This is a genomic window from Planotetraspora silvatica (genome assembly GCF_016863315.1).
Lineage (GTDB): Bacteria > Actinomycetota > Actinomycetes > Streptosporangiales > Streptosporangiaceae > Planotetraspora > Planotetraspora silvatica.
In genome coordinates this window covers 56,976-113,191 of the sequence record NZ_BOOQ01000046.1, presented here as the reverse complement: position 1 = coordinate 113,191, position 56,216 = coordinate 56,976, and the positions used below count along the sequence as shown (strand labels likewise).

At 67.4% G+C, this 56,216-nt stretch carries 54 protein-coding genes and 2 pseudogenes (2 of these 56 cut by a window edge); 21 read left to right on the top strand and 35 right to left on the bottom strand.

Annotated features, from left to right (window positions below; all coding sequences use genetic code 11):
- Together Psi02_RS31215 and Psi02_RS31210 are read right to left on the bottom strand one after the other, a co-directional pair.
- Positions 1-346, bottom strand: the 5' portion of a protein-coding gene (locus Psi02_RS31215) for a hypothetical protein (RefSeq protein WP_203979423.1). The gene continues 62 nt to the left of window position 1, outside the view; only the first 346 of its 408 coding nucleotides appear in the window; its start codon is at positions 344-346; the stop codon falls past the left edge of the window.
- 127 nt (positions 347-473) lie between these two features.
- Positions 474-2,078, bottom strand: coding sequence for a pentapeptide repeat-containing protein (locus tag Psi02_RS31210; RefSeq protein WP_203979422.1), 1,605 nt, complete (start codon positions 2,076-2,078; stop codon positions 474-476).
- A 188-nt stretch (positions 2,079-2,266) separates the two neighbouring features.
- Between Psi02_RS31210 and Psi02_RS31205 the strand changes: the two genes are divergently transcribed.
- The 3 genes from Psi02_RS31205 to Psi02_RS31195 all read left to right on the top strand — a co-directional run bounded on the left by Psi02_RS31205 (position 2,267) and on the right by Psi02_RS31195 (position 3,610).
- Positions 2,267-2,407, top strand: a complete 141-nt coding sequence (locus tag Psi02_RS31205; RefSeq protein ID WP_203979421.1) for a hypothetical protein — start codon at positions 2,267-2,269, stop codon at positions 2,405-2,407.
- 70 nt (positions 2,408-2,477) lie between these two features.
- Complete coding sequence (locus Psi02_RS31200) at positions 2,478-3,059, top strand: CGNR zinc finger domain-containing protein (RefSeq protein ID WP_203979420.1); 582 nt, start codon at positions 2,478-2,480, stop codon at positions 3,057-3,059.
- Positions 3,056-3,610: a GNAT family N-acetyltransferase gene (locus tag Psi02_RS31195; RefSeq protein WP_203979419.1), complete on the top strand. Its 555-nt coding sequence runs from the start codon at positions 3,056-3,058 to the stop codon at positions 3,608-3,610. The genes Psi02_RS31200 and Psi02_RS31195 overlap by 4 nt, the downstream gene beginning before the upstream one ends.
- Before the next feature lie 8 nt (positions 3,611-3,618).
- Here the strand turns inward: Psi02_RS31195 and Psi02_RS31190 are convergent, their stop codons facing one another.
- A complete protein-coding gene (locus tag Psi02_RS31190) occupies positions 3,619-4,041 on the bottom strand; it encodes a DUF6223 family protein (RefSeq protein ID WP_239095309.1) in 423 nt (140 codons plus the stop codon).
- 212 nt (positions 4,042-4,253) lie between these two features.
- On the opposite strand from Psi02_RS31190, the gene Psi02_RS31185 reads away from it, so the two are divergent.
- Both Psi02_RS31185 and Psi02_RS31180 read left to right on the top strand, forming a co-directional pair.
- Positions 4,254-5,381, top strand: coding sequence for a sensor histidine kinase (locus Psi02_RS31185; RefSeq protein ID WP_203979418.1), 1,128 nt, complete (start codon positions 4,254-4,256; stop codon positions 5,379-5,381).
- Positions 5,378-6,040, top strand: a complete 663-nt coding sequence (locus tag Psi02_RS31180) for a response regulator (RefSeq protein WP_203979417.1) — start codon at positions 5,378-5,380, stop codon at positions 6,038-6,040. Before Psi02_RS31185 ends, Psi02_RS31180 begins: the two co-directional genes overlap by 4 nt.
- Before the next feature lie 333 nt (positions 6,041-6,373).
- Here Psi02_RS31180 and Psi02_RS31170 read toward each other — a convergent pair whose 3' ends face one another.
- From Psi02_RS31170 to Psi02_RS31155, 4 genes are all read right to left on the bottom strand, one after another.
- Positions 6,374-6,973: a DUF305 domain-containing protein gene (locus Psi02_RS31170; protein ID WP_203979415.1), complete on the bottom strand. Its 600-nt coding sequence runs from the start codon at positions 6,971-6,973 to the stop codon at positions 6,374-6,376.
- A gap of 455 nt (positions 6,974-7,428) precedes the next feature.
- Entirely contained in the window at positions 7,429-8,286 is an 858-nt protein-coding gene (locus Psi02_RS31165) for a helix-turn-helix transcriptional regulator (RefSeq protein ID WP_203979414.1), read from the bottom strand.
- 205 nt (positions 8,287-8,491) lie between these two features.
- The gene (locus tag Psi02_RS31160; RefSeq protein WP_203979413.1) at positions 8,492-11,893 is read right to left on the bottom strand and encodes a GH92 family glycosyl hydrolase; all 3,402 of its coding nucleotides are present in this window, start codon (positions 11,891-11,893) and stop codon (positions 8,492-8,494) included.
- Positions 11,894-12,267: 374 nt separating this feature from the next.
- Positions 12,268-13,290: an NADP-dependent oxidoreductase gene (locus Psi02_RS31155; protein WP_203979412.1), complete on the bottom strand. Its 1,023-nt coding sequence runs from the start codon at positions 13,288-13,290 to the stop codon at positions 12,268-12,270.
- A 91-nt stretch (positions 13,291-13,381) separates the two neighbouring features.
- Between Psi02_RS31155 and Psi02_RS31150 the strand changes: the two genes are divergently transcribed.
- A complete protein-coding gene (locus Psi02_RS31150) occupies positions 13,382-13,975 on the top strand; it encodes a TetR/AcrR family transcriptional regulator (RefSeq protein WP_203979411.1) in 594 nt (197 codons plus the stop codon).
- Positions 13,976-14,133: 158 nt separating this feature from the next.
- On the opposite strand, the gene Psi02_RS31145 is transcribed toward Psi02_RS31150, so the two are convergent.
- Positions 14,134-14,994, bottom strand: a complete 861-nt coding sequence (locus Psi02_RS31145) for a helix-turn-helix domain-containing protein (protein ID WP_203979410.1) — start codon at positions 14,992-14,994, stop codon at positions 14,134-14,136.
- A 178-nt stretch (positions 14,995-15,172) separates the two neighbouring features.
- Between Psi02_RS31145 and Psi02_RS31140 the strand changes: the two genes are divergently transcribed.
- From Psi02_RS31140 to ligD, 5 genes are all read left to right on the top strand, one after another.
- Positions 15,173-15,934 carry an SDR family oxidoreductase gene (locus Psi02_RS31140; RefSeq protein ID WP_203979409.1) on the top strand — a complete coding sequence of 254 codons (762 nt, stop codon included), beginning with the start codon at positions 15,173-15,175 and terminating at the stop codon, positions 15,932-15,934.
- A 120-nt stretch (positions 15,935-16,054) separates the two neighbouring features.
- Positions 16,055-16,834 carry an SDR family NAD(P)-dependent oxidoreductase gene (locus Psi02_RS31135; protein WP_203979408.1) on the top strand — a complete coding sequence of 260 codons (780 nt, stop codon included), beginning with the start codon at positions 16,055-16,057 and terminating at the stop codon, positions 16,832-16,834.
- 342 nt (positions 16,835-17,176) lie between these two features.
- Positions 17,177-17,986 (top strand): helix-turn-helix transcriptional regulator, encoded by an 810-nt coding sequence (locus Psi02_RS31130; RefSeq protein ID WP_275415304.1) that lies wholly within the window; start codon positions 17,177-17,179, stop codon positions 17,984-17,986.
- 99 nt (positions 17,987-18,085) lie between these two features.
- Positions 18,086-19,876, top strand: coding sequence for a sensor histidine kinase (locus tag Psi02_RS31125; RefSeq protein ID WP_203979406.1), 1,791 nt, complete (start codon positions 18,086-18,088; stop codon positions 19,874-19,876).
- Between the two features lie 621 nt (positions 19,877-20,497).
- Positions 20,498-21,487, top strand: a complete 990-nt coding sequence (gene ligD / locus Psi02_RS31120; protein WP_239095308.1) for a non-homologous end-joining DNA ligase — start codon at positions 20,498-20,500, stop codon at positions 21,485-21,487.
- Positions 21,488-21,536: 49 nt separating this feature from the next.
- Here ligD and Psi02_RS31115 read toward each other — a convergent pair whose 3' ends face one another.
- Positions 21,537-22,139 carry a helix-turn-helix domain-containing protein gene (locus Psi02_RS31115; protein ID WP_203979405.1) on the bottom strand — a complete coding sequence of 201 codons (603 nt, stop codon included), beginning with the start codon at positions 22,137-22,139 and terminating at the stop codon, positions 21,537-21,539.
- Between the two features lie 45 nt (positions 22,140-22,184).
- On the opposite strand from Psi02_RS31115, the gene Psi02_RS31110 reads away from it, so the two are divergent.
- Complete coding sequence (locus Psi02_RS31110; protein WP_203979404.1) at positions 22,185-22,709, top strand: GNAT family N-acetyltransferase; 525 nt, start codon at positions 22,185-22,187, stop codon at positions 22,707-22,709.
- Between the two features lie 333 nt (positions 22,710-23,042).
- On the opposite strand, the gene Psi02_RS31105 is transcribed toward Psi02_RS31110, so the two are convergent.
- A complete protein-coding gene (locus Psi02_RS31105) occupies positions 23,043-23,786 on the bottom strand; it encodes an SDR family oxidoreductase (RefSeq protein ID WP_203979403.1) in 744 nt (247 codons plus the stop codon).
- Between the two features lie 120 nt (positions 23,787-23,906).
- Between Psi02_RS31105 and Psi02_RS31100 the strand changes: the two genes are divergently transcribed.
- Complete coding sequence (locus tag Psi02_RS31100; protein WP_203979402.1) at positions 23,907-24,869, top strand: AraC family transcriptional regulator; 963 nt, start codon at positions 23,907-23,909, stop codon at positions 24,867-24,869.
- A 120-nt stretch (positions 24,870-24,989) separates the two neighbouring features.
- Here the strand turns inward: Psi02_RS31100 and Psi02_RS31095 are convergent, their stop codons facing one another.
- Positions 24,990-25,463, bottom strand: coding sequence for a MarR family winged helix-turn-helix transcriptional regulator (locus tag Psi02_RS31095; protein ID WP_203979401.1), 474 nt, complete (start codon positions 25,461-25,463; stop codon positions 24,990-24,992).
- Positions 25,464-25,624: 161 nt separating this feature from the next.
- Between Psi02_RS31095 and Psi02_RS31090 the strand changes: the two genes are divergently transcribed.
- Positions 25,625-26,581, top strand: a complete 957-nt coding sequence (locus Psi02_RS31090; RefSeq protein ID WP_203979400.1) for an alpha/beta hydrolase — start codon at positions 25,625-25,627, stop codon at positions 26,579-26,581.
- A gap of 105 nt (positions 26,582-26,686) precedes the next feature.
- On the opposite strand, the gene Psi02_RS31085 is transcribed toward Psi02_RS31090, so the two are convergent.
- The 3 genes from Psi02_RS31085 to Psi02_RS31075 all read right to left on the bottom strand — a co-directional run bounded on the left by Psi02_RS31085 (position 26,687) and on the right by Psi02_RS31075 (position 30,078).
- Entirely contained in the window at positions 26,687-27,802 is a 1,116-nt protein-coding gene (locus tag Psi02_RS31085) for a terpene synthase family protein (protein ID WP_203979399.1), read from the bottom strand.
- On the bottom strand, positions 27,732-29,138 hold the full coding sequence (locus Psi02_RS31080) for a cytochrome P450 (RefSeq protein WP_239095307.1): 1,407 nt from the start codon (positions 29,136-29,138) through the stop codon (positions 27,732-27,734). Before Psi02_RS31080 ends, Psi02_RS31085 begins: the two co-directional genes overlap by 71 nt.
- Positions 29,139-29,499: 361 nt before the next feature.
- The gene (locus tag Psi02_RS31075; protein ID WP_203979397.1) at positions 29,500-30,078 is read right to left on the bottom strand and encodes a TetR/AcrR family transcriptional regulator; all 579 of its coding nucleotides are present in this window, start codon (positions 30,076-30,078) and stop codon (positions 29,500-29,502) included.
- A gap of 90 nt (positions 30,079-30,168) precedes the next feature.
- Here Psi02_RS31075 and Psi02_RS31070 point away from each other — a divergent pair, with 90 nt between their 5' ends.
- Positions 30,169-30,615, top strand: coding sequence for an anthrone oxygenase family protein (locus tag Psi02_RS31070; RefSeq protein ID WP_203979396.1), 447 nt, complete (start codon positions 30,169-30,171; stop codon positions 30,613-30,615).
- Between the two features lie 158 nt (positions 30,616-30,773).
- Here the strand turns inward: Psi02_RS31070 and Psi02_RS31065 are convergent, their stop codons facing one another.
- From Psi02_RS31065 to Psi02_RS31055, 3 genes are all read right to left on the bottom strand, one after another.
- Positions 30,774-31,592: a helix-turn-helix domain-containing protein gene (locus Psi02_RS31065; protein WP_203979395.1), complete on the bottom strand. Its 819-nt coding sequence runs from the start codon at positions 31,590-31,592 to the stop codon at positions 30,774-30,776.
- Positions 31,593-31,771: 179 nt separating this feature from the next.
- Positions 31,772-31,969, bottom strand: a complete 198-nt coding sequence (locus Psi02_RS31060; protein WP_203979394.1) for an NAD(P)-dependent oxidoreductase — start codon at positions 31,967-31,969, stop codon at positions 31,772-31,774.
- Positions 31,970-32,352: 383 nt separating this feature from the next.
- On the bottom strand, positions 32,353-33,327 hold the full coding sequence (locus Psi02_RS31055) for a pyridoxal-phosphate dependent enzyme (RefSeq protein WP_203979393.1): 975 nt from the start codon (positions 33,325-33,327) through the stop codon (positions 32,353-32,355).
- 72 nt (positions 33,328-33,399) lie between these two features.
- Between Psi02_RS31055 and Psi02_RS31050 the strand changes: the two genes are divergently transcribed.
- The 3 genes from Psi02_RS31050 (at position 33,400) to Psi02_RS31040 (ending at position 38,247) form a co-directional block, all read left to right on the top strand.
- The gene (locus tag Psi02_RS31050) at positions 33,400-34,389 is read left to right on the top strand and encodes a LysR family transcriptional regulator (protein WP_203979392.1); all 990 of its coding nucleotides are present in this window, start codon (positions 33,400-33,402) and stop codon (positions 34,387-34,389) included.
- 948 nt (positions 34,390-35,337) lie between these two features.
- Positions 35,338-36,969 (top strand): MFS transporter, encoded by a 1,632-nt coding sequence (locus Psi02_RS31045; RefSeq protein ID WP_203979391.1) that lies wholly within the window; start codon positions 35,338-35,340, stop codon positions 36,967-36,969.
- A 429-nt stretch (positions 36,970-37,398) separates the two neighbouring features.
- Positions 37,399-38,247: an SDR family NAD(P)-dependent oxidoreductase gene (locus Psi02_RS31040; RefSeq protein WP_203979390.1), complete on the top strand. Its 849-nt coding sequence runs from the start codon at positions 37,399-37,401 to the stop codon at positions 38,245-38,247.
- A gap of 334 nt (positions 38,248-38,581) precedes the next feature.
- Here Psi02_RS31040 and Psi02_RS31035 read toward each other — a convergent pair whose 3' ends face one another.
- The 3 genes from Psi02_RS31035 to Psi02_RS31025 form a co-directional block, all read right to left on the bottom strand.
- Positions 38,582-39,178 (bottom strand): TetR/AcrR family transcriptional regulator, encoded by a 597-nt coding sequence (locus Psi02_RS31035; RefSeq protein WP_203979389.1) that lies wholly within the window; start codon positions 39,176-39,178, stop codon positions 38,582-38,584.
- A 516-nt stretch (positions 39,179-39,694) separates the two neighbouring features.
- Entirely contained in the window at positions 39,695-41,110 is a 1,416-nt protein-coding gene (locus Psi02_RS31030; RefSeq protein ID WP_203979388.1) for a sensor histidine kinase, read from the bottom strand.
- 315 nt (positions 41,111-41,425) lie between these two features.
- Positions 41,426-43,177: a sigma-54-dependent Fis family transcriptional regulator gene (locus tag Psi02_RS31025; RefSeq protein WP_203979387.1), complete on the bottom strand. Its 1,752-nt coding sequence runs from the start codon at positions 43,175-43,177 to the stop codon at positions 41,426-41,428.
- Positions 43,178-43,653: 476 nt separating this feature from the next.
- On the opposite strand from Psi02_RS31025, the gene Psi02_RS31020 reads away from it, so the two are divergent.
- A complete protein-coding gene (locus Psi02_RS31020; protein WP_203979386.1) occupies positions 43,654-44,379 on the top strand; it encodes a sigma-70 family RNA polymerase sigma factor in 726 nt (241 codons plus the stop codon).
- A gap of 18 nt (positions 44,380-44,397) precedes the next feature.
- Here Psi02_RS31020 and Psi02_RS41180 read toward each other — a convergent pair.
- From Psi02_RS41180 to Psi02_RS30990, 6 genes and pseudogenes are all read right to left on the bottom strand, one after another.
- A pseudogene (locus Psi02_RS41180) lies at positions 44,398-44,736 on the bottom strand (Na+/H+ antiporter NhaA); the annotation flags it as partial.
- On the bottom strand, positions 44,696-46,057 hold the full coding sequence (locus Psi02_RS31010) for an MFS transporter (protein ID WP_203979385.1): 1,362 nt from the start codon (positions 46,055-46,057) through the stop codon (positions 44,696-44,698). The gene Psi02_RS31010 and the pseudogene Psi02_RS41180, both read right to left, overlap by 41 nt.
- Before the next feature lie 337 nt (positions 46,058-46,394).
- Entirely contained in the window at positions 46,395-46,775 is a 381-nt protein-coding gene (locus Psi02_RS31005) for a nuclear transport factor 2 family protein (protein ID WP_203979384.1), read from the bottom strand.
- A 221-nt stretch (positions 46,776-46,996) separates the two neighbouring features.
- Complete coding sequence (locus Psi02_RS31000; protein WP_203979383.1) at positions 46,997-47,467, bottom strand: GNAT family N-acetyltransferase; 471 nt, start codon at positions 47,465-47,467, stop codon at positions 46,997-46,999.
- Positions 47,468-47,535: 68 nt separating this feature from the next.
- The gene (locus Psi02_RS30995) at positions 47,536-48,480 is read right to left on the bottom strand and encodes an NADP-dependent oxidoreductase (RefSeq protein ID WP_203979382.1); all 945 of its coding nucleotides are present in this window, start codon (positions 48,478-48,480) and stop codon (positions 47,536-47,538) included.
- Between the two features lie 394 nt (positions 48,481-48,874).
- The gene (locus Psi02_RS30990; RefSeq protein WP_203979381.1) at positions 48,875-49,792 is read right to left on the bottom strand and encodes an NADP-dependent oxidoreductase; all 918 of its coding nucleotides are present in this window, start codon (positions 49,790-49,792) and stop codon (positions 48,875-48,877) included.
- A 292-nt stretch (positions 49,793-50,084) separates the two neighbouring features.
- On the opposite strand from Psi02_RS30990, the gene Psi02_RS30985 reads away from it, so the two are divergent.
- Both Psi02_RS30985 and Psi02_RS30980 read left to right on the top strand, forming a co-directional pair.
- The gene (locus tag Psi02_RS30985; protein WP_239095306.1) at positions 50,085-50,672 is read left to right on the top strand and encodes a GNAT family N-acetyltransferase; all 588 of its coding nucleotides are present in this window, start codon (positions 50,085-50,087) and stop codon (positions 50,670-50,672) included.
- 560 nt (positions 50,673-51,232) lie between these two features.
- A complete protein-coding gene (locus Psi02_RS30980) occupies positions 51,233-51,859 on the top strand; it encodes a TetR/AcrR family transcriptional regulator (RefSeq protein ID WP_203979380.1) in 627 nt (208 codons plus the stop codon).
- A 60-nt stretch (positions 51,860-51,919) separates the two neighbouring features.
- On the opposite strand, the gene Psi02_RS30975 is transcribed toward Psi02_RS30980, so the two are convergent.
- The 9 genes and pseudogenes from Psi02_RS30975 to Psi02_RS30935 all read right to left on the bottom strand — a co-directional run.
- Positions 51,920-52,186 carry a hypothetical protein gene (locus Psi02_RS30975; protein ID WP_203979379.1) on the bottom strand — a complete coding sequence of 89 codons (267 nt, stop codon included), beginning with the start codon at positions 52,184-52,186 and terminating at the stop codon, positions 51,920-51,922.
- Between the two features lie 4 nt (positions 52,187-52,190).
- The gene (locus tag Psi02_RS30970; RefSeq protein ID WP_203979378.1) at positions 52,191-52,541 is read right to left on the bottom strand and encodes a GNAT family N-acetyltransferase; all 351 of its coding nucleotides are present in this window, start codon (positions 52,539-52,541) and stop codon (positions 52,191-52,193) included.
- 449 nt (positions 52,542-52,990) lie between these two features.
- Entirely contained in the window at positions 52,991-53,269 is a 279-nt protein-coding gene (locus Psi02_RS30965) for a hypothetical protein (protein ID WP_203979377.1), read from the bottom strand.
- Between the two features lie 124 nt (positions 53,270-53,393).
- Entirely contained in the window at positions 53,394-53,663 is a 270-nt protein-coding gene (locus Psi02_RS30960) for a peptide-methionine (S)-S-oxide reductase (protein WP_203979376.1), read from the bottom strand.
- Complete coding sequence (locus Psi02_RS30955) at positions 53,660-54,382, bottom strand: RibD family protein (protein WP_203979375.1); 723 nt, start codon at positions 54,380-54,382, stop codon at positions 53,660-53,662. The genes Psi02_RS30960 and Psi02_RS30955 overlap by 4 nt, the downstream gene beginning before the upstream one ends.
- Before the next feature lie 13 nt (positions 54,383-54,395).
- Positions 54,396-55,193: a GTP cyclohydrolase II RibA gene (gene ribA, locus Psi02_RS30950; protein WP_239095305.1), complete on the bottom strand. Its 798-nt coding sequence runs from the start codon at positions 55,191-55,193 to the stop codon at positions 54,396-54,398.
- Between the two features lie 152 nt (positions 55,194-55,345).
- Positions 55,346-55,558 (bottom strand): annotated as a pseudogene (locus Psi02_RS30945) (SDR family oxidoreductase); the annotation flags it as partial.
- 65 nt (positions 55,559-55,623) lie between these two features.
- Positions 55,624-55,803, bottom strand: a complete 180-nt coding sequence (locus Psi02_RS30940) for a Rossmann-fold NAD(P)-binding domain-containing protein (protein WP_203979373.1) — start codon at positions 55,801-55,803, stop codon at positions 55,624-55,626.
- Between the two features lie 150 nt (positions 55,804-55,953).
- On the bottom strand, positions 55,954-56,216 hold the 3' portion of the coding sequence (locus tag Psi02_RS30935; protein ID WP_203979372.1) for a hypothetical protein. 37 nt of this gene lie beyond the right edge of the window; the window shows 263 of its 300 coding nt (coding positions 38-300); its start codon lies off the right edge, out of view — the gene reads right to left on this strand; it ends in the stop codon at positions 55,954-55,956.

Genomic DNA, 56,216 nt, shown 5'->3' with positions numbered 1-56,216 from the left:
AGCCGAGCGCGACGTAAACCAGGCACACGAACGGTATGAGAAACCCGCCCAGCAAACCAGAAAGCCCGGATTGAGACAGCGGGTAGACGTGCCGGTCGTCCCACCGCCCTGAGGGGGTGCAGATCACCCCCGTGGCCTGAGCCTGTTTCGGAGGGTAGTCCAGCGTCCTCACCACCATGTGGTGCTGGGCGCAGATTTGTTCGGCGGCCTGTTGGTCGCCGGCTTGGACTCCGGACATCAGCGCCCCCACCACGATCAGCGGGAGCACTATCACGAGCACGTTGCGTACGAAGAGGAAACGGCCTTTGCGCCGCGGCTGGTGCAGGGGGGCGGATGCATCCTTCATCAGAGCCGGCGTGACCTCACGAGGAAACCTTCTCGATCACGGGACCGCTCTCCACGTCGCATAGCGGCCGAGAGTAACACTCGCGAGACTTCCTGCCGGGCCACTGGCGGGGACCGGGACGGCAACCTCATCCATGCTGTGCACTTGGGCCCGGGGAGATGACCGGCTTCGCGCGCACAACAGCGATGCGAGGGTTCTGGCCGACCCAATGCCTCGTCGGACGCGTCCCCGCTGCCCAGCACAACGCACCTGCCACCAGTGCCGCCACCAGTGTGAGCCAGCCGAGCGCCCGTCCGAGGCGCAGGCCGTATCCGCAGGCCAGCCAGTACAGAGAAAGCAGCACCCTGGCCCGGACACGCGGGCTGCCAAGCCGCCGCATCTCCATCGCGCCGAACGCGAAGTCGGCCGAGGTCTTCGCGTCGCCCACGCCGGGCCGCAGCCGCTCGTACAGGGTTCCGAGCCAGCCGGCGTCGAGCGGCCGCGCGCTCCGCCGGTCGCCGTGGGGCTCCCCCGCCTCGCTCGTCGCGGCGACGCGCGCCGCACCGGCTGTGGTCGGGCGTGGACGCTTCGCTCTCATGCCCTCCCCGTCGGCGTCGCCCGCTTCCAGGTCGCTTGGCGGCCAGGCCCGCCAAGAGTGTTCGTCGGCGAGGATGACGCGGCGCGTCCACCACCGGACGGGCGGCCAGCCGAGCCGCCAGCTCACACCGGCCGGGGTCGTGGCGAACAGGCAGTCCCGCAGACGCAGTCCCTCGGGTCGGCGGAGCCCGCCGAGGCCGCAGGTACGAAGATCAGCGCCGTTGAGCGTGAGCGCATCGGCATCGAGGCCGTCGAGCGACGTCACGCGCACCCGTCCCGCCCTCCGGGTGACGGCCGCCGGTCCGATGAGCGTCGCGTCCCGCAGGTCGATTTCCGCGGCGGAAAGGCGCGCGGTGAACGGCCCGGTGACGACCGCGGCGCGTAGGGTCACCCGGCAGCGGCCGGTGTCGACCTGAAGGGGCCCGCAGGCCCGGACGCCCGAGAGCGACAGGCACCCCCCGACCAGCATCGGACCGAGATAGGCGGGACCGTGGAAGCGCAGGCCGTCGAACCCGGCGTTCCGCCCGACAGCGGAGGCGCGAAAGGAGACGGCCCGGCGGAACCGGGAACCACGGAAGCCGACGCCCCCGGCGAACGCCGTACCGTCGAACGCGGCGAACCCGTGGAAGTCCGCCCCGCGGAACGAGGTGTCCCCGTCGAACCGTGCCTCGCCGAACAGTGCGTCGCCACCGACGCGAATGCGGTCGAAGCGTCCATGTCCGCGAACGTGGGTGCCGTGCAGGGAAAGCTCGCGATGAAACCGGGCTTCGCCGAAAGACACGTTCCCGGTGAAGCTCGTGCCGAAGAACGAGGCGAGATGATCGAACCGGGCGTGGTCGAAGGTCGCGTCGCTCGCGAAGACGACTTCCCGGAAGCGTGCCGGGCCGGTGAAGACCGCACGGTCGAACCGTGCTCTGCCCAGGCGCCGCTCAACGCGCTCCAGGATGTGCGTGAGCAGGTCCTCCTCCAGGGTCGTGCCGCGCAGGTCGATGCCCTGGCCGGGGACCAACCTCCGCAGGACGCTCTCCACCTCGGCCGGCCCCAGGTGCGCGAGACACCGGTCGTACGGCTCGCAGACGACACCCAGGCATTCGGGCGAGACGCCGCACGTTCTCCAGGCGACGTCGAACAGAGCGAGCTTCAGCCGGGATGTCATGGCAACGTGGTACCCAATGTCGCGTATCAAGGCCTAAATGATGATCGAAAGATAACATAGGGTGTTTAGGCCGTCACTATCTGATTAGTCATGTAGCTGTTCGCCCAGACGGCTCCGGACGCAGAACGTCCGCAATCCTGTCCGCGGTGGCGCCAGGACCAACAGCGGCACTCCCCGGGGAGCGCCGCTTGCCCGGGCAACCTCACATTCGGTGGCTTCTCGCCACGACCGACACGAACAAGACCCGTAAGAGGCCGGCCGACATCGACGCCCTCGTCCAGCAGGTGACGCAGCGCCATCTCAACGACCCTGCGCTCGCCGAGCACTGACGGCCGCGGGACACCACGGCTGACGACCTAGCTCTTGCTGACGGTAGGGATCCATTGCTACCGTCAGATTATGGATGGCCCGGACTTCCCGATCCTTGGCACGGAACCCATTGCGGTGGAGTTCGCCAACACCCGCTACGGCATCGGTGACGAGCGCATCGACTTCCTGGGGACGGCCCGGTGGATCGAGGAGTGGTTCACACTCGTCTCCGCCCGACACGGACTCCCGCCTTCGGACGAGGGGCTGGGTGGAGACGAGGCACGGGTCCGCGCCCTGCGCGACGCGGTGCACAACGTGCTGTCGGCGGCCATAGACGGACAGGTTCCCGAGACGGGGGCCGTCGACAGGGTCAACACGGCCGCGGCCGCCGCGCCTACCCACCCGCGCCTGGACTGGACCGCCGGTTCGCCCACCGCGCACCGGCTTGACACCACCGGCGGCAGCACCGCCGTACTCGGCCGCATCGCGACCTGCTGCATAGACCTGGTGACCCGGCCGCACTCCAGCATTCTGCGGCGGTGCGGCAGCCCCGATTGCTCGCTGATGTTCGTACAGAACCATTCGCGCCGACGCTACTGCCACCCGTCGTGCGCGCACCGAGACCGCCAGGCCAGGTACTACCGCCGCCATCTCAAAGGAGCGACCTCATGACCATCACCTGGCGCCGGCTCGGCGAGCCCGACTTCCCCATGTTGCGTCGCTGGTTGGAGCAGCCGCACGTCGCTCGATGGTGGAACCATGAGACCTCGGCCGAGGCGGTGCTGCGTGACTTCGGCCCCTCGGCCCGAGGCGAGGAGCCGTCGGAGGACTTTCTCGCCCTGCTCGACGGCCTGCCCCTCGGGCTGGTGCAGCGCTGCCGGCTCGCCGATTATCCCGAGTATCTCGACGACCTGTCCCCCGTCGTCGATGTGCCCGCCGAAGCGATGAGCATCGACTACCTCATCGCCGACCAGTCGTGGACCGGGCGCGGCCTCGGCCCTCGCATGATCGCCTCGATGGTGGAGCGCACCTGGTCCGACTACCCCGACGCCACCTGCGTTCTGGTGCCGGTGGTGGCGGCCAACCGGGCGTCGTGGCGGGCCCTGGAGAAGGCGGGCCTGCGACGGGTCGGCGAAGGGAACATCGAGCCCGACAACCCCATTGATGACCCGCTGCATTACGTGTACCGAGTGGACCGGCCACAGCCGGAGCCGGCCCTTTGATGGTGCGGTCAGCCGGTGCGGCGGGAGCGGGCCAGAGCGAGCCCGCCGAGGATCATGGCGATCAGCCCTACCACCAGGGCTATGTAGCCCCCGACTATTCCGTAGCCGGTGCCGGGACCACCGTCGGCGGCGGCCACGACCAGTCCGCCGATGACCGCGCCGGCCAGCCCCGCCGCCGAAGCCACGATGGATCCCCTTCTCCCGATGCCGGTGCCGACACGGCCGGCGGAGCGGGCCAGAGCCAGCCCGCCGATGACCACGCCGGCCAGTCCCAGCAGCGCGGCCACCACGGACCAGAGACGCCCGGTGGTCAAGGCGTAAGAACTGACGGGGTCCGGCTGGACCAAGGCATGCGCGGCCGCCGGCGAGGCGAACCCGAGACCGCCGATCAGGGCGGCCACGGCCACGGCAAGTACGAATCGGACTGACATGAGGTGCTCCTCCTACGACTGGATGTCGCCTGATCGTGTCCGCTGGACCTACCGCCGGTCGTCCAGTGGACGTAGGCAATTCGCGCTGCCGCCGACGCCATAGCCGGTTGCCGCGGACGCCGCAGGATCCGCGAAGGTACCGCGTGTGCGGTAGGCGGCTGTTCATCCGTCCGCAGGAGTCGCCCGCGCGGACATCGGGTTAGGGTGCGCGCATGAGCACAGTCCGGTTCGGTGTCCGGGCAGGTGTCACAGACTGGGCGATCGCCGTCGGCGTCGCGGCGACGCTGCTGGTCACCGGGCTGTCCGGGCAGCACTCCGCCACGTACGTCGACCTGCTCGGCTACGCGTTACTGGTGGCCGGCGGCCTGGGGCTGGCCGCGCGCCGTCGGGCTCCGGTTGTCGTCCTGGCCGTCACCGGGCTGTGCGCGGTGGGTTACCAGGCAGCCGGTTTCGACGTGCCTGCCGTCGCGTACCTGTTCGCGGTGTACGCAGCCGTACGAGCGGGACACCGCACCATCACGGTGGTGGCGAGCGTGACCATGCTGGCAGCTCTTCCCCTCGCGGCCCTGGCCTCGGGCCTGCACGACACGGGCGAGGCCTTCGCGCAGGCCCGAGGCGCCCTCGAGCTGGCCTGGCTGATCGCCGCCGGCGCCGCGGGTGAAGCGCTGCGGCAGGCCGAGCGGCGGGCGGACGAAGCCGAGCGCACCCGGGAGGAGACCGCGCGGCACCGCGCCGCCGAGGAGCGGCTGCACATCGCGCGGGAGCTGCACGATTCGCTCACCCATCAGATCTCGGTCATCAAGGTGCAGGCCGAAGTCGCCGTCCACGTGGCCCGCAAGCGTGGCGAACAGGTGCCGGAGGCACTGCTGGCGATCCAGGAGGCCGGACGTGAGGCGACCCGGGAGCTGCGCGCGACCCTGGAGGCGCTGCGCGACGACGACACAACCCCGCCGCGTGGGCTCGACCACGTCCCGGAACTGGTGGAACGGGCCCGCACCATCGGCCTGGACGCGACGCTGACGATCGAAGGACGACGACACGACGTGCCGGCCGCGGTGGACCGGACCGTCTACCGGATCGTCCAGGAGTCACTCACCAACATCGCCCGTCACGCGGACGCCGCCACGGCGTCGGTCCGGATCGACTGTCGTCCGGACGCCCTCGCGATACACATCGAAGACGACGGCAAGGCAGCGCCGAACACCGCCCCGACGCCCGGCGTCGGGCTGCTCGGCATGCGCGAACGAGTCACCGCCCTCGGCGGTTGGCTGCGCGCCGAACCGCGCGGCGAGGGTGGCTTCACCGTCCAGGCAGAACTCCCCGTGGACCGGACGGCATGATCCGCGTCCTGCTGGTCGACGACCAGCCGCTCCTTCGCAGCGGATTCCGCGCGCTCCTCGACCTCGAAGATGACATCGAGGTGGTGGCCGAGGCCGCCGACGGGAAGGAGGGTCTGGCTCTGGTCAGGCAACACCTGCCTGACATCGCTCTCATCGACATCCAGATGCCGGTCGTCGACGGCATCGAGGCGACCCGGCGCATCGCCGCGGACCCGGCCCTGTCCGGGGTGCATGTCGTCATCTTGACCAACTATGGCTTGGACGAGTACGTCTTCAACGCACTGCGCGCCGGCGCTGCCGGATTCCTCGTCAAGGACATCGTGCCGGAGGACTTCCTGCACGGCGTACGCGTCGCCGCGCGTGGTGACGCCCTGCTCGCACCCTCGATCACCCGCAAGCTGATCAACAGGTACATCACCCAGCCGGTCACCATCGGCGCCGGCACGGGGCTGGAAGAGTTGACCAACCGCGAACGGGAGGCCGTCGCCCTGGTCGCGCAGGGCCTGTCCAACGACCAGATCGCCGACCGCATGACGATCAGCTCGCTGACCGCGAAAACCCACATCAACCGCGCCATGGCCAAGCTCCACGCCCGCGACCGCGCTCAGCTCGTCGTGCTCGCCTACGAATCCGGCCTGGTAGCCCCGCGCAGCCCCTGACATCTCCCCCATCACCCCGATCCGAAGTCCGTACAGGCCTTAGCCCTGATGCCGGGCGGCGGCGCGTTCAGCCATCTTCGCCAGGGTGAAGGTCTCGTCGGCGCGACCCCAGCCTCCGTCGGTGACCTCTTCGATCAGGACCATGGTGTGGGAGGCGGAAACGCCGGAACGACCGACGACGGCGAATGCCCACGAAGACGAGCAGGTTGTCGACGCTCAGGCCGTACTCGGTCAGGTACCCGGCGAAGAACTGGTTCCGCGTATCGCCCTCGGGGTTTGCGTCGCCGGACTCCTCGGGAGACGATTCCGATCGGTCCGAGGATTCCACCGCTGTCAGAGTCGTTTGAGGATGCTCTGCATCTGGTTGATCTGGGGCCGCTGGTTGGCCACGATGGCATCCGCGAGTTTCTTGGCCTGCTCATCGGCCCCCTGCGCCAGCTCGGTGCGAGCCATCTCGATCGCTCCTTTGTGGTGAGCGATCATGTGCTGCAGGAAGAGCCTGTCGAACTGGGGCCCTTCGGCTGCCGCGAGCTCGTCCATCTCAGTCTGAGGGACCAGGCCGGGCATCTGTTCCGCCATCCGGCTCGGAGTGGCGGCCCTACCCCAGCCCGCCAGCATCCCGCGCATGGTCTTCATCTGTGACTGCTGCTCATCCTTGATGGCGGCGGCCAGTTCCTTTACCTCCGTGGCTGAGGCCCGAGTCGTCGCCAGGTCCGCCATGTCGACGGCCTGTTGATGATGAACGATCATCATCTGCGTGAACATCACGTCCGCGTCATCGAACGACGCGGACGGCGACGGACCCGCGACGCCCGCCACATTGGCGGCGGGCTGTGCTCCTGACGCGAGCTCGCCGGCCCCGCAACCGGTGAGCAGGACGATTGCCCCGCCCGTAACCCCCAGAGGCAGAATGCAAGATCGTTTAATGGACATGGTCACCGAGTTTCTTTCCGCCCCGCCGCTTGGACGGACAGGGCTTCATCCGCCCCAGGTGGCCGATCCGGGCTTGTAACGCCCGGGCGCCGTCCTTGCCTTCGCCCTACCCCGGAGCACGACTGGTTTCGCGGAAGCCGAAACGGTCGGTTCCCCGTAGTGAGCAATGCTCGTCGTGCCCGGGGGCGATCGCGCTCAATCCCCGTGCTGCTCCAGGACCGGCCAAAGCACCGCCCCGCGAGATCCACTCCCCATGGCCGGCGTCGTCCACGCCTCCAGGCTCCTCGCCAGAGCACGCGCTCTCCAGGCTGGCGACCACGGGCCCGGGTGAGTGAGTCACGCTCGCTGGGGCATCCGGATAGTCGTCAGCACGACCTATGATCTTCGAGCACCGCGCCCTGGCGCATTCCTTTACAACGTAGATTTGAGCGGTTTCTCGGTGGGCATCGCCATGCCTAGTTGGGGGAAGGACGGCCTCGTGTTCTGGCCCAGATGCCCAGCCGTTCCAGGACGGAGGCGGACCGAGATCCCTGTGCGGCGGTGCAGACGAACAGGAACTGCTCGGGGTCTCCGGGGAGTCGCAGAAGTTGGTAGTTGATCGGGAAGTCCCCGACGATCGGATGGTGAAAGGCAATCGTTCCCGAGGCGCGCTCATATACATGGTGAGCAGCCCATAATCTCCTGAAGTCCTCGTTTCCCAGTAACTCCCCGATCAGCTTGTTGAGCCTCGACTCGCCGGGATGACGCCCGACGGCGAAATGGAGCATGGCGGTAACGTCGGTCGCCACGTGCTCCCAGTCGAGATACAGCCTGCGTGCGTTCGGGTCCAGGAAGCAGAATCTCGCGACGCTGTCGTCCTCTGCCAGTCTGTCGGCCTGCCACATATGCAGGGCCCTGAACAGCCGGTTGGCGGCCAGGATGTCCAGGCAATGGCTGAACACGCACGCCGGGATGTCGGCGTGCAGTGCGTTGAGCAGCTCGTAGGTCAGGGGTGATACCCGTTGCCAGGCGCCCGCGTGGCGATGGACGGGAACGATGATGGGACCGGCCAGCGCAAACAGGTGATCACGCTCGGTCTGGTTCAGCCGGAGCGCTCGGGCGATCGAGTCGAGGACTACCGGAGAGGCGTTCTTGCTGCGGCCCTGTTCCAGCCGGGTGTAGTAGTCGACGCTGACGCCGGCGAGTCGTGCGAGTTCCTCGCGACGCAGTCCTGGAACGCGTCTACGCCCCATGCCCTCCATCCCGACGTCTTCAGGATTGAGGTGGGCCCGGCGAGAGCGGAGGAAGTCCCCTAACCCCTCGAGCTGGTCCATATGTCCAGTATGTGCCCCCAGTCACACGGTGGTCGGCGGGGCCCACGGGCCAGGCCCACCCCGCTTAATCGGCCTGATGGGTACTGATAGCGGAGCCCCGCTGAACGGGTCGCGTTGAATTGCGACGGCGGCCGCCCCCGAGGGGGGCGGCCGCCGCTCTGTGCGTTACGTCCCGTCAGCACACGGCCGACGCGGACCTCCGGCGCTAATCACGCAGGGTTGCGGGATCGGTGGCGGCTTCGCCCGCCAGGTTGGTGAAGACCGCGCGGAACTGGGTGCCGTCGGCGTAGTCCTGCGGGCTGGTCAGTGTCAGGGTGGTGCTGGTCGCGCCGCCGACGTCGGCCCAGTCGCCGCCGGGCGGGCTCGCCTGCCACCGCACCACCGGCTGCGGGTCGCCTGTCGCCGCCGCCGTGAAGGACACCGGGCCGCTGTTGGCTGTCGCGTCCGCGGGCTGGGTGGTGACCGCAGGCGCGACCGGTTGCGCCGACGCCAGGTGCATGGCGAGCACATTGTCGCCGGTGACGGCGAACGCGACGCGGCCGATCACCTGGCTGCCGGCGCCGATGTTCAGCCGCAGGTCACTGCCACCGTTCTCACGGCCGCTGAACGCGGCCTCGGGCAGCGGGATCGCCGCGGTCTTCCAGGTGCCGGTGTTGGTGTTGGTCACGCGGGCCGAGTCCCGGTACGCGTTGTTGGACACGTTGCCGTAGGAGTCGTACTGGATGCTCCAGCTGCCCGTCCCCTGGTCGAAGTAGCTGATGTACGCGGTCGCGTCGTACTTGCCGCCGGGAACGAACGAGTTGTCGATGTTGAAGTACATGTAGAACGACCCGGCTCCCGTGGTGGTCCGGCCGGGCAGGCCGCCTGCCGTGGTGGCGGTGGTGTGGCCGTCGCCCTCCTCCTTCACGCTGAGGCCGTTGGGGACGTCGGGGTTGCCGAGGTCGTCGGCCACGATCGCGGTGTGGTCGGCGGCCTGCACGGTCGTCACCAGCACACCGCCCGGCAACTCCTGCCCGCCGGTCGTGAAGCTGAACGAGATCGGGTAGAAGCCCGAGGCGACCGATGCCGGGATGGACACCGTGGCGTCCGTACTGGCGCGGCCGTCCGCTGCCACGTGAAGCGTGCCGGAGGACGGGCTGACGGTGATGCCGCCAGAGGCGTGCGCGGTCCACTTCACGGTCGTGGAGTGCAGCCCGGTGCCCTGCGCGCCCACGGTGACCTGCTTGGTGTCGCCTGCGGTCACCGTGACCGGACCGGACGGGTCGGTGAACCCGATGGCCGGGTCCTGGCCGGTCTGGTACGACGGCGGGGCGTCGTGAGAGCCGGTCGCCCATTTGGTGTCGGGGGAACTCGACAGGCTGAAGTCGAGCCGGCCGCCGTGGGTCACGACCGACTCGGGCAGCCCGGTGCTGTCGAAGGGACGCCCGTCCAGCCGCACGCCCTTGACGTACGGAGTGCCGTCGCCGGCGGCGGGGGCGTTGATGTCGATCGACCGGCCGTTGCCGAGGTGGACGACGGCGTGGGTGAACAGCGGGCTGCCGAGGGCCAGGTCGGCCCGGCCGGGCGTCACCGGGAACATCCCGAGCGCCGACCACACGTACCAGGACGACATCGCGCCGAGGTCGTCGTTGCCGGGCAGCCCGTCCGGGGTGGGCAGGTACAGGCTCTGCTCGATCCTGCGCACCTGAGCCTGCGTCTTCCACGGCTGGCCCAGGTAGTCGTACACGTACGGAACGGAGAGGTCGACCTCGTTGCCCATCCACATGTACGGCGCGTTCGGGCCGGCGTTGATCTCGCTGAAGAACGTGTCCAGGCGCGGGATCGCGACGTCTTTCCCGCCCATCGCGGCGATCAGGCCCGCCATGTTCTGCGGGACCTCCCAGCCGTAGCCGGCGGCGTTGCCCTCGTCGTAGCCGTCCTGCCCGAAGGCGTTCGCGGGCGGGGTGACGAACGCGGGACCGTTCGGGAACGCGCCGCGCTCGTCTCGCGGCTGGAGGTAGCCGGTCGTGGGATTGAAGGTGTTCTGCCAGTTCTGGCTGCGCAGCTGGTACTGCGCCGCGGTGTGCTTGTCGCCGATCGCGGCCGCCAGCTGCGAGATCGCGAAGTCGTCGATGGACCACTCGAGCGTCTCAGAGACCCCCTGCCGGCCATGCGCGCCCTGCGAGCAGGCGTCGTTCGGTGCGTAGCCGAGCTCGACGTACTCCTCCACGCACTGGCGCTCCTGCCAGCCCCAGCCCAGCTCCTCCGAGTGGTTGGCCCCCTTGAGCATGATGGGCAGCACGCGGGCGACGTCGACCTTCCGGCCGCCGAAGGCCACGGTGTTCGCGATGAGCGGCACCGCGCTGTCGCCGTTCATCGTGCCGGTCGTGCTCACGTTGGCCAGCGGCCAGCGCGGCATCCAGCCACCCTGCTGCTCCGCGTCGCGGATCAGCGAGTTCGCCATGTCGCCGGCTTCCTTGGGGAACAGCATGGCCTGCAGCGGCGCGAGCGCGCGGTAGGTGTCCCAGTCGGAGAACGTGGCGTACTGCGTCTGCTTGGCCGGCACGTGGTGGACCTCGTCGTCGAAGCCCATGTAGCGGCCGTCCACGTCGTTGAAGACGCTCGGGAACTGCAGCGAGTGGTACAGGGCGGTATAGAACGTGGTCAGGTTCGCGGCGCTGCCGCCACCGACCTGAACGGTGTTCAGCGCCCGGCGCCACTCGGCGCGGGTCTGCTGCTGCACCGGCGTGGGGTTCCAGCCGTGGATCTCGGAAGCCATGTTCTTGCGCGCCCCGTCGACGCTCACATACGACATCCCGACCTTCGCGCGCACCGTTGTGGAGCTGCTCGTGTCGAAGGTCAGGTAGGCGCCGGATCCCTTGCCGCTCGCGCCTGCCGACCCGTCGGTGACGGTCTTCCCCTGCCAGGTGCCGTGGGCGGTGAACGGCTGCGAGAACTTGATGTCGAAGTAGACGGTGTAGCTGCCGAGCCCGCACAGCCCGTTCGCCGTCGCCGAGCCGGACACCTCGTCGTCGCCGTCGACGGTGACGGACGCGGCGCTGTTGCCGCCGAGACTCGCGCCCGACTTCACCAGCACCTGCGCGGTGCTGCCCGCGGGATAGGCGAACGAGAGCAGGCCTGTACGGCTGGTGGCGGTCAGGTTGACGTTGACGCCCGAGTCGGTGAGCAGCACGTCGTAGGAGCCCAGCGTGGCGTGCTCGTGCTCGTGGGAGAACGTCGCCGAGGCGTTCCCCGGGTCCGTGCCGATGGGGCCGGTCGTGGGCAGGATCGGCACGTCTCCGAACACGCTGCACCCGGCGGACGCGTGGTTCAGGCTGAATCCGCGGATCGACGACTTGCCGTAGGAGTAGCCCACGCCCGAGCCGACCGTGTCCGGGCTGAGCTGCATCATGCCGAACGGCGTGTCCACCCCGGGGAAGTCGTTGATGTCGCCGACGGCCTCGCCGCCGTTGCCGGTCCCGATCAGCGGGTTCACGTATTGCACCGGGTCGGCGAACACGTCGGCCCGCGCAGGCGGGGAGGCCGCCGCCGCCTGGGTGAGACCGCCCATCAGCACGGCACCGCCGAGCACAGCGGCAAGTGCCGTGCGAGTCAGCGTGGTTAACAAGGGAGACCTCCATGTAGGTCGGGACCCGCGGCACGGCCCGCCAGCCAGTCCAGCTGAGCGGAAGGGGGATGGTGGGCTCGCGGAGGGGCGCACCCGGACAGAGACAGCGGCAAGGGTGGCCTTCGCAGACAACGTTGTCAAGATCTATTCACGCCGCCGCTACGAAACCGTCCGTCTGTTTTTCCCGACTCGCCCCCGGCAAAATGCGGCGAACGTTGCCGGACCAGGCCGAACGTCGATGGAGACGACGATGCTCGTCCGCGCCCTTGCTCAAGGCCGCGCCGGCGCTCCCCCGCCACGGGCGCAACTGCCCTGGACACGGACTCGTACGGCTGGACAACGTTGTCGCATCAGAACCCGTGAACGGCTCGTCCTCATGCGACCGTGAGCACGATCTTGCCTTGGATATGTCCACGGGCGGCTCGTTCGTGTGCCCTTCGAGCATCCGCAAGCGGAAACGTGCTGTCTATGGCGACGCGAAGCGTGCCCGCGTCGAGCAAACGTCCGAGTTCTGCGAGTTGCGGGCCGTTCGAGCGCACTTGGGTGCCGGAGGTCGTGACGCCTAGCTTCGCGGTCTCTTCGGGGTCGTATTCGGCGACGAACACCGGGTACAACGCGCCGCCGCGCTTGAGCGTGCGCAGGAAACGACTGCTGCCGGGGCCGCCGACGGTATCGAGGACGAGATCAACGTCGTGCGCGACCTCCTCGGGACGGCTCTTGGTGTAGTCGATGAACTGGTCGGCGCCGAGCTCGCGCAGGAACGACTCATGCCCGCCCGATGCCACCGCGATGACGCGTGCGCCCTTCCATTTCGCCAACTGCAGCGCGAAGTGCCCCACGCCGCCCGCGGCGCCGTTGACGAGTACCGTCGTCTCGGCGTTCAGTGCCATCGGGCGATGTTGTGCCGCTTGAAAGGGCGACGGATGATCGTGCCCGAGCTCGATCAGGAACTGCCACGCGGTGAGCCCTGCCATGGGCGCCCCTGCGGCGTGCACGTGATCGATGTGAGCCGGCTTGCGTGCGAGGTCTGACGCGGGCGCGGCGACGTACTCGGCATATGCGCTGCCCTCGAGGCCAGGAAAGCGAAGGAGGCCGAAGACCTCATCGCCGACGGAGAGGCCGTCTACGTCAGCGTCTACGTCAGCGGCGACGGCCGCGACGACGCCCGACACGTCCGTCCCGGGAACGGCGGGCAAACTCAAAGGCGGCCTCATCGCCGGAGGCACGTTGGGCATCCCTTCCCGCACGTACCAGTCGGGGGGATTCACGCCAACCGCGTGAACTCGGACGAGCACCTCACCCGGCTTCGGCTCGGGAATCGGCGCCTCGTCGTAACGCAGCACCTCAGGACCACCGAACTCGTGCAGCCGGATCACCTTCATCGTGTTTGTCGGCATCGCTTCCTCTTGATCGGTGTAGGTGGGCTATCCTTAAACGAAGCAGTGCTCCGATTATGTGGAGCACTGCTCCGATTGTCAAGGTGGGCATATGCGAGCTGACGCCAGGAAGAACTACGACCAGCTACTCGCGGTCGCGAGCGCCGTCGTGACCGAGGAAGGCGCCGACGCGTCGCTGCGCGACATCGCCCGCAGAGCCGGCGTCGGGCTCGCCACCCTGTACCGTCACTTCCCGACGCGAGAGGCCTTGCTCGAGACCCTGCTCCGCACAAGCTTCGACGAGCTCACGATAAGGGCGGACGAGCTCGAAATGTCGAGCTCGCCCGAGGATGCTCTCGTTTCGTGGCTACGCGACTGCGTCGCGTGCGCCCATGAGTATCGGGGCGTTGTGGCGCTGATGATGGCCGCCATTGATGACACCGACTCCGCACTCCATGCTTCGTGCGTCACGATGCGCGCGGCGGGCACACGGCTCCTCGCCCGCGCTCAGGCCACGGGCACGGCGCGGACCGACATCGATGGCGCTGATCTGTTTGCGCTGGTCGGGGCGCTCGCGTGGCTCAACGATCAACCCTCCCTCGCGCCACGCGCCGATCATCTCTTCGGCGTAATCGCCGGCACGATTCTGACGAATCCAGCGAGCGCTCTGCCGGGCGGCGAAGGTGACCTCAGCGATGATCAATGACGGGAACCGTTCGAACAGCACCTGAGCCTCCCGATGGTTCTGGGTGCCCGCCGGGGGTGAAGGCGTTCGAACAGCCGGTGCGCAGCGCGGTCTCGGGAGCGCGTCCATCAGCGGGACCACGCCGGCGGTGCGCAAGATCCACTGCGGTACGCTCCGAGCTATCCGGCCCTTCGCTCGGCACCTCGCATCCCACTGCGGAGCGGTGTCGTCTGGGCCATGGAGGCGAGGAGGCGCAGTTTCTCATCGCTCTCGCTCCCCTGGTCGGCGTAGTAGAGGACCAGGAGCAGATCGTCGACAGGAAGCTTGTCTCGGTGCAGGCGCAGTTCACCGACGACGGGATGGTTCACGGTGGTGGTGCCGCCTTCGAGGCTGCGGACGTCGTGGCGCGCCCAGAGAGTTCGGAACCGCTCGCTCGACAGGGCGAGCTCGCCCACCAGTTCGACGAATCGCGGGTTGCCGATGTCGTCGCCGATGGACTTTCTGAAGGCGGCGATGAATCCTTCCGTGGAGCGCGTCCAGTCCTGCTGGAACGCCCGCTCCTCAGGATCGAGGAGCAGCGATCGGAGACGGTTGTACCCGGGCTGAAGGCGCGGGGAGAGCGCGACTGCGAGCCGGTTGGATGCAAGCACATCGAACGCGCGTCCCTCCACGAACGCGGGAACCTGCACGCTCGCCAGGAGCTGACCCAACCGTGCGGGCACGCGTTCAGGCTTCCGGCTCCGCTGCGGCTTCGGGCGCGAGGCGGCCAGGCCGAGGAGGTATTCCTGTTCGAGCTCGTCAAGGTGCAGGACCCGCGCGAGCGATTCGAGGACCTGCGGTGAGGGGTTCTTGTCGCGGCCGCGCTCCAGCCGCAGGTAGTAGTCGCCGCTGATGCCCGCGAGCATGGCGACTTCCTCACGGCGAAGCCCCGGAACGCGGCGATTCGCACCCCCCGGTAGCCCGACCTGCTCCGGAGTGACCAGCGCCCGCCGGGCACGGAGGTAACCGCCGAGCAGGTTGGCGCGGTTGTCGTCGCTCATTTCAGCATCGTAGTTCAGGGCCTCCTCAGCTAAGGGGGCCCTGACAGGACCCCGGAAGACGGGGGTACTCCCTCCTGGCGGAGAGCAGATCAACACTGAAGGTGTCGGCGGTAACCCGAACCATCATCGACTGCGCCCACCGGCTTGTCGCCGTCGGCGCCCTGAGCAGGAGCGATCAATGGACATCACCAACCGCACCGTCTTCATCGCCGGCGCCACCTCGGGAATCGGTCTCGAGCTCGCTCGCCGCTTCGCCGCGGCGGGCAGCGCCGTCATCGTCGGCGGCCGACGAACCGACCTGCTCGACCACCTCGCGGCTGAGGGGTTCGCCACCGTCCCCATCGACGTGACCGACCAGGACAGCATCGACCGTGCCCGCGACACGATCCTCCACAGCCACCCGAGCCTCGACACGATCGTGACGATGTCCGGGGTCATGATCCCCGAGGACCTGCGCCATCCCGCACACTTCAGTGCCGCGGAGAAGACGATCGACATCAACCTCCTCGGCACCATCCGCGTCATCGACGCGTTCACCCCGCACCTGATCGGACGCGGCACCGGCACCATCATCACGGTCACCTCGGGCATCGGGTTCCTGCCGTTCCCGGTCATGCCCACCTACGCCGCCTCCAAGGCCGGCGTCCATGCCTACTCCGAGGCGTTGCGCGCGCAACTGGACGGCACCGGCGTCGAGGTCTGCGAACTCGTCCCCCCGGCTGTCGCCACCACGCCGGAGCACGCACAGCGCAACCCGCGCGCGCTCGAACTGGCCGCGTTCGCCACCGAGGTGGTGGACCTGCTCCAGGCCGACCCCACTCCGCACGAGATCCTCGTCAAGGGCGTCCTGATGCACCGGTGGGCCGAGCGCGACGGCACCTACGACGAGTTGGTCGCCCAGCGGTCCCAGGCACTCGCGATGCTCCCGAGCCGTCAGTAGGCACGGTGGCCCCTCGGGGGTCGATACGAACGCCGTCCAACGCCAGTACCGGCCGGAAATGACGTGGCTCCACTAGAGCCGCATCCCGGCCCCACGGCCTCCAATAGATAAGGAACAACAGTGAGCAAGCTCGCACTCGTCACCGGCGCCACCTCCGGAATCGGCCAGGCCTTCGCCGAACGCCTGGCAGCCGACGGCTACGACTTGGTACTCGTGGGCCGGCGTCGGGAACGGCTTGAAGAGTTCGCCGCCTCGCACCCCGAAATCAAGATCAAGGCCGTGGTCGCCGATCTGTCCACCGCCGCGGGGATCGACACGGTCGCGGAGATCTGCGCGACCGAGCCGCTGACCATGCTCGTGAACAACGCCGGTGTCGCCCACTACATGCCGCTCGCCGAGCTCCCCGCCGACAAGGCCGCGGAACTCGTCAACCTCAAGGTCCTCGCCCCCACGATGCTCACCCGCGCCGTGGTCGCTGGCATACAGGAGCGCGCCGAAGGCACGATCATCAACGTGGCCGGCATGATCGCCTTCAGCGGCCCCGCCCCCCACTCCCAGATGCCTCGCCGCGTCGTCTACGGCGGGAGCCTGGCCTACCTCGTCGCGATGTCCCAGACCCTGAGCGCAGAACTCGAGGGCACGGGAGTCGACGTTCAGGTCCTGTGCCCGGGTGTGGTGGCCACCGAGTTCCACGAGCGGCAAGGGCTGGACATGAGCAGGGTGCCCCGCATGACGGCTGACGACGTCGTCACCGCGAGCCTGCGCGGCCTGGATCTGGGCGAGACCGTCTGCGCCCCGGGCGTCGAGAACGCCGCCCTCCTGGACGCGGTGTTCCAAGCCGACCTCGCCGCCTTCGGAGCGCAGAGCCCCGAGCTCGCCACGCGCTACCGGGCCGCCTGAACCGGCACGGCCGTCGGCCCGGCGGCCAGGGCTTGTCACGGAAGAGGACCGACAGCGTAAATGGACCGCGGTGCTGCTAGCAGGATGACGAAGGGCAGGCCTGCAGGGGCGGCAGGGGGTGCTGCCTTCACCATGTGATTACACGCTGTCCTCGACGACGGGGAGCCCGCGCGGAGAAATCCTCAAAGTGACAGCAGTCGCAGGAAGCGGACAGCCATGACCGCGATGATCCTTTCTGTCGGCTCCGGCGGCAACCAGCGGAGAGCCCGCCTGGCGAGAGCACCCGGAGAGTACGTCAAGGTCGCTTCCCTTCTCCAAGGCTTTGCACGTTAGGAGGACGACATGTACAGAAAAAGCCCGCTTGGAGAGTTCCTCAGGGCGAGACGGCGACTCATGACCCCTGCCGAAGCAGGGACGCCCTGCGTCGGCTCCCGGCGCCGCACGCCGGGCCTTCGCCGCGAGGAAGTGGCGCTGTTGGCCGGAGTAAGCAGCGATTACTACACGCGACTGGAGCAGGGCAGACAACGCAACCCTTCGGAGCAGGTCATCGACGCCCTGGCGCGGGTCTTCCGCCTCGACGCGGCCGCTTCCGCGCATCTCCACGATCTCGCGCGCCCCCGAGCGTGCCCTCAAGAGCGCACTCATCGGCCTGTCGCCGCGGACGTGGTCCGGCTGATGGAGCATTGGACGCACGCACCGGCATTAGTGATGAACCACCGCTTGGATGTCCTCGTCCGCAACCGGCTGTCCACCGCCCTGTGGAAGGGATACGAGTACATCGACAACCTGGTTCGGTTCACCTTCCTCAATCCCCAATCCCGTGAGTTCTTCGTGAATTGGGAGGGGGAGGCCGCCTTCAAAGTCGCCCATCTGCGCGCCATGACGGTAGTGGTACCTGACCCCTCCGTGCGCAAGCTCATCAAGGAACTGGCAGACAACAGCGAAGACTTCCGTCAACTCTGGGCGCGCCATGATGCCGGCGTCGCAGCGCACGCATCATGGCACCTGCGCCACAGGAAATTCGGCGACCTGAATCTCTGGCGCCAGAAATTCCCCATCGAGAATGCTCCCGGCTATCTCCTCTTCGTGGCCCAGGCTCAGCTCGGCTCCCCATCGGAGCACGCGCTCGCCGACATGGCCGATGCCGCATAAGCGGGCTCTGGGTAGCCGCTGATGTGTCGGCCTGCGGTAATCGGGCGCGCCGGCGACCGGGGAATCTCCGCACGGTATACGCGGGAATACAATGGGTTAGTGCAAGCGAGGCTGCCGTCGCTGATGCTGCGCAAGACTCCGTCCCTGAAGGTCGGTGTTCTGGCCGGCGCCGCATGCGTCGCCGTGGTGACCATGCTGCTCTTCCCGCTCCGGCAGTTTGTGCCCTCGAATTCGCTCGGCGTCGTCTACCTGCTCGGTGTGCTGCTGATCTCGACAGCGTTCGGCCTGCGTCCCGGCCTGGCGACCGCGGTGGCCAGCGCGGTTGCCTATGAGTACTTTCATATGCCGCCCTTCTACCGGTGGACGCTGACCGGCGATGGGGAAATGGTGACGATCCTGGTCTTCCTCGCCACCGCACTGCTGGCCGGCTTCGTCGGGGACCTGGCCCGGTCACGGGCCGTGGAGGCCGAAGAGCAGCGCCGTACGGCGGACCTCGCCGCCGACCTCGCCCACCTGCTGCTGCAAGCAGGCGATCTACGAACCGCGCTGCCGGCAGCCGCACAGCGCCTGGCCCAGGCGCTCGAACTGCCCTACGCGGTGATCCGGCCCGAGGTGGTCGCGGCCGACGAATACCACGTGGCGCTACCGCTGCGCGACGGCGCCACTCAGGTCGCCACCCTTCTGATCCCCACCGGCCTGCCCGAGTCGACGCTGATGCGGCTGCACGAGCAGGTGGTGACGTCGCTGCAGGCCCTGCTGGGCGCGGCATGCGACCGTGAGGCCGTCGCAGAGGAACAGGCCGCGCTCCGGCGAATCGCGACGCTGGTCGCCAGCGGAGCGGACCCAACCGAGGTGTTCAACGCGGTCACCCGTGAGCTGGGCCGCATCATGGGCACGCGATACACCGACATGAATCGGTTCGAGTCCGACGGCACGTTAACCATGCTCAGTCACTGGGATGATCATGGCGGCCGGGACCATTTCGTGCCACTGGGCTCGCGCTGGCCGATCCAAGACATGCCTGTGGCGAAGCTGGTGTGGCAGACCGGGAAACCGGCGCGGCGCACCACCTTCGACGACGGCGCCGGCGAATTCCTCAAGCGCGCCCGCGAATGGGCGCTCCGCTCCGCGGTCGGCAGCCCGATCATGGTCGAGAACCAGCTGTGGGGCGTGATGATCGCATTTTCGCGCGCGGAGGACCCGCAACCCGAGGCGATCGAGGAGCGCATGATGAAGTTCACCGAACTCCTCGGCACCGCGATCGCCAATGCGCAGAGCCGAGCCGAGCTCACCGCCTCCCGTGCCCGCATCATCGCGGCAGCCGATGAATCCCGCCGCCGTATCGAGCGCGACCTGCACGATGGTGCACAGCAACGTCTTGTCACGCTCGGACTGGAACTGCGGGCGGCCGAAGCCATGGCGCCCCCCGATCTCAGGGCCCGCCTGTCCCACCTGGTCGAGGGTCTGGCCGGCGCCGTCGAGGACCTGCAGGAACTCTCCCGTGGCCTGCACCCGGCGATGCTGTCCAAAGGGGGACTCTGCCCGGCGCTCAAGATGCTGGCGCGCCGCTCCTCCGTGCCGGTCAAGCTGAATGTGAACAATGTCGGGTCGCAGCCCGAACGCGTCGAAGCCGCCGTCTATTACATCGTTTCGGAAGCACTGACGAACACGGCCAAGCATGCACAGGCCTCAGTAGTTCACATTGACCTCACGGTTGACGACATGGCCGTGCGGCTGTGCATCCGTGACGACGGAATCGGCGGAGCCGACCCCCGCAACGGCTCCGGGCTCATCGGCCTCAAGGACCGCGTCGCAGTGATCGGCGGCGAAATGGAGATCACCAGCCCGGTGGGAAGCGGGACATCGCTGCTCATCACAATTCCCTGCTGACGACAGGACGGGTGCACGCGCATCGACCAGGTCGCGGCGCGACCTCGCACGAGCGTGGCACCCCGAGTGGATTGAGCCCGCTGATTCAAATTCCTTAGTCTACCGAGCCCGGGCGTCCCCCAGTTGAGTCATCCTTCTCTGTCAGGCGTCTCCTCGAGCACTTAATGTTGTGGTGATTTTAGATGGCCCCCGGGGTTTCACCCCTCTTTTCCGCGAACATTTCACACTACCCGGCTTGCAATTGTAAATCCGGGCGGGCTCGATCCATGTCGAGCTTGACGTGAATACGTGGGGATTCGTTGTTACCACTCTTCTAGGGAGGAACGCAGATGCGATTGCGTACAGCGCTCGCGGGCGCGGGAATCGCCGCTTCGTTGGTCGGCGGAATCGCCACCCCGGCCCTCGCGGCGACCTGGTGGGATGTCGGAAGTTATGGCACCTAAAAGCTCTGCATAGACGCCGGTCAGCAATATCAGCGCGAAGGCCGGCCCTACAAGTGCCTGCACGTCTCAAGTACGTGGGTGCTGCTGATCTGGCAGTAAGCCTTGATCGGACCGACCCGCCTTCATGCTGGGTCTTAGACACCAGGTACCGATCTTCGGTTGGGGTACCAGGACCGTTGTGGGATCTCTCCCTGCATACGCGCCGATGATGGCCCAACTCGGCCCCATGCCGGAGCAGGACGCGGAATACGGCCAGGAGATGAAGTGGGACGGCGTCCGGGCGCTCGCCTACGTGGAGAACCGCGCCCTTCGGCTGATCTCCCGCAACGGCAACGACGTCACCGTCGCCTACCCGGAGGTCTACGCGCTCGCAGGCGCGACCAGTGGCCACGACTGCGTCCTCGACGGGGAGATCGTCGCGTTCGACGAAGCCGGCCGGCCCTCCTTCGCGGCCCTGCAGCCGCGCATCCACCAGAGAAACCCGGACAAGATCCCGCAACTGGTGCGGCTGGTGCCGGTCACCTATCTCCTGTTCGACATCCTGCACATCAACGCGGCGACGTCGATCAACATGCCGTACATAGCGCGTCGCGACCTACTGGAAAGCGTGGTGAACTCGGGCGCGCGCTGGCAAGTGCCCGGATGGTTCCGCGACGCCGGGGACACCGCTCTCGCCCTGTCACGGCAGATGGGCCTGGAGGGCGTCGTCGCCAAGCGGCTCGACTCGCCGTACCGGCCCGGCAAGCGGTCGGGCGACTGGACGAAGGTGAAGAACTTCGCGACCCAGGAGGTCGTGATCGCCGGCTGGCAGCCCGGCGGCGGCCGGCGGGAGGGGATGATCGGATCGCTGCTGCTCGGCATCCACGACGAGACCGGGCGGCTGGTGTTCGCCGGGCACGTCGGCACCGGGTTCACCCAGGCCGCCCTCCGCGACCTCCATGACCTGCTGGCGCCGCTGGAGCGACCCACCCCGCCGTTCACCGACGCCGTGCCCCGCGAACAGGCTCGGCACGCGCACTGGGTGGAACCACTGCTCGTGGGTGAAGTGCAGTACGCCGAATGGACGGGTGACGGCCGTCTACGGCACCCGTCATGGCGAGGGCTCCGATCGGACAAATCCCCCGGCGAGGTAGTACGGGAAATGCCTCCCGATCGACAGGCCGGGTAAACGCCGCGCTCAGAACGGCGGCCAGTCCGGCTCGGCCACCACAACTGGATCAGCCGCGAGTTACACCACCCAGCGGGACGTGACCGACCGCCGCGCGGGGCCGCATGATGAGCGCCGCGACGTAGTACGTGCACGGCGCGGGGCCGGCGTTGGCATAACCGTGGGTGACGTCGGCAGCGAAGTAGGCCGAGTCTCCGTCATTCAGGTCCACGGATTCATCTCCGATGGTCAGCCGGAGGGTTCCGGACTCGACGACGACATACTCGTGCGAGCCGGGAGCGTAAGCCGGAAACCGGCCGGCGTCACAGTCCGGCGGCAAGGTGGAACGGATCCATTCGAAATTCACGCCGGGCACGACCGGTGTGAGGATGACCCACCGCCATCCTCCGGGTTCATCGACGCCGTCCTGGTCAACAGCGCGGCGCACGATGACGCGATTGTCGTCGGGCAGGGCGACGAGCTGAGCAAGCGGTACGCCGAGTCCCTCCGCGATGCGGGCAAGCACGACGACCGTCGGAGCCTTCTGGCCGCGCTCAACCGAGGACAGCATGCTCACGCTCACGTCCGCCGCCCCAGCCAGCTGCTGAAGAGTCAGGGTCCGGCTGTGCCGCAATGCCTGGATGTGTCCGCCTAGTGCCACAAGATCGAGCATTCCTCTATAATAGGGACAAATTCCACTATAGAGAAACGAGGTCGCGTGTCGGCCCTACCTGCGCTCACCCGCCCAGCGCTGTCCGCAGACCTGAAAGCCGTGGCCGAGATCTACGCGCACTACGTCTCCGACACGGTGATCACATTCGAGGAGACACCACCGGCCGTCGCCGAGTGGCAGCGGCGGCTCGACGACCTATCCAGCCGGGGCCTTCCATTTCTGGTCGCCGAGGTGGCCGGCGAAGTGGCCGGGTATGCCTACGCCGGGCCATGGCGCCCGAAACCGGCCTACCGGTACACCGTAGAAGACTCGATCTATCTCGCCCCGGGCTGGACCGGCCAGGGGCTGGGCAGCGCACTGCTGGGGGCGCTGGTCACCCGGTGTGCGGAGGCCGGTGCACGTCAGATGATCGCGGTCATCGCCGATACCGGCAGCGACGCATCTGACGCGCTGCACCGGCGTTTCGGATTCACCCACGTCGGTCGGCTGACGAGCGTGGGATACAAGCACGGCCGCTGGGTCGACACAGTGCTGATGCAGCGGGCCCTGACCACAGTTCATGAGGGGTGACCGGACGGGCGGAGCCCGAGCCTGATCACCGCGTTCTGCGGCTTCCTCGTCAGCGTCGGGCCGGTGCCGTGGTGCTTGGGTGACCACGGCGTCGTCGCCGATGCCCGCGTCTCCGATGTAACCCCGACTATCGATGTCGTCCTCGTCGAAATCCTCATCCTGCCTGGTGAGCGGCCCCGCCGTCGTAACGGCCGGAAGATCACGGATCAAACGGCGGCAGCCGGCGCCGACCAGGCCAGCAGAACTTCGATCACCACCGACGACCGCCGCGTGGACATGAGCGATTACTTCAAGATCTTCGGTACGTCAGGCCTGTCACGGCTGGAAGCCGGTTCAGATGGCGCCGCCGTTGGCGTACAGCACCTGCCCGTTAACCCAGCGGGCCGGGCCGGCCAGGAACTCCACCACCTCGGCGATGTCGTCGGGCGTGCCCAGCCGCTCCAGCGGTGACTGCGCGGCGATCTGGGCCCGCTGCTCTTCGCGGCCCTGCAGGAACTGGGTGAGCATCTCACTGTCGACCGCGCCGGGCGCGACCGCGTTGACGGTGATGTCGCGTCCCCTCAGCTCCCGGGCCAACACCAGGGTGATCGCCTCCACCGCGCCCTTGGTCGCGGTGTAGGCGGCGTTGCCGGGATTGGCGAACCGGGTGACCGAGCTGGAGAAGTTGATGATCGCCCCGCCCGGCCGCAGCCGCCGCGCCGCCTGCTGGTCGACCACGAACGTGCCCCGCAGATTCGTGCGCACCACCCGGTCGAACTCCTGAAGATCAAAGTCGGCCAACGCCCCCAGCGGCAGGATCCCCGCCGAATGCACCACCACGTCCACACCGCCGAACTCACGCTCGGCGGCATCGAACAGCTCGGTTACCGCGATCTCGTCGGCAACGTCGGCGCCGACCGCGACCGCCGCACCGCCGGCGGCGGCAATCTGCGCAACGGCCTCCTCAGCGCGCGCCTTGTCGGCGCCGTACCCGACGACGACCCCGAACCCCTGCGCGGCCAGGCGGGCCGCGACCCGGCGGCCGATCCCCCGGGAACCGCCGGTGACAATGACTACACGCCGTGACACATCCGCCATAGCTGATCCTCCTGCAACCCCTCACGCCCGCCACTCCGGCGGCGCCACCTCACACCCTCCCGCCCCCGATCCGGATTATGAATAACCAAGCGTACGCATTACTTGCGTTACAGTACGGGCGTGGCCGTAGACCCGCTGTCCGACGCACTCCGGCTGATAGACGCCCGCTGCGTCATCACCAGCGGTTTCTCCGCCGCAGGCTCCTGGTCCCTGCGCTTCCAACCGAAAGTCCCGCTGAAGCTGACCGCCCTGGTCCGCGGATCCTGCTGGCTCCACTCCGACGACGGCGCAGATCCCCTGCTGCTGGAAGAAGGCGACGTCGCCGTCATGAACGGCCGGCCCGCGATCGTGCTGTGCGGCGACCTGGCCGCCGAGCCCGCCGACGCCGCCGCGATCTTCGCCGCATCCCCAGACCCCATCGTCCAGATCGGCGACGGCCGGGACGTCCTGTCCATCGGCGGCCACGTCGAGATGAACCACATCGGCCGGCAACTGCTGCTGGCCGCCCTCCCACCACTCACCCGCGTCCGTGCCGACACCGATCAGGCGCCCGCCCTGCGCTGGCTCCTCGACCGGCTTTTGGAAGAACGACAAAACAAGCGGCCCGGCGCGGACTTCGCCACCCACCAGCACGCCCAGCTTCTCCTGGTGGAAATTCTGCGCGCCCACGTCGCTGACGCCGCGCCTTTCCCCCCGGGCTGGCTGCGGGTACTGGCCGACGAACGCATCGCCCCGGCCCTGCGCGCACTGCACACCGACCCCGCCCGGCCCTGGCATCTGGAAGACCTCGCCCGAACCGCCGGCATATCCCGCACCACCTTCGCCGAGCACTTCAAGGCGGCAGCAGGCGTCCCGCCCCTGACCTACCTGCACCACTGGCGCATCCGCCTGGCCGAACGCGCTCTACGCGACGACGACATCCCCATCGCCAAGCTCGCCGCAACGCTCGGCTACGGCTCCGACAGCGCCTTCAGCAACGCCTTCAAACGCGCCACCGGAACCGCCCCCAGCACCTACCGCGCCATAGCCCGCACCACCCGCGAGACCATCGCAGGCCTCGCCCCGTCGGCACCGCGCCGCTGACTCGCTGCTACAGGCGACCGGGTCCGATGAGTGCCCGGCCGACTGGCCGACGCACGCGGCTTGAAGCCCACCCTGGTCATGATGTGCACGATTCGACGGCGCGGTCGGCGCCGAGGTTCGTCAGCGAAGGGACGCCGTCCGGGCGGACACGTTGGCAGTCAGGCGCCGCAGGCTGGCCCGGGTCCTCTCGAACTCCTCCGGTTCCAGCGCCATGGCGTCGCCGATCGCGGCCGGGATGGAGCGGGCGCGCCCCCGCAGGGCGGCCCCCTTGTCGGTCAGGGTGATCCGTACGGTGCGTTCGTCGTCAGCCGCGCGATCGCGGCGCAGGAGGCCAGCCGTCTCGAGCCGTTTGAGCAGCGGGGTGAGGGTGCCGTAGTCCAACTGGAGGCCGGCGCCAAGGGCCTTGACGGGCACGTCGTCGTTCTCCCACAGGGCGAGAAGGACGAGGTACTGCGGGTAGGTCAGGCCCAGTTCCTCCAGCAGGGGGCGATACAGCGCGGTGACGGCGCGGGACGCGGCGTACAGGGCGAAGCACATCTGGTCGTCCAGGAGCAGGGAGAACTCCTCGGCGGCCGCTTCCGGCTGAGAGCTCATGGCAGTCCCATCGGGTGGGCAGGAGGCAGGGCGGAGGCCGAGCCACGCGACAGCATAATTCCCCGTTGACCAAATTTCAACGTTCACACTTAGCTTGCGTACGAGGAAATTGGGCGCTATGTTTCCTGGTGTCCAGCCCGTCACAACGAAGGAGAGCCGCCATGAGCACGAACGTCACGCCAGTCCTGGAGCCGGCCGCCGCCGCGTTCGCCCAGGCCACCGCAAACCCGCCGTATCTGTTCGACCTGCCTCCCGTGGAGGGCCGCAAGGCGGTCGACGAGGTGCAGTCGAGCGAGATCGCCAAGCCCGCCGTCGACGAGGAGTGGATCACCGTCCAGGGCGGGCCGAACGGCAGCGTCCGAGCGCGCATCGTCCGGCCCCACGGCGCCACGGGCACGCTGCCCGTGGTGCTCTACATCCACGGCGCCGGATGGGTCTTCGGCAACGCGCACACCCATGACCGGCTCGTCCGCGAGCTCGCCGTCGGCGCGCACGCCGCCGTGGTGTTCCCCGAGTACGACCTGTCCCCCGAGGCGCGTTATCCCGTCGCCATCGAGCAGAACTACACAGTCGCGAGGTGGATCGTCACCGATGGGGCGACCAAGGGGCTGGACACGGCGCGGATCGCGATCGCCGGCGATTCGGTCGGCGGCAACATGACCGCCGCCGTGACCCTGATGGCCAAGGAGCGCGGCGACGTGGCCTTCGTCCAGCAGGTGCTGTTCTACCCGGTCACCGACGCGTCGTTCGACACCGAGTCCTACCACCAGTTCGCGGAAGGATACTTCCTGCGCCGGGACGGCATGCAGTGGTTCTGGGACCAGTACACGACGGACCCGGCACAGCGCGCCGAGATCACCGCCTCGCCCCTGCGCGCCACCGTTGAGCAGCTGAAGGGACTTCCCCCGGCGCTCGTCATCACCGGCGAGGCCGACGTGTTGCGCGACGAGGGCGAGGCGTACGCCAACAAGCTGCGGCAGGCCGGGGTGCCGGTGACCGCCGTACGCTTCCAGGGGATCATCCACGACTTCGTGATGCTCGACGCGTTGCGGGAGACCCACGCCGCCGAGGCCGCCATCAACCTGGCCCTCGGCACCCTGCGCAGAGCGCTTGCGTGAACGTGCCCGCGTGACGGTCAGAGGTCGAAGCGAACGCCGGTGAGGCGTTCGCTCTCGGCCAGAGGAAGGCACCCTCAACAGGGTCGTCTCCAGCCGTCCGGACGGCTATTCCGGCTGGAGGGCTTCGGCGAGGCTCAGGAGCTGGTTCGGGTGCTCCTGCTGAGTCAGCCGGACTGTCGTCTCGTAGCGGTTGGTGTCGAGCAGCTGCCATTTGATGCCCTCGTACAGCCAGTCCTCCAGGATCTGGATGTACACCCCGACGTCCGGCCTTCCGGCGATCTCGTGGTCGCACAGGCCGCCACCGGAGCGGAACTGGGACTGGAGGTCGGCGAATTCTCCGGCCACCCGCTGGAAGTCCTTCGCCGCACGCTCGACGTTCGTCTGCAGATCGCCGCCGTACTCCTCCTGCAGCGACAGGACGAGATTGTCCCGGATACCGCGCAAGAGGTCCGCCTTCAGGCCGATGATGTCGTTGGCATAGGCGATGGCGATCGTGCTCGTCCTGCTGATCCGCCTCAGGAACGGATGCCGGATCAGCTCCCGCGGCAGTTCGATGCCATAAGCGAATTCCGACATGGTGAAGACGGCCTGCGCCGCCGTGGCGAGCGGTCGCAACTCGCTGGCCTTGCCGAAGGGATTCACGCGGCCGCTGCGGACCAGTTCGGCCTCTTCCACGGCGGTCCGGAGATAGACGCCGAGTTCCTCGCGGAGCCGGTCCCGCCAGTCCAGCGAGGTATCCTGCTGGATCTGCGCCCAGAGCTCCCGCATGCTGCGGGCCGCGGCGAGGTCCAGGCGCCGGCACTCCCGCTCGGATTCGGCAAACCAGGTGAGGACGATGTCGGTCACGGCTGCCACGTCGTCGCGGAGAAGGAACCTCCCCAGCTGCTCCGCCCAATCATCGTAGATGAAGAACCACGTCTGGAGTTTGCCGTAGGTTTCGCGGCGAACTCTCGAGACGGCACCCGGAACCACGTAGGCGCACATCGTCCCGATGTTCTGTGCGGTGTAGTAGCGGTCGGCCGTTTCGGTCGTCAGGAGGCCCGTCTCGCGGGCGAATGCGGCCACCACTCCGTCAAGGTCCGGTCCCCAAGACGCCTTCCGGTCACCGGAAATCAGTTGTAACTCCGGGAGGTCGAACAGCCTCGTCGGGTCAATCACCGGCATCGGGATTCCAGCCTTTCGTAGAATCAGTGCGCGCGCCCTCGGCTCGGACTTCGGCACGCATGCGCAGATTCCGCGGATACAGGGCGGCGCTCTTCGCCGGAGTCACCGGCGGTCCGGCGACGTGACGCAGGGTCCACCGGGAGGCGATGGTGGCCAGGGCCAGCGTGGCTTCGGTGACAGCGAAGGTGTCGCCTATGCATTTGCGGCTTCCGCCACCGAAAGGAACCAGGGTGCGGCGTCCCGGCTGGACCCGTCCGGGAAGCCACCGGTCGGGGTCGAACCGGTCGGCCGCGTCGAAGAGGTCCGCACGGCGGTGGAGGATGTACGGGCTGTAGATGACGGTCGTGTTCTCGGGGATCCGGTGGCCGCCGAGCAGAGCGTCGGCGGTGGTGGTCCGAGTGAAGATCCAGCCCGGCGGATACAGCCGCAGAGTCTCGGTGATGACACGACCGGTCAGCTTCAGGTGCGGCAGATCGGTGTGGGTGGCCGGCCTGCCGTCCAGGACGGCGTCGACCTCGCTGTGCAGGGCGCGCTCGACCTCCGGATGCCCGGCGACCAGGTGCAACGCCCACGCAAGGGCCGAGGCGGTGGTCTCGGTGCCGGCCAGGATGAACATCATCGTGTTGTCGGTGATCTCCATGTCGGACAAACCCCGGCCCGCCGTCTCGGAGCCGTCGTCGCGTGCGGCCAGGAGGGCCGACAGGAGGTCGCCATGATCGGTGCCGTCGGCACGGCGGTCGGCGAGCACGGCCTGGATGTTCCGGTGCACCCGTGCGATGGCCTGCCGGTAGCGGCGGTTACCCCGGGTCGGCAGCCGGTTGAGCGATCGCGGTGTCAGCGTCCGCCGGTACGCGCTGTCGAAGATCGTGACGATGTCCTCGTGCAGCCGGTCATGACCGGCCTGAGCCGGCAGGGAACTGGAGAACATGGTCGCCATGAGGACCTTGAAGGTGATCCCCGTCATCTCGGCGTAGATGTCTAAGACCCTTCCGGGCCGCCATGACCGGATGGCGTCGGTGATGTGCTCGGTCATGATGCCGGCGTAGCCCGGCATGCGTCCCTGATGGAACGCGGGCTGCGCCAGGCGCCGCTGACGCCGGTGCAGGCTGTGCGGACAGGTGCCCAGGCTGTCGCCGACGAACTCCCGGGCCTTCTCGATGAACACCCCGCCCTTGTCGAAGGTCCGGTCCTCCATCAGGAGCCGATGGGTCAGTTCCGGATCGCACACCACGACCGCCTTGGTCGGGCCGACGCGCACCTCGACCAGGCCCCCGCGGCCGGGCAGCGACGACAGGAACGCCAGCGGATCGCGGATCAGCGGAAGCAGATGGCCGAGGAGCGGCAGCCGGCCGGGAGCCACCGGCACAGCGGCGGGTTCTGACCTGCTGTGCAATACCCGACATCCCTTCACGTCCCCTGGCCGCTTCGGAGCGCCCGTCCACAAGCATCCGCCAAGCCACCCGCCCTGATCAAGACATCGGCCCCTTTCAGGCCGCCTCAAACGGCGCCCACACGTGCGTCTCCGGGCTTGGCAGGGGCGGGGTCGAGGAACGATGGGACAGCCATCGGCGGTGAGATGGATCATGGTGCAGATGGTCGCCGCGACCTTGGCGACTGTCCTCAGCCAGGTAAGACTGCAGAGACCTAGTCGTGGCGGCAGCCCCAGGCTTGGCGGGCCGTGTGGTTGCAGGCGCCGCGTCACAGGCAGGCAGCGGGGCCCGAGGACCCGGCTGCGTGCCCGCCGGGACGGCGTGTCAGACCATGGCGAGCCTGCCCGCCAGCAGTTCCACCCTCCGCTCGGTGTCCTCCGGCGGCAGCCGTCCCGTCCGGGTCAGGGTGGCCAGCCCGTGCAGGGCCGCCCAGAACGTCTCGGTGAACAGTGCCGGGTGGACGCCGTCCCCGGCGACCTCGCAGAGAGTCTCCAGCAGGGCGGCGAAGGCGTCCTTCAGTGGCTCCGGAGTGTTCTCGTTCGCGAACGCCAGGCCGCCGTCGAGCTGGAACATGGCGTCGTAGACCGCCGGGTTGCGCTCGGCGAACTCGAGGTAGGCGCGGGCGAGGGCCGTGACCCGGGTGCGAGGGCCGTCCGCGGCGGAGGCCGCCGCCCGCAGCGCCGCGGCCATCTCGGCGGCGCCCTTGAGGGCGACGGCGCCGATGATCTCGCGCTTGCTGCGGAAGTGGCTGTAGAGGACGGGCTGGCTGTATTCGATGCGCTCGGCGAGCCGGCGGGTGGTGACCGCGTCCCAGCCCTCCTGCTCGGCGAGTTCGCGGGCCGTCGCCACGATGAGGCACTCACGGGCCGCCCGTTCGCGCTCCTTGCGTTCCTGTACCGACACGATTCGATCCTAGCATCGCTAGACAATCGAGCGACAGCAGCCTAGCGTTGCCTCATCATCTAGCGGCGATAGATCCCAGGAGAGATCATCATGCTCAACGCACTTGAGATCGTCACCACCGTGGTCGTCGGCCTGATGGTGGGGGTGGAGTTCTCCGTCGCCTTCGTCATCAGCCCGATCCTCAACGCCCTCCCCGACGACAGCAGCCAACGCGGCCGAAGCCACGGGGGTCGGATGCTCGGCGCCGTGATGCCGTTCTGGTACATCGGCTCACTCGTCCTGAGCGCGGTCTGGGCCATCGCCGGATGGCACCACGACGGCGCCGGCCTTGTCGTCATCGCCGGCGCGCTGCTGATCCTCAGCGTGATCATGTCGATCCTGCTGCTCGTCCCGATCAACAACCGGGGCAAGACGTGGACCACCGAGAACCGGCCCGCCGACTGGAAGGAACAGATGAACCGCTGGGACCGCTTCCACTACGTCCGCGTAGCCGTCCTCATCGCCGCCTTCGCCCTGCTGGTCGCCGCCCTCGCCTGAGCCCGCGGGCCGACACCGCGCCGGTGGCGCACAATCCCCACTCCCCGGGCGGCGGCGGGCCACCGAAATCCCGACATCTGGGAATGCGGCTGCCGCTGAGGGGATCGAAGATCAGCGTGAGGGAGAACCCGCCCATTGATCACGACCCGATACGCGCCCTAGCTGAGCTGGGTGGCGGACAACCTGGCCAGGGCGTCGTCGGATGGGGTGCCGGGTTCGGCATGTGCGACGAAGAGTCGCTGGCCGGGGGCACCGTCGATGGAGAACGTCGCATGCCAGAGAGTCAGATCGCCGACGCGAAGATGGTGGTAGCGCCCTATCTCATGCGGTTTGACCTGTATGTCATGACTTTCCCACATTCGACGAAAGTCCTCGCTTGCGCGCGACAACTCCTCCACCAGGGTGAGAACCGATGGGTCGTAGAGGTCCGCACCGACTGCAGCGCGCATATGGGCGACCTTGAACCGTGCCTCCTGTTCCCAGTCGAGGAAGAATTCGCGTGACGCCGGGTTGAGGAAGGTCAGTCGAAGCAGGTTGTCACTATCGGACAAACCCTCAAGAAAGGCTTCCGTCGTGGCGTTTTGCACGAGTACGTCTAACCGGCGGTTCACCACGAACGCCAGGGCATGCTCCCAGTTGTTCACGAGGCGGAGAACGGACGGCGAGACGCGGTCAGTCGCATGCGTACGTCTGAGACTTCCCCGCGAAGAACGGGCAAGCTCGTACAGGTGTCCTGCGGCCTCGTAGTCAAGGCCGAAGACCCCGGCCAGGGCGCTCAGCACAGCATCGGAGGGGCTGCGTTCCCTTCCCTGCTCCAGTCGCATGTAGTAGTCGACGCTGACTCCTGCCAGCATTGCGACCTCGTCGCGGCGCAACCCTGGCGTGCGGCGGCTGCCCGCACCTCGCAGTAGCCCCGCCCGTTCAACGGTTGTCGCCTGCCGTCGGGCACGGAGGAACTCACCTAAGAGATTCTCCACGCCAGACACAGTAAGAAGTTCCATGGCAAGGTAGGGCAAAGCGGATATCTACTGATTGGTAACTAGCGGGCATGCCGACTCTCCTGAGAGATCAGGCATGCCAGTCAACCAAAGTGACTCCACGAAAGCCGGTGAACATCAGGCATGTCCGGCCAGCCGGAAACGTGCTCGTTGTCGGCTCAGTTGAAGACGGAGACGCGGGTGCGGTGGTGCCGTGGCGTGTCGATTTCGTCGATCACCGCCACCGCGAGGTCCGCATGGGACAGATGCGCGGATGCCGACTGCGGCACGATCTCTCCCCCGATCCGGTAGCAGCCAGACCGGGGACCTGTCGATTCCAGCAGCGCAGGCGGGGTAAGCACGACCCAGTCGATCATCGTGTCCTCTGCCGCCCGGAGCCTGTTCAGGCCGGCCGTGTGCGGGACGGCGAACGGCCGGTCCGTGACGTCGCCCGCACCACCAGGCCCATCACTGCTGAGATAAACGGCACCGACAGCGAGACCGCACGAGACGCTCGTCGATGTGCGCCACGTGTCGGTGAACCACAGCGACCTGCGTGCGACTTACACCGTTATCTGTATCTGGATAGACCCCCACCCCGGCTTGACGCCAAGAGCGACCAGCCTGCCGCCTTTACGTTGTAGATTCCTAGCGGTCCCCCGCCGAGCTCATCTCGTTTGAACATTTCGCGTGAGCACGTCCTCGGGAGGGCCGGGTTGGCGTTCGACATGGCGGTTACTGGGCCTTCGTTCTGGGGGCTTCAGCGGATGGGGTGGTGCTCGGCGAGCACGGAGGCCACGGCGGGCAGGGTGATGTTGCGGCCCGACACGACGGCGACCACGCGCCCGTGTGGCGTAATCTTTCCGGCGATCAGGGCGGCGACAGCTGCGGCGCCGGCACCCTCGGCTATGTGGCCGCGTTCGGCGGCCAGGTAGCAAAGCGCGGACAGGATCTCGGCCTCGGTGACGGTGACGAGATCGTCGACGTAGCGCGCGACGAGGTCGACGGTGACCGAGCCGAACTCGATGTTGCCGGCCATGCCATCGGCGATGGTGACATCGACGGCGACAGGGACCTGGCGGCCTGCGGCGACAGCCGCGGAAACTGCCCTGGAAGCAGCGGCCTCTACACCGACCACGCGCGTTTGTGGGCGGTTGGCCGCCCACAAACCCAGCCCGGCGGCCAAGCCTCCGCCTCCCACGCCACACACCACAGTGAGGGGCCCATCCAGCTGCCTATCGAGTTCGCGGCCGATGGTGGACTGGCCGGCGATCACGTGCGGGTCATTGTAGGCCGAGATGTAGTGCGCGCCCCCAACGGCGAGTTCCCGCGCGTACGCCTCCGCGTCGTCGTAACTAGAGCCCGTCTGCACCAGATCGACGCCCCAGCGCCGCAGCCGGCCGACCTTGGCTGACGAGGCGTTTTCGGCCACCACCACGGTCGCCGCACGGCCGAGTGCCTTGGCCGCGAAGGCGACGCCCAAGGCGTGGTTGCCGGCAGATGCAGTGACGACCCGTGTCGCTGGTGGCGCCACGGCCAGCGCGGCCAGCGCTCCTCGGACTTTGAACGACCCGGTGGGCTGAACGCTTTCCAACTTCAGCGTCGGATCTTGCGCTGTGCCTGCCCCCGCATCGACCGGGGTCGGAGCCAAATTGGCGGCGATTAGACGCTGCGCGGCTCTGAGATCTTCGGGTGTGGGGGCGGCCACGGCGCGTACCGAGAGGGGTACCTGCATGCCTTCGACTCTGCACTTCTGCACCGGGCCACCGCCAGGCGTGCACACTTGCGATGAGCATAAGGTTTTCTTGTGCTTGATCCAAAGAAGCTTCAGATTCTAGTGGACGTCGCAGAAACCGGTTCCATCGCCGGAGCCGCCGACCGCGCAGGTGTCTCTGCCTCGGCGGCCTCCCAGCAACTAGCCGCCCTTGAACGCCAGATCGGTGCGGCGCTGCTGGAGCGCTCCGCCCGCAGCGTGCGCCTGACCGCCGCAGGTCAGGTTCTCGCTGACCGCGCCAGCCGTGTACTGGCGGAACTGCATGAGGCCACTCGGGCGGTCCATGCGGCCGCGGGATTACAAGGCGGCACCCTCCGCTTCGCCGCGTTCGCCTCCTCCGGGCCGGCTTTGACCGTTCCCGCACTCGCCGCCTTCCATCGCCGCCATCCTGAGATCATCATCACCTTCACCGAGATGGAACCCGAAGAGGCGATCCCCGCGGTGGCCGAGGGCACCATCGACCTCGCCGTCACGCACCGGTACCGGCACGTACCACGCCCGGACCTGCGTGGCCTGCATCAGACACTTCTTTACCGCGATCGGCTGGTCTTGGCCGTCCCTGCCCACGCACGGCCAGCCGCGCAGACCGCCGTCAGTCTCGCCGACTTCGCCGACGCCGCCTGGGTGGCGACCAAGCCCGTCACGGGATTCCAGGCCGTTACCGAACACGCCTGCCGCCGGGCGGGCTTCATCCCATACGTCGCCTTCCGTGCCGACGACTACGACTTGCTGCTATCTCTGGTCGGCGCCGACCTAGGCGTGGCCCTGGTGCCGGAACTTCTCGCCGGTGCCCGCCCTGGCATCGCCTATCTTCAATTGGCCGACCCCTTGGGGCTCACGCGCGACGTCCACATCACGACCCGCACAGCCGATCCGTCTCCCGCGGTCACCGCCATGGCACGCTGCCTCAACCAGCAGCTCACCCGACGACCATGGACACGACGCCCGCCAGTCGAGCACACGGCACCGCCCTCCTCCTCCCCACCGCCGATGCCACGATCACCAGCCAAGCCGCCGACCTGACTGGCACAAGACGCCACGGAATCGACACCTGCCTCGAATACCTCACCGCCAAAGTCACTGGGCATGCCGTTGTGACGAACGCTTTCCAGTTGGAAAGCATGGCCGCATGCACAGGCGACAGTGGTGTCCTCGATGCGGTCAGGGATGGGCCAAGCCCTACCGAGTACGGGGCGGCGAGATCAGCTTCCTCCTCCGCGAGGAATGCGACGCGACCTGGACGCCTGAACAGCAATCCGAGCGCGGCGCCTTTCGCGATCTCAGCAACCGACTGAACGAAGTCTTCGGGATCACCGGTCAGAACATCAATTGGCGGGCGCGAATAGAAGAACCGCCAGAGCAAACCTGATCCAGGGCGCGCCTTTCCTCTCCCTGCGGACGAGCACCACCCTAGCGAGAATGCGGCCAGTTCTGTCCCCTGCTCTCCATGCATATCCCGGCGACTTCCGTTCCACCGACCCGGGTGAATTCCAATCCGCCTATTCCAAAAATACGCGGGGAAGAACGTTCGGCCTGCTGAACCGGCAGGCCGAAAGGACCGCCCGCATGGGGTAGCCGTCTGGGTACTCGGCGGCCCCAGGACGGGCCCCGTGAGCGGCTGCACCAGCGCCGGCGCTCACCACCTTTTCCTACTTCCGGTGCAGCGCACGACGCGGTACACGGGGCGGGACAGGGCGCGGAGCGGAGGCAGAACACGGGGTGGGGCACGGAATTCACGCGAAGCCAAACAACAGGATCAGGAATTGACAAAGCGCTTGGCGACATGCCCACGCAAGCGCACTGAACCGCCTGCCCGCTCACATCTTCAAGAATTGACAGAACACTTGTCGGTATGCCCTCGGGAGCGCCGGAAAATCGCCGACTGTTACCGGCCGCCCGGGAATTGACACACGCCCGATGGTTGCCTACGGTCCGCTCGTCGGCTTTTCCAGACCGCATCCGAAGGTATTCATGACTACATCCACGTTGCCGAATTCCAGGCAGCGGTTGATTCTTGCCGTTCTCATGGTGTGTTCACTGCTGATCTGGCTGGACAACACCGTCCTGAGCACCACCCTGGAGACCCTCGCGGACCCGGTCCGTGGGCTGAACGCCAGCCCGGCCGAGCTGCAGTGGGCCACCGGCTCGTACACGCTGGCCTTCGCCACCTTGATGTTCACCGCGGGTGCGCTGGGCGACCGCTTCGGCCACCGGGCCGTGCTCGCGACGGGCCTGGTGGTCTTCGCCGCGTCTTCGGTGTGGGCAGCGTACGCGGGGGACGCGGGGCAGCTCATCGCCGCGCGGGCGGCGATGGGCGTCGGCAGCGCGCTGATCATGCCGGCCAACCTGGCCATCCTCATATGGACGTTCACCGGCCCGGCGCGGTCGACCGCGATCGCCATCTCCTCGACCTCCGCCGGTGTCGGCATGGCCGTGGGCCCGGTGCTCGCCGGTGTGCTGCTCGACCGCTTCTGGTGGGGCTCGGTCTTCCTGGTCAACGTCCCGGTCGTGGTCCTCGCGCTGATCGGCATCGCCCTGCTGGTCCCGAATTTCCGCAGCCCCGTCGTGCGACCGCTGGACCCGGCCGGGATGCTGCTGTCCATCACCGGCCTCGCGGCGCTCGCCTACGGACTGATCCGCGCGGGTCAGGCGGCGGCCTGGGGCCGTACGGACGTCTGGGCGCCGATCGTCGTCGGACTGATCCTGCTGACCGTGTTCGTCCACGTCGAACTGCGCAGCAAGATGCCGAGCTTTGATCCCCGGCTGCTCGCCCAGCGCGCGTTCGGCGGCGGCAACGCGGCGCTCGGCCTGCTCCTGTTCGCCATATCCGCGGTCACCTTCTACAACGCGTTCTACCTGCAGGGCGCGCGCGGCTACTCGCCGATCGAGGCGGGCCTGGCCAGCCTCCCGACCGCGCTCGGCGCGATCTTCGGCGCGCCCGTCGGCGCCCGCCTGGTGCACCACTGGTCGCTGCGGCTCGTCGCCGTGCCGGCGCTGATCGTCGCGGCGCTGACCATGGGCGCGTACGGGCTCTTCGGACTGGGCACGCCCCTCGTCTGGATCGAGGTCGTGCTGCTGGTCCAGGGCCTGTCCATCGGCATGGTGCTCGGCCCGGTGACCGCGGCGCTGATCAGCACGCTGCCGCTGGAGCGGGCCGGTGCCGGGTCGGCCGTCACCAACACCGTGCGCCAGACCGGCAGTGTGATCGGTATCGCCGTCGGCGGCACGATCATGTCGATCGTGTACCGACGCGCGATCGAGCCGTCGCTGGACGGTGTCCCCGGACCGGTACGGGAGCAGGCGCGGGTCTCCGCCGAACAGGCGCGGCACGTCGCCACCACGTCCCACCTGCCCGCGCTCGGGCACGCCGCCGACGACGCGTTCGTCCACGCCATGCATGTCGGCGCGGTCTGGATCATGTTCATCGCGCTTTTCGGCGCGGCCGTGCTGCTGCTCGCCCTGCGCCCGATCCGCAAACCGGCGGCTGCCGGGGGTGAGCCGGAGCCCGCGCGGGACGGCAGCCCGACCGCGGACGAGACGGCCCCCCGGGCTGGGGCCGAGGACCTGACCGCCCGCGAAGGCGACGACGTGGGCACCCGCTGAAGCCATGGGAACCAGGCAGAAACTCCCCGAGGCGCGGTCGGACAGTCGGCCACGTACCTGCCCGACAGGCACATGTTCGCCCTGTGGACCTGGGCCGACGGCGCCGTGGGGCCGGCCCCGCCGGTCGGTGACGTCCAGACCGTCCCCCTGGTCGTCCCGACGCCGGACCTCGGCGGGCTCAAGGTGTCCGACGTCGACTGCGTGCTGATCGAGCCGGACCGGCTCGTGGCCGTGCCCCTCGACTCGCCCGGCCGGTCGGTGGACGCAGCGGCGATCTCTTGCAGAAGTGCATCCCGTTCATCTGCCAGAGCCTGCAGCCAGAGACTCCCGATCCGTGGGTAAGCCGACTCTGGTTGCGTCGGCGCCACGGAAGCACGCTGGTCAGGCGTCGGGAAACACCCGACCACCGAGCCTTCGGAGACATCTTCCATGAGTACTTCTCGTGCCCCCCGGAACTGGTTCCTCACGGGTGCTTCCCGTGGCCTGGGCGCACACTGGGCCGAGGCGATCCTCGCCCGTGGCGACCGGCTCACGGCGACCTCCCGCAACGCGCAGGCGCTGCGCCCCCTGGTCGACCGCTACGGCGACCAGGTCCTCGCGCTGGAGCTCGACGTCGCGGACACGGCCGCCGTCAACGACGCCGTGAGCACCGCCGAGAAGCAGTTCGGGGGCATCGACGTGCTCGTCAACAACGCCGGGCACATGCTGCACGGAGCCCTGGAGGAGCCTACCGACGACCAGGTCAGGGCTCAGATCGACGTCAACTACCTCGGCGCAGTATGGACTACCCGCGCCGTACTGCCCGGCATGCGCGAGCGCCGCTCCGGACACATCATGCAGGTCTCCTCGCTCGGCGGTCTGGTGGCCTACCCGGCGCTGGGTATCTACAACGCCTCGAAGTGGGCACTGGAGGCGATGAGCCAGTCACTCGCGGCCGAGGTCGCGGCATACGGCATCCATGTCACGCTCATCGAACCGATCATGTTCCCCTCGGGACTTACGGCCTCCTCCCCCCAGGCCCGGCAGGACCCCGCCTACCAGCACGCGCGCGAGGCGCTCTACGCCGGCGCACAGGCCGCCGGTTTCGTCCCCGGAGACACCGCCGCAACCGCCGACGCCCTCCTGGCCGTTGCCGACGCGCCCGCTCCGCCGCTGCGCGTGCTGTTCGGCACGGGCGGCCTGGACGCTCTGCGCACCGAATACGCCGGCCGGCTCGCCGCCCTCGAGGAGTGGGACCACATCTCCCGCCTCGCTCAGGGCAAGCCGAACGGAGCATGAGCCCCCTATAACGGGAGCGTTCATTCGCCGGGAGCTCGCGGCCATTGTCCCTGCAAGGCACTGGAGATGGCCCTGTCCCCGATCGGACCCTTAACCTTGATCGTTCATGAGTCCCCGTCAGGTCACTGGCGGGGACTCTGTGTCTGTGTGGCGGGGCTTTTCGGGGCTGGGGCGGGCTGAGAGCCCGGCTGTCGCGACGGGTGGGCGCCGGGTTCCACTTCACGCCCTGCCCCACAAGCCCACATGCTCGTTCAGCACGTGTTGCCAGCCATTCCCGTCATAGAGAGTGCAGTTGCATGCCTGAGGATGAGGCGCCGAAGATGCCCATTCGCGACTATTTGGATCGTCCGGTTCGAGTGCTGGAACGCCGTCGCGAGGTGGCGGCGATGGCGGGCCACAGCACGGCCACGACGCGTTCGGGAATCTCCTTCTTCGGCTCACCGGAGTAGAACGCGGCAAAGTAGCTGCCGAAGCACATCATCGCGATCATGCGGGTGTCGATGTCGGCGTAGACCGCGCCGCGTTCCTGAAGCTGCTTCAGGACCTCCTCCACCAAGGCGACGCGGGGCTCGACAGCGTGCTTGCGCAGGATCTCAAGCAGCTCCGGGGTACGGATCGCCTCGCCGGCGAAGTTGCCCATCAGCACCATGGCGTCGGGGTTGTAGTAGGCGGGGTCGAGCCGGCCGACGGCCTCGACGAGCGCGTCGCGAGGCTCCAACTCGGACAGGTCGACGCTGTACATGTCGCGCTGTTTGCGGAAACCGTAGTCGAGCGCGTCGACCACCAGATCGAACTTGTTGTTCCACCGGCGATACAGCGTGGGCCGGGTCACCTTGGCATCGGCGACGATGTCACCGATCGTCATCCTCGAGTAGCCGTCGCGCACAAGCCGCTCGCGGGTGGCCAGGATGATGGCCTCGTCGATGGCCATGTCCCGAGGCCGGCCTCCGAGATGCGCACGGTCGGTCTCCCCCGTTGCACCATCGCCGCCGCGTTGTTCGCTCTGCGGTTGTCGTGCCCGGACCATGGATCACCTCGCGGATGACGACTGCCACCACAATACCGCATATGTTACAGCGAGTGACTGTAACATGACTGCCGCTCGCAGGATGATCATGCGCTCAGTTACAGCTAGATACTGTAACCAAACGACTATCGCGCCGGCATGGTGCTCAGTGCGGATCGACTCGGGAGATCCTCCCGCCCGGCTGGTCATCAGGCTGAAGCATCAGCGCTGTGCGTCGATTGACGCCATTCCAGCACCTCTGGAACATCGCGATGCCATGAACGACGTTTGGTGACGTACAGGTTGTTCGGCTACGCGCATGACATGTGGTCCCCAGATGGTCTCCACACCGCCGGCTCAGCGATCCCCACCTCCAACCGAGCGCCGGAAGAGTGGCACGAGCTGTTCCCCAACCCCGTCGCCGGCGAGTCCCTCCGCCGACTACGTCATGGAGATCTGGCCTGGATCCTGTGTGTGCGAGTCGGTCTCCCGGTAGCGCGGAAGGCGCAGGACGAAGCGGGCGCCGCAGTCGCTGTCTTCGATCCGCAGCGTGCCTCCGCACGCCTCGGCGATCTGCCGGGCGATCGGCAGGCCGAGCCCGGTGCCCCCTGCGTCTTTGTTGCGGGCGGCGTCCAGGCGGGCGAACCGCTGGAATACCAGCTCGCGCTTGTCCGGCTCGATGCCCGGCCCGTCGTCGATCACCTCCAGTACCGCGACGCCGTACGGGAAGCCCCGGTCGTTGGACTCGACGTGATGCACGATGACCGTGATCGTGCTTGCGGCGTGCCGGTCGGCGTTGTCGATGAGGTTGGTGAGCAGGCGGCCCAGGCGCGGCCGGTCCCCCAGCACGACCACGTCCGGTTCAAGACGGCAGACGAGCCTCTTGGTTGTGTGGTGGCGCATCTGGCACTCCGTGCTCGCCAGCTCTGCCAGGTCGACCGGATCGTTCTTGCCGGGCGCGCCGGCGTCCATTTTGGCGATGGTCAGGAGGTCGGACACGATCGCCTCAAGCCGGTCCAAGCTTGAGAGAACGGCGCGCCCCATCCTGTTCATGGTGTCCTCTGGAGACGCCGACATCGCATCCTCGACCTCCGCGCGGATCGCGGCGAGAGGGCTGCGCAGGTCGTGCGAGGCGTCCGAGGCGAACTGGCGCTGCCGCTCCATCGCTCCTTGCAGGCGGGTCAGCGTGTGGTTGACGCTTTTGGCCAGATAGTGGATCTCGCACTTGCCAATCGGAACCGGTACCCGGCGCCCGGGACAGGTCGCGTTGATCTCGTCGAGCTTCCGTCGGATGGCACCGACCGGCCGGAGGGACGCGATGGCGATCCGGTTGGCGAGGTACGTGACGGCCACGGCCACGATGATCGCGGACCCGCCGAGAAGGGCGGCGAACTGCGGATCGATCCACCAGGGCACAACAGGTGAGGAGGCATAGACGGTCCAGTTCACCTGATGCCAGCGAGCCGACTGCGCGACCACGATGTCGCACTTGTCGGCCCCGAACACCCCATCGCACACGACTGCCTGCTTGCTGCCCTGGCTGCCCGGGCCGAATTCGGCCATGGGCGGCTTGCCGCGTAGCGCTGTTGTGGAGGCGACGACATGCCCCTGCGAATCGACGATCTGGATGTTGCGGAACTGACTACCCGGTAGCTCGACGTAGCCCTGGGCGTACCGCTCGGCCTTCTGGGCCACCTGACCACTGATCGCGCGGACCTCTCGGATGAGCGAGCCAGTGGCCAGACTATGGGTGGCGACCATCATTACGACGGCCAGCAGCGTGGACAGTATGGCGGCCACCACGCCGGTGAACAGCGTGATGCGTGCGACGATCGAACATTTGTCTTTCGCGTTCATGCTCCGACGCTCTGATCCGGTTGACCCCACGAGCCCTAGGGCTGTGATGTGTGGAGTGAGATGGTGGTTGGACCCAGGGTTGGGAGATGCCACGCGCTACCGGGGCAAACCAGCTACGGTTCGCACACTCGTGCAATCCCAGATCTAGGCGATGATCCATGCCGATGTCAGGCTCTGGAGGATCTGTTGCGAGTCCTGCGACACATCACGCGGGACCTGGCGCGCTCGTCGGCCGAGGGTCTGAGGAGTGAACACCTGGTTGAGACGTTGTCTTCATACAGCCAAACAACCCGATTAGCCCGGGTGTGAGATGTCTCAATCTGAGCGTGTTTCAGCTGTTGTGATGCCGTACGCGTTGATCCGGCGGTAGATGGTGGCCCGGGAGATGCCGAGCAGGTCGGCCGCCGCAGCCTTGTCGCCATGCGTCTCCAGCAGCGCACCTATGATCGCGTCGCGCTCGATCGACTCCCATCGGGTGAGGACGTGGCTCCCGGTGGCGTGACACGACTCCGGAAGGTCCTCGGGCTGGATCTGCCCGACCCGCCGTCGGGCCAGGGCGTGACGGAGAGCCTGGGCGAGGTCGGTGACGTTGCCGGGCCAGGTCGAGCGGAGGAGCACCCGCATGGCCTCCGGGCCGCACGAGACCGACCGGCCTGGGGTGAAGGTGCTCAGCAGCGCAGGCACCAACTCCCGTACATCCTCGATGTGGTGGCGCAGCGGCGGCACGGTGAGCGTCGCCGGCAGCCTGCCGGGCAGGTCCTCGGGGAGTTCGGCGCCGATGTCGGTGGTGGCGACCACCCAGACTCGATCCGCGTCTTCGGCGATCGTATCCAGCCAGTCCATCACCGCTGCGCGTGCGTCGTCCGCGAACGATTCCACATGGCGCAGGACCACGGTGCCTCCAGGGGCACCGAGAGCCGCCCGGCACCGGCCGGCCACGTCGGCGTCGGACTCAATCACAATGAACGGTCGCTCCGGTGAATACCAGGAATGGACGGCCCTGGCGAGCGCCACCTTGCCCACTCCCGGCTCGCCCTCCAGGAGCACCTGTGTATATGTCTGACGGTGCATCGCCAGGTCGGCGCAGACATTGGCGAATACCGTCGAAGTGCCGGCCAGCTTCAGATCGGCGGGTCGTATCCGCGGCCGGGGCGTCGACCGGGGGCCGTCCGTGAGGGAGATCTTCACCACGGCGCTGTTCGGCTCGACGGGGTTGAAGCGGATCCTGACCTGCTCGCCACGGGACAGAACAAGCCTGATGGCGTGCTTCCCGCCCGCGCGCAACAGCTCGGCCACCATGTCCCGCAGAATCGCATGGTCAGAAGGCGCGAGCAGGTCGACCGCCCGACGATTCGCCATCGTCAGACCGTCGGCGACGGCGACGATCGCCTGACCGCGGTGGCGCTTGGCGGCCATGAACCCCTCCAGTAGTTTCCGCTCGCGCTCGGAGCCGAGCTCCAGCAGCCGCCGCTCGATGTCCCCGGCGGCGCTGCACACCACAGCGGACATCACCGGGCCGTCGCCGGGCGACCAGCACGTGATGTCCACAAGGCCTGCCAGCCTCCCGGTCAGCGGGTCGGTGATCGGAGCGGTGGCACACGCCATTGCGTGCAACGGCGCGGCGAAGTGCTCGCTTCCGCCCACGAAAGTGATCTGCCGCGTCTCACGCGCGGTCCCGATGCCGTTGGTGCCGACGTGCTCCTCGGCGAAGCTGAACCCCGGAGCCAGCCAGATGCTGTCGAGGTGCCGCCTGAAGGATCCGTGGTCCACCCGGCGATCCAGGAGCCGACCCTGAGCATCGGTGAGGATCAGGCTCACCGGGGCGTCCGACAGCGTCTGCTCCAGCCGATCCAGCACCGGCGCCGCGGCGAGCACGAGCCGTCCTTCGGTGTCGAGATCCTCGAAGTACGGCGGGTTGAGATCGTCGTAGCTCACTCCGGACAGGCGAGAACGGCGCCACGACTCCACGATGGCGGGGCGCACCTGCATCACAGGCACGTTGCCGCTTTGTAAGAAGCACTCGCGCGCCCGGGCGATGTGCTCAGTCACCCCTCCGCTGTAGAACATGCCAGCCTCCCCAAAGCAGACATGATTGATCATTTATGGATACTTCTGTCCAAGTTGGAACACCTGCACCGCACGTCGATCGCGAGGAAACGCGTGTCAACCGGGCGTCCGCATCACCTCAACGCCCTGTTCCGTCCGGTTTGAGCAGCACCCCTTGAGGCCTGCCAGAAGGGCGTGGAGCCTGATGGTCTCGCTGGGCGTGTACATCACCTCGATGCGAGGGGTAAGCCAGGCCGGCTGCACCACTCCACGAACAGAGCCGCACTGACGAGATTGGACGATTGCGTCCACTATGCTAACGTCCAGCGAGTTTCGTTACAACAACTAACTGTAACGATCATTGTGAAGGCGATCAATAACGTTCGTCGTAAGGCCTGGTCCGCTATCTGGTGCGCATCCCGCGCAACCACGGCCAGCTGCCACCCGACGGCGATCGTTGGACTGAATCGTCCAGTTTTCGGTTGCTCAGGTGCCGCGTGGAGAGTGACCTGACCAGCGTGTGCGCGGCTTGTGATGCTCTGGCGAAAGAGGGGGCAGTGGACCCGGAGACTGATCGGGAGAACCGCCGATGGGTGCGTGATCTCGCTGCTGCCGGCCCCGTCAGAGAGGCGGCGTGCAGGGAGCTGTATCCGTTGCTGCTTCGCATCGCGAAGTCTGAGGCACGTCGGCGTGCGCCGGTCCTAGAGCTGGACGGCCCGGAGCTCGAGGACATTGCCCACCAGGCCGCCGCTGACGCGTTGATGGCCATCGGCGAGCGTCTGGACAGGTTCCGGGGTGAGGCAAGGTTCACCACGTGGGCGAGCAAATTCGTGATCTTTAATGTTGCCACCAAGATGAATCGTCACTTCTGGCGTCGCCACGAGGTCCCCTACGATCAAGAGGATTGGTCCAGGATCGCCTCGAGGTTCGACGTGGGCCCCGACGACGAGGCGCAAGTCCGGGAGTTCGCGGCGGCGATCTCGACCGCGGTCGAAGAGAATCTGTCGGAGCGTCAACGCATTGTGTTCGTCGCGACGGTCCTCAACGGCATGCCGATGGATGTTCTGGCTGACGAGCTGGGCTCGACCCACAACGCGCTGCACAAGGTGCTCTTCGACGCCCGGAAGAAGCTCCGCGCTGCGCTGGTGGCAAGTGGCTACCTGCCCGCCACGCCGCAGATGACCGCACGCAACTCGACACCCAAACCGACGTTGAAACCATGACGATGCAACCCGCGCATCGCTCGTCAGCTCGCCGATCGCGAACTCCCGGCGCACTTCGAGCCCGGCCGTGAAGAAGAAGATCGCCATCAGCGTGTCGTTCACCAGTGCGTGAAGCGTGAAGTCCAGAAGCAGGTCGCCGACGCCGACCATCAGCTGGGTCTCCCAGAACGTCTCGTACGACGCCAGGGACACGTTGACCCAATGATCGCTGCAAGCGTCGCGACGAGGAGGAGCAGGGCGCCGATCCGGTTCTGGCCCATTGCGCCGATCCGCGCGGCGATCCGCGGGGCGTCGACGAGCGCTCGCGCAGCCCTGCTCAGGGTCGAGTGAGGTCTGGATGACGGTGAGGTTCGTCATGAATATTCATGTGCTGGCCGTTCCCGCTCGTGTCGGGGTGCGGGTTGCGTGCAGCGAGGACGGTGAACAGCGTGGCGACGATGGCAAGGCCGCCGTAACCGAGGGCGAGCTGTGGCAGTGAGAAGGTTCTCGAGAGTTCCCCGGAGATGAGGCTGGGGAAGGCAGCGCCGCTGTAGCAGAGGAGGTAGATCGCGCTGAAGATCGGTGCCCGGTCGGCCAGGGTGCTGCCATGCAGCAGGCCGCGGGTTGCGGCGCTGATGGCGATGCCTTGACTGGCGCCCGCGACGATGGTTGCGGCGATGAACAGCACCAGTGCGCCGGTGGCGATCGCTGTGATGATGCCGATCCATCCGGCCAGGAAGATGATCATGCCGAGGCGTTGGGCGGCCGCGGAGGTGAACCGGCCGCCGAGGGGAGCACCGAGAACGCTGGGAGCCATGTAGGCGGCGAACACCAGCCCGAGGACGAGCGGGCTGCGCGTGTGGAGTTGTTCTTCGACCACCGCTGGCACGAAGGCCTGGTAGAAGGCCCCGGTCGCCCAGGTGGCCAGGAACACCGCGGCAGCGACGGGGAGCAGATGCCTGACCCGGGCCGGTACGCGGACCCGGGGCAGCAGTGATCGCCAAGCGCCCGGCGACGGAGTCGCCGTCTCCGGGCTGACAGCGACGAGTGCGGCAGACAGGAGGAGGAAGCCGACGGCAACCAGGTAGATGAGCTCGCGTGGCCAGGGGCCGAACTGGACCAGGGCTCCGGACGCGATGGCGCCGACGGCGAGGCCGAGCATGACTGTCTGGCTGGAGGCGACGGAGGCCAACCAGGCCGGCCTGGCCGGTGCGGCATCGACGATGTAGGAGGTGAGGCTGCTGCTGGCCAGCCCGGCACCGAGGCCCATCAGGAGCCGGCCGGCGATCAGGATGCCGATGTCGTGCACGTTCAGCAGCAGCAGACAGCCCAGCACAAGAAGGCCGAGGCTCGCGATCGAGGTGGGCCGGCGGCCCAGATGATTTGACAGCCGTCCCATCATCAACAGTGTGGTGAGAGTGGCAGCGGAGTAGGCGACGACGGTCATCGAGATACCGGCGTTGGTGAACCCGTCCTCGGCCCGGTAGATGTTGAAAAGCGGGATCGTCGAGCCCACCGCGGCGAACGCGGCCACCAGGGAGACCACCGCGGATAAGAATGCCAGCCGGAGCGTTCTGCCCCGACGAGCCTGGTTGAGCGCTGGTGCCCCGTTTTGCATCGAGCCGTGCCTTTCTATGGTTCTGAACCACCCCGGAGTCTCTGGAGGCTTCGGATTGCGCACGTCGACGTAGCCGCGCACCGTGGAGGTGCCGGTGAGCCAGGTCCGCACTGAGCCGATGTCGGTCGTGGACGCTCCGGCCTGCTTGAGCGCGTCCTGGGCGTGGCCGGGCGTGCCAGAGAGGATCACGAGGTCGTGATCTGCTGGAATGCGGACGGCGCCGGTGTAGCCGCCCCTGTGGGCGGCTACACCGGTGTCCGATTCCGCTGATCTTGTGCGTGGTCTTTCTCGTCTGGGGTGAGTACTGGAGCGAGGCCGCCGGCCGGTCTCGGCTTGTTGCCGTGTCGTGGCTTGCCCTTAGGTCCCTAACCGGGGGCGGGGTTGCCTCGCGACCAGCAGCCTCGCGCGCGTGGTCGGGTCAGGCGCCCGGGGCGATCGCGCAGGCGGAGACGCAGACCCAGGCGCCCTCACGCTTCTGGTACACGTCCGTGTACAGCGCTTCTTGCTCCACTCCATCAGCGATCATGGTGTATGCGGCGCGGCCGTGGATCAGCGCAACATCGCCGAGGATGCGGATCTTGACTTCGCGCAGTGCGAGATCCTTGAAAGGGCGCGGCTTAGCGATGTACTCGAGGTACTCGTCGCGGTTGCGGGTGACACCCGGAGTCTGCACGATGAAATCTTCGGCGAGGAACTCACTGAACCGCTTGGCATCGCTGGCCTGATCCGCATGGTTGTAGTCAAGGTTGAGCTGCTCGAGGATCGCCAGATCTTCCGTGAACTGCTTGGTGTCGTTCATTTTCTTGTTCCTTCTATGTGCGTTTCGGCGTTCGCCGCAGGCGAGTTGTCTTTTCGGTGCCCGTGTACGCGGTGCCGACGTGCAAGGTTGTCCCGTCTGATTGGTGTCAGATCCGCCGCGCCGACTTACCGACGACGTCGCAATCTCGCTCGCGCCTCGACGCCCTCTCGCCGTAACCCGCGCCGATCAGTGACAGTCGACCACGTCTGAACGCCGGACGGTTACGCCAGGTCGCGCTGGAACGCGGTGAGCTCCTCGTCGTGGCCGACTTCCGCGGGTTCGTGCTTGGGGTGGGCGCCGGAGCCGGGACGGACCTTGTCGATGAGGTCGGCGTACTCGGGGTTGCGGTCGATGAACTCACCCACGAACGGGCAGATGATGGTGATCTTCTTCCCGCTCTCGCGGATCGCGTCCAGCACACGAGCCACGAGCTCCGTGGCGACCCGCTTTCCGCGGTACGCGGGCTCGACCCAGGTCTTCAGCAGCACAACACGGCCGCCCACGAACCGGTAGGTGAGCTCGGCGATCGCGTCGGCGCCGAGGGTGGCGACCCATCGGCCGTGCTCGGTGTCGTTGATGACATCGAGCTCCCAGCTGGATTCCACCTCGCTGAGACCTGTCTGGTCCAGAGCAGCGATGAGCGCTGCGTTGTTCTCTTCGCGGGTGGCGGCCTCGGCCTCGAGATTGATCATCATTGTCACGCTTTCTGTCAGGGGAGCCAAGAAGTGGGCTTTGGGCAACGGGTGTGGCCTCCGCGTCCCTATGGACGAACGCGGATGATGGTCTTTCCCTCGACCCGCTCGGTCGGGTTGAAGGCGGCGACGGCGTCGTCCAGGGCCGCGACGGCGCCGATGTTCGTTCGCACTCGTCCGTCCCGCACCCGCTGGGCGATCTCATTCAGTTGAGAGCGGTCGGACACGACGACGAAGTCGATCGCCAGGCCGTCCGCAGGCCGTGCTTCCGGTGGTCCGGTGACGGTCACCAGCGTTCCCCCGGCTCGAATCAGACCTGTAGACCGCTTCTGGATGTCGCCGCCAAGGACATCGAAAACCAGGTCGACCCCGCCGACATCTTCCAGAGTGTCGCTGTCGAGGTCGACGAACTCGTGCGCGCCGAAGTCGAGCGCGGTCTGCCGGCCGGTGGCGCGTCCGGTGCCGATGACGTGGGCGCCGGCCTCACGTGCGAACTGGGTTGCCATCGAGCCGACAGCGCCGGCCGCGCCGTGCACGAGGACGCTCTGGCCGGCCTGAAGGTGGCCGTGCTCGAACAGACCTTGCCACGCGGTCAGGCCGGTCATCGCGACGCCTGCGCCGACCGTGAAGTCGACATCGCCCGGCAGCGGCGCGAGATTGCGTGCCTCGACGACTGCGTACTCGGCGAGGGTGCCGTCGCGAGTCCAGTCCGTGAGGCCGAACACCCGCTGTCCCACCGACAGGCCGGTTGCGCCATAGCTGAGGGCGGTGACCACACCTGCCACCTCGTGTCCGGGGATCGACGGCGTGCGGTCACGGCCGAGGCGATCGATCCAGGTCGAGGGCCACTCCAGCTCATTCCCGGTGAATCCCGACGCATGAACTTCAACGACGACATCGCCGTAGTTCGCGCCCTCAAGACTGGCGAGCCTCGCCGCATCCGGATCAGGCCGCTCCACCAGCTTCATCCCGGCGGTTCCCGCGGACCGGTTCGTCACCACGATCGCTTTCATTGAATACCTCTCTGTAGCAGTGCTCACAGACACCCGTCACGTCGTAATGAGGGTCTGTGTTGTCTCCGCGTCCTTATCGGCGAACGCCGATGATGCCCTTGCCCTAGACCGGCTCGGTCGGGTTGACGGCGACGACGGCATCGTCGAGAGCCGCGACGGTGCCGATGTTCGTCCGCAGCCGCCCATCCCGTACCCGCACGACTCGAACTACGTCCGAACGCCGGACGGCTACGTCAGGTCGTGCTCGAACGCGGTGAGCTGCTCGTCGTCCTGCCCTCTCGCGGGTTCGCGCTGAGGGTGCGGGTGGCGGCCTCGACCCCGAGATTGATCGTCATTGTCACGGTTTCTGCCGGGGAGCCGTGGCCTTAGAAAATCGGGTGTGGCCTCCGCGTCCTTATGGACGAACGCGGATGATGGTCTTTCCCTTGATCCGCTCGGTCGGGTTGAAGGCGGCGACGGCGTCGTCGAGCGCCGCGACGGTGCCGATGTTGATCCGCAACCGACCATCCCGGATCCGCTGGACGATCTCACCCAGCTGCGCGCGATCGGCCTCGACGACGAAGTCGACCGCCAGGCCCTCCGCCGGCTGCGCTTCGGGCGGGCCGGCGATGGTCACCAGCATTCCGCCGGCTCGAACGAGGCTCGCGGACCGCTTCCCGATGTCGGCGCCGATCACGTCGAAGACCAGATCGACTCCGCCGACGTCGTCCAGCGAGTCGTTGTCGAGGTCGACGAACTCCTGCGCGCCGAAGTCGAGTGCGGTCTGCCGATCGGCGGCACGTCCGGTGCCGATGACATGGGCACCGGCCTCTTTGGCGAGCTGGGTCACCAACGAGCCGACTCCGCCGGCCGCGCCGTGCACGAGGACGCTCTGTCCCACCTGGAAGCGGCCGTGCACGAACAGTCCCTGCCACGCGGTCAGGCCGGAGATCGGCACGCTCGCGCCCACCGTGAAGTCGACATCGCCCGGCAGCGGCGCAACGTTGCGCGCCTCGATGGCTACGTACTCGGCCAGGGTGCCGTCGCGAGTCCAGTCCGCGAGGCCGAAAACCCGCTGTCCCACCGACAGCCCCCTCGTGCCATAGCCGAGCGCGCTGATCACACCGGCCACCTCGTGGCCGGGGATCGACGGCGTGCGGTCGCGGCCGAGGCGATCGGTCCAGGTTCCGGGCCACGTCAGCTCGCCGGGGGTGAATCCCGACGCATGTACCTCAACGAGGACATCGTTCACCGCCGCCTCCGGCTCGGGCCGCTCGACCAGCGTCATCCCGGCCGTCCCCGCGGCCTGATCCGTCACCACAATCGCCTTCATCCGGAGCCTCCCTGTATCCAACCCACGCCTGCGTGACATCTTTGGTTCACCAGTGTTCGTGGCACCTGGATCTCGGCTTCTTACGCTGATCGATAGGGCTTGTGGCGCGAGAGTGCCCCTGGCTCTCTTTGGATTGGTGCCCGGGACGCCACATCTCTTTCGTCTGCTGTCTGGCTCGCTGTGACGTCACCCGGTTGCGGGCCTCGATGGACGAATTCGTCCAATACGGCGTAGCGTTATCAACCGCTAGGCGCACCGTCGGGCGTGCCCGTCCCCGCATCGAGGAGCAGCGTTGACTCACGAGGTCACTATCGTCGGTTCGACCATCAGCACACCGCGGTTGCGGCTGCGTCCGTGGCATCAAGATTACGCAGCCGGGGCGCTCGACATCTACGGCAGCTCGGAGGTCTCCCGATGGCTGGCCCCGGCAATGGATCGCGTCAACGACCTCGACCAGATGCGTGCGGTGATCGCCGGATGGATCGCCGCACCTCTGGGATCCGAGGGGCGCCCGAGTGGCCGGTGGGTGATCGAAGAGACCGAGAGCGGGCGCGTCGCAGGCTCGGGTCAGATTCTTCCGCTGCCGCCGGAGTGCGACGACCTGGAGTTGGGCTACCAGCTCGCCCCGTGGGCGTGGGGGCGGGGGTTGGCGGCCGAGGCGGGTCATGCCCTGGCCCACTATGCCTTCAGCAACGGCGAGGAGGAGGTGTTCGCCGTCGTACGGCCCAAGAACGAGCGCGGCACTCGCGCCGCCCGCCGCATCGGGATGGAGTGGGTCGGGGAAACGGACAAGTACTATGACCTGCGTCTTCAGGTCTTTCGGCTGCGGAAGGGCGACTTGGACACCTCCGCGCTCGAGCCGGGCCCCGTCGAACGCTGATCCCGGTTCGTGCCTGGTCGTTCTCGAGCAGGACGGCCACACCTGCCCTGAGCCCGCGCACACACCGAGAACGCCGTAGCGAGCGTTTCGCTCCCGCATCGAGATGCCGAGGGTGAGCAGCCGGCGCGATGCCCATCAGTCCGGGCTCCAACGCATGCACCGCCGAACCGACGATCCTGGCCGACGGCGCAACCCCTAGCCCTGCGACCATGTCATCGCTGGCGATGACTACGGCGCTCGATCCATCGGAGTGCGACATCGACTCGACACCGGCGGCCGGACCGATTTTGGTCATCCCCAGTTGGATGGGGTGCGCGAGGGAGATCGCCGCGCCGAGCGAGGAGGCGCAGAAGCGGTTCAGTGATCGCAGGAACACTCTCGGGGAACCCTGGAGCGTTCGCAGGCTGCAACCATCGGTAGGCCCAAGAAATCGTCAAGGCGCAGGTGTGAGAGCGAGCCCCCAATACTTCCCGAACGGAGTGCGAGCCCCTGCCACCACGTACGCATCTGTACTATGCGCGAACGGTCACGAGTAGCCCGATCGGTAACATGAACCTGTGATGACGACCGCTGAATCGCACGATGGCAGACGCCTGACGGCGCGCGGTGCAAAGACGCGGGCAAGGATCGTCGCCGCGGCAACCGAACTGATGTACATCCAAGGAGTCGGGGCCACCACGCTGGATGACGTGCTCGCGGCGAGCGGAGTGAGCAAGTCGCAGTTGTACCACCACTTCGACGGCAAGGACGCGCTCGTGCGGGCCGTCGTGGACCACGTGGGCGAACGCATCATCGAGCGCGAGCGCGAAGCCCTCGGCCATGTCTCGACGATCCGGGGCCTGCGACGCTGGCGGGACGCGTTGGTCCAGAACAATGCCCTTCGACATGGCGCCTACGGCTGTGCGCTCGGCTCGCTGGCCTCCGAGGTCTCCGATCACGACGCTCTCGCACGCCAAGCTCTGTCTCAACTGTTCACCGAATGGCAGGGACTCCTGGCAGGCGTGTTGCGACGGCTTCAAGACGGTGGTGCGCTTGCGCCCGAGGCGTCGATAGACCAGCTCGCGACCGGGCTCATGGCCGCCCTCCAGGGCGGGTACATGCTGGCCCAGACCGCGCGCGATGTCACACCGATGGCAACATCGATCGACATGGCACTTGCGTACATCGAGAGCCTGTCTGAACGTTGAGCTCATCGCCAAACGGCCCCGGATCCGGGCCGAAGTCGCGGGCTGAGAGCATGGCCCAACTCAGAACCTGAGTAAGCCGCTGGCCGCCTTCACTGCCCACAGGCCCTGTGGCACCGGGCTCTGTGACGACTGCCGATCCCAGTGTTCCAGCAGTTCCCGCATCTCGGCGAGGTCACGCACAGGCTGTCGCCTGCCGATCGCCTTGGCAGTTCTCGGGTCCCCGTAGATCTCGAACGCGCCGTGGGCGTCTTCGGCAGACCGGGACCGCAGGATGAGGGTCGAATTGACGATGTGGTCAGGCTCGATGGTGATGTGCAGGTCATCCATGATGTCAGCGCCCGCTGTTGGTGTCTCGCGCGGTGCGAGTGGCGATGAAAGCCGAGCGGCTGATGTCGACGGCGTCGTTGAACTCGGGGTGGTTTTGGACGTAGTCGGCAACGAACCCGCAGTAGATGCCAACCTTGGTCTGACTTTGGCTCAGGTCTTCCAGGGCGTAGCGCGCCAGTGCCGAAGCGACGCCTCGATGCCGTTGATCTCGGTCCACGTAGGAGTGCGTGAGCAAGACTCGTCCGCCGGTCGTCTCGTAAGCCAGATTACCGACGACCTGGCCATCGATCAGTGCCTCGTAAAGGCGGGTGGTCTCATCCTTGCGCACCTCAACGGCGGCCGGTGATGGCTTCATGCTCTCTTCTCGCCTCGTTCTCTCCAGTCGGTGGGTCTAGCCAGCACCCGCAAGAGCGTCGCGGACTATGCAGTCCAATTTATAACACCCCTGCTGTGCTCCTAGAGCGTCCGAACGCCATACTTGGACTTCGGCGTCCAAAACGGGGATCGCCCGAACGCACGCCGCAGATACACGTTGAAGGAGTGGGCCGATGAGCAGTGAAGAACAGGCACCGGCTGCCGAGGACCTGATTGACAACACCAGCCAAGGCCGCTTGGAGCTCTACCGGGACGGCGAACTGGTCGGCTGGCTCTACTACACCCATCTGAAGCCCAACCGGTACGCCCTCCAGCACACCGAAGTCGAGCCCAGCCATCAACACCAAGGTGTCGCGGGCGCGAGTTACCGGCTTGCCGGCGCGGCGTCCGGGGTCTGGAACCCGCCTCTCGTGGGTCCTCGCCAGCGTGCTACGGCGGGGCGGGCTGAGAAGAGGCTGGGCCTTGGAGCGCCGATAGCAGGCCCTCCAAGGCTTGGGCGCATGGACCGCAAGCCAGAAAGTGCGCATGAACGCCCGGGAACCGCTCGCTCGGGTCGTTGCCCGCAGCAAGCAGCTCCGCGTAGACGTCCAGCATCTCCATGGCTTCGTCGCAGCCGGCGTCGCGCGGATCGGTCTGGAGAAAGGCGTCCAGTCGAGCCCAGTGATCACTCCGCTGATCGCCGGATGCGTTCTGCGCTTCGTTATCCACGCGTCCACCTTGGATGATTCACGCCTTGGATGCCTAGCCAGAGTGTCCCGCCGACGAGAAGCACTCCCCATCTTCTTGGAGTCGAGGGGTCTGCTCCTGGCCTGGCCGTGGGCAATTCGCTCTATCAGCCGGCATGTTCTTGGTGGGGCAGCTGCCCCGGAGGTCGGACGTAGTGGCACGTGTAGCCGTTGGGATGCTTGATCAAGTAGTCCTGGTGCTCGGGCTCTGCCTCCCAGGCCGTCCCGATAGGGGTTACCTCCGTAACGACCTTGCTGGGCCACAGACCGCTGGTGTCGCTGCGCTCCACGACGTTGCCCGGCTCGAGCGGGATGGTGAAACTGGGCCAGCCCGTGTGACTGTCGATCGACGCCGCGCGGGAGGCGCTCGGGTTCATCCCGCGGCATTCCTGGCGTCACCACGTGTGACGCCGGCCGAACGCTCCTTGGGGAAGTAGCGCAGCAGCACGACGTCGCCGACCAGGCGGGCCTCCACCAACCTCATCCGGACGAGCGAGCCGCCCGGATACGCGGCGGGTCCCAGAAAGCGCGGCGCGTCCGCCTGGCCGACCAGGAGGGGCGCCACGGCCAGGTGCATCTCGTCGGCGAGGTTCCCCGACATCAGCTGGGTGTGCACCGAGCCGCCGCCCTCGACCATGAGGCGGCGGACTCCACGTCTGCCCAGCTCGTCGAGGACCTGCGGCCAGTCGACGGCGGGGCCCGTGCTCACCACGTCGGCGAGCGGGCCGAGCGTGGCCCGCACCCGCGCCAGCGCGGAGTCGACGGTGACGACAAGCTTCGCGCCGCCGCAGTGCCACAGGGCCAGTGACGGGTCCAGGTCGCCGGAGCCGGTGACCACCACCTTCATGGGGTGCTCGGACAGGCCTCGCGCCAGGCGGGCGGCCCTCCGCTCCGCCGAGCCGACCAGCAGCCGCGGGTTGTCGCGGCGCACGGCCGTGGCCCCGAGGAGGATGGCGTCGACGTCGGCGCGCACCGCGTCGACCCGGTCGAAGTCCTCGCCGCTGGACAACAGGAGCCGCTCGGGGCCGGCGTCGTCGAGGTAGCCGTCGACGCTCACCGCGGCGGACAGCAGCACGTACGGCCGCGTGGTGGCCATCAGGACTCCCCAGCTAGCTCGCGAGTTCGGTCAGGGCGATGGTGTGGCCCGTACGGTCGACCTTGGCGCGCAGATAGCGCATGTTGTGGTCGGTGGCGAAGACGCCCGTGCGCACACGCCGGCGCACCGTGACGCCGAGGGCGGACAGCTGACGCTCCTTGTCGGGATTGTTGGACAGCAGGTCGACGCTGCCGATCCCGAGCGCGCCGAGCATCTGCGCGGCGACGGTGTAGTCCCGCCCGTCCTCCGGCAGCCCGAGCGCGGCGTTCGCGGCGTAGGTGTCCAGGCCGTCGTCCTGCAGGGCGTAGGCGTCCAGCTTGTTGTACAGGCCGATCCCCCGGCCCTCCTGACGCAGGTAGAGCAGCACCCCTTCCGCCGCGGAGAGCCGCTCGACGGCCTCGCGCAGCTGCGGGCCGCAGTCGCAGCGTGCCGAGCCGAAGACGTCGCCGGTGAGGCATTCGGAGTGCAGGCGCACCAGCGGTGACGCGCCCGCGCCCGGCTCACCGAAGACGAGCGCCATGTGCTCGCCGTCGTCGGCCAGACCGCGGAAGGTCACGGCCTCGGCCACCGCGCTGAACCCGTCGCCGAACCGCAGGGGCACACGCACCCGGGTTCGTACGACGACGTCCGCGTTGTGGACCGACGCGAAGAGCGGTTCGCCTGGGACCACATCGACGTAGATGCCCGGCTCCTTTGAGTTCCGGAACTCGTTTTCGAAGGGCGGCTCGGTGACGTCGTCCTGGGTGACCGCCCGCGGTCGTGGCCCCAGTCGCTCGACTGCCTCGGGCGTGCGTTCATTTGTCTGTGCCATGGTTCTAGCTCCTCGCTGTGAGGTTTGACTTCTCGTGTTATTTGCCAAGGAGTCCGTGCTGTGCCCGGACCTCACGTGGCAGGGGATCTCTTTGAGGCCTGATTCCGGCCCGCCATGACGCCGCCGTCGACGTTGAGGATCGCGGCGGTGACTCAGCCGGCATCGTCGAAGAGCAGGTAAGTCACCGCAGAGGCGATGTCCTTGGGCGTTCCCACAGGGCCGAGGGAGTGGAAGCCGTTGAAGGTGTTGAGCGTGGCCTCGAGCTGGTCCTTGGGTACGAACGCCTCGTACAAGGGGATCGCGACAACGGCAGGCGCCACGGCGTTGACGCGGATCTTGTGCTCCGCGAGCTCCATGGCCAGGTCGTGGGTGAGCGCATGCCTCGGGTGACGGTCTGGGTGAGGAAGAAGGCTGACCTGGCGAGCTCGAGTTAGGTGTCGTAGTCGGCGCCCTCGTAGTCGAGGAAAGCCTTGGGGATGAAGAAGCCGGCTGAGTTCACCAGGAGGGTGGTGTCAGCGTGCTCGGCCGCCAGCGTGTCCTGAACCCGCCTGACGTCGTCGCGGTTGGCAAGATCGGCAGTGATGCCCCATGCCTCCCCGTTCTGGGACAAGGTGTTGACGGTGTCGCCACGCGGGCCTGGTCGCGGCCGATGATGACGGCCGAGCCGCCGGCCGCGATGGCGTCTTCAGCACTCTGCCGTCCCATGCCGCTGCTGCCGCCGACGGCGATCAGTTTGCGGCCTTCGAACGCCCATACTTCTTCACTCCTTTGCGATGCTGCTCGTGCCGCAGTTGGCGTCTGAACTCGAGATCCTGCCGGGTATGTCTTGGTGAGTGACAGGCTCGCGGCAGGTCTTACCTGCCAGAAGGCAACCTTCCTGATCGTGCCTCCTGACCAGGGCAAGGACCTCGACGACATTTGCGCGCATCTGCCGGCCGCCCACCCAGTCGTCGGCGAGAGACGCCAGCGCATGCACGCCGGCCAGGCGCACCGCGGCGGAGTCGGACCCGAGCATCTCCCTGG

Excerpts from the sequence above, each read along its gene's own strand:
- Psi02_RS31210 (WP_203979422.1), bottom strand. The coding sequence starts at position 2,078 with ATGACATCCCGGCTGAAGCTCGCTCTGTTCGACGTCGCCTGGAGAACG.
- Psi02_RS31200 (WP_203979420.1), top strand. The coding sequence starts at position 2,478 with ATGGATGGCCCGGACTTCCCGATCCTTGGCACGGAACCCATTGCGGTG.
- Psi02_RS31195 (WP_203979419.1), top strand. The coding sequence starts at position 3,056 with ATGACCATCACCTGGCGCCGGCTCGGCGAGCCCGACTTCCCCATGTTG.
- Psi02_RS31190 (WP_239095309.1), bottom strand. The coding sequence starts at position 4,041 with ATGTCAGTCCGATTCGTACTTGCCGTGGCCGTGGCCGCCCTGATCGGC.
- Psi02_RS31185 (WP_203979418.1), top strand. The coding sequence starts at position 4,254 with ATGAGCACAGTCCGGTTCGGTGTCCGGGCAGGTGTCACAGACTGGGCG.
- Psi02_RS31180 (WP_203979417.1), top strand. The coding sequence starts at position 5,378 with ATGATCCGCGTCCTGCTGGTCGACGACCAGCCGCTCCTTCGCAGCGGA.
- Psi02_RS31170 (WP_203979415.1), bottom strand. The coding sequence starts at position 6,973 with ATGTCCATTAAACGATCTTGCATTCTGCCTCTGGGGGTTACGGGCGGG.
- Psi02_RS31165 (WP_203979414.1), bottom strand. The coding sequence starts at position 8,286 with ATGGACCAGCTCGAGGGGTTAGGGGACTTCCTCCGCTCTCGCCGGGCC.
- Psi02_RS31155 (WP_203979412.1), bottom strand. The coding sequence starts at position 13,290 with ATGCCGACAAACACGATGAAGGTGATCCGGCTGCACGAGTTCGGTGGT.
- Psi02_RS31150 (WP_203979411.1), top strand. The coding sequence starts at position 13,382 with ATGCGAGCTGACGCCAGGAAGAACTACGACCAGCTACTCGCGGTCGCG.
- Psi02_RS31145 (WP_203979410.1), bottom strand. The coding sequence starts at position 14,994 with ATGAGCGACGACAACCGCGCCAACCTGCTCGGCGGTTACCTCCGTGCC.
- Psi02_RS31140 (WP_203979409.1), top strand. The coding sequence starts at position 15,173 with ATGGACATCACCAACCGCACCGTCTTCATCGCCGGCGCCACCTCGGGA.
- Psi02_RS31130 (WP_275415304.1), top strand. The coding sequence starts at position 17,177 with ATGTACAGAAAAAGCCCGCTTGGAGAGTTCCTCAGGGCGAGACGGCGA.
- Psi02_RS31115 (WP_203979405.1), bottom strand. The coding sequence starts at position 22,139 with ATGCTCGATCTTGTGGCACTAGGCGGACACATCCAGGCATTGCGGCAC.
- Psi02_RS31105 (WP_203979403.1), bottom strand. The coding sequence starts at position 23,786 with ATGGCGGATGTGTCACGGCGTGTAGTCATTGTCACCGGCGGTTCCCGG.
- Psi02_RS31095 (WP_203979401.1), bottom strand. The coding sequence starts at position 25,463 with ATGAGCTCTCAGCCGGAAGCGGCCGCCGAGGAGTTCTCCCTGCTCCTG.
- Psi02_RS31090 (WP_203979400.1), top strand. The coding sequence starts at position 25,625 with ATGAGCACGAACGTCACGCCAGTCCTGGAGCCGGCCGCCGCCGCGTTC.
- Psi02_RS31070 (WP_203979396.1), top strand. The coding sequence starts at position 30,169 with ATGCTCAACGCACTTGAGATCGTCACCACCGTGGTCGTCGGCCTGATG.
- Psi02_RS31060 (WP_203979394.1), bottom strand. The coding sequence starts at position 31,969 with ATGATCGACTGGGTCGTGCTTACCCCGCCTGCGCTGCTGGAATCGACA.
- Psi02_RS31055 (WP_203979393.1), bottom strand. The coding sequence starts at position 33,327 with ATGCAGGTACCCCTCTCGGTACGCGCCGTGGCCGCCCCCACACCCGAA.
- Psi02_RS31045 (WP_203979391.1), top strand. The coding sequence starts at position 35,338 with ATGACTACATCCACGTTGCCGAATTCCAGGCAGCGGTTGATTCTTGCC.
- Psi02_RS31040 (WP_203979390.1), top strand. The coding sequence starts at position 37,399 with ATGAGTACTTCTCGTGCCCCCCGGAACTGGTTCCTCACGGGTGCTTCC.
- Psi02_RS31035 (WP_203979389.1), bottom strand. The coding sequence starts at position 39,178 with ATGGCCATCGACGAGGCCATCATCCTGGCCACCCGCGAGCGGCTTGTG.
- Psi02_RS31030 (WP_203979388.1), bottom strand. The coding sequence starts at position 41,110 with ATGAACGCGAAAGACAAATGTTCGATCGTCGCACGCATCACGCTGTTC.
- Psi02_RS31025 (WP_203979387.1), bottom strand. The coding sequence starts at position 43,177 with ATGTTCTACAGCGGAGGGGTGACTGAGCACATCGCCCGGGCGCGCGAG.
- Psi02_RS31005 (WP_203979384.1), bottom strand. The coding sequence starts at position 46,775 with ATGAACGACACCAAGCAGTTCACGGAAGATCTGGCGATCCTCGAGCAG.
- Psi02_RS31000 (WP_203979383.1), bottom strand. The coding sequence starts at position 47,467 with ATGATCAATCTCGAGGCCGAGGCCGCCACCCGCGAAGAGAACAACGCA.
- Psi02_RS30995 (WP_203979382.1), bottom strand. The coding sequence starts at position 48,480 with ATGAAAGCGATCGTGGTGACGAACCGGTCCGCGGGAACCGCCGGGATG.
- Psi02_RS30990 (WP_203979381.1), bottom strand. The coding sequence starts at position 49,792 with ATGAAGGCGATTGTGGTGACGGATCAGGCCGCGGGGACGGCCGGGATG.
- Psi02_RS30980 (WP_203979380.1), top strand. The coding sequence starts at position 51,233 with ATGACGACCGCTGAATCGCACGATGGCAGACGCCTGACGGCGCGCGGT.
- Psi02_RS30975 (WP_203979379.1), bottom strand. The coding sequence starts at position 52,186 with ATGGATGACCTGCACATCACCATCGAGCCTGACCACATCGTCAATTCG.
- Psi02_RS30970 (WP_203979378.1), bottom strand. The coding sequence starts at position 52,541 with ATGAAGCCATCACCGGCCGCCGTTGAGGTGCGCAAGGATGAGACCACC.
- Psi02_RS30960 (WP_203979376.1), bottom strand. The coding sequence starts at position 53,663 with ATGAACCCGAGCGCCTCCCGCGCGGCGTCGATCGACAGTCACACGGGC.
- Psi02_RS30955 (WP_203979375.1), bottom strand. The coding sequence starts at position 54,382 with ATGGCCACCACGCGGCCGTACGTGCTGCTGTCCGCCGCGGTGAGCGTC.
- ribA (WP_239095305.1), bottom strand. The coding sequence starts at position 55,193 with ATGGCACAGACAAATGAACGCACGCCCGAGGCAGTCGAGCGACTGGGG.